We start from the raw sequence: 56627 nt of genomic DNA, 5'->3' as shown, positions 1-56627 counted from the left end.
GATCATCGAAGAGCGCGGCTAAGCGCCTCTTTCATCGAACAGAGAAACGCCTCCGAATTTTCGGGGGCGTTTTCGTATTTGTAGTACTTGTCTGCCGTGAACCCAAAGCTGACGTTGCTTATCCCGGCCATGCAAAAGTTTGCGAAGACCTTATCAGTGCATCAAGTGCAGGCGAATGTTTTCGGCCTGGGACTGTAAAGGCCGCGATAGTCCTTGAAACTTCTGGCTCAACAAGCGGGCGCTGCAACAAGCCCGGTAGAGTAACCGAGTACTCAGGCATGAAGGCAAAACCAATGCCTGCAGCAACCATTGCTTGCACCCAATCTTCTCGCTCAGACCGAAAGCGCGCGTACAGTTCTACGCCTTTTGACTCACAAACCGACATTACCATCTCGCGCAACTCACAGGCCAAACGATCAACGTAGTTTTCTTGTGATAAGTCTTTGAGTGAAACTGAGTTGAATGTTCCAAGGCGGTGTTCCGGCGGGAAAACAACAACATATCTTTCGACGTAGAGTGGTCTAGCCCTAAACTCCTCTTCCAGCTCTTCAGTCAGCGTCATTAAAGCAACATCAATATCGCCATCGGAAAGTTTTTTCTTTAGGTCTGACGCGCTTGCTTCGTTTACAGACAACTCCAATCCGCTGTGGTTTTTCTCGAATTGAGCTAAAAAGCGGGCAAGGCGAACGTGCCCAATTGTTGATAGGACACCCAAGCGCAGCGGTACCTTTTCGAGCAAACGAAAATTCTGAGCCAGCGCTTGTGTCGCTGCTGCTTCGTCGACGATGTGCTGTAGATGCGGCAGCATAGACTTCCCAAAGTCGCTAACCAGTATTTTCCTACCTTCCCGATGGAAAACCTGTGCACCCAGTTCGGTTTCTAGTGACTTGACGCCCTTGGTAAGCGCTGGTTGGCTCACATTGCATTCTGCAGCAGCCTTGGTGAAATTCAGATGCTTTGCGGCAGATAAGACATATCTAATCTGAGACATCTCCATGTTGGGGCACCTCGTCACTCGTAGCTAATAACAATCATGACGCAGGATACACCGTTTTATCCAAACCTGGAGTTATTAAGTCATAAGGTATTGATAGTTCCCCGAGCCACCGCTCCGTGATGCAATAGATGCACTGGTTTTACTACTCGGAAAGGGAGCGAAATGTCTGTTTTTATGGTCGAACGAAACCTCAAAGGTATCAGCATAGATGACTTGGGCGCTGCTCAAAAAGCTGCGATAGCAACTGCACAAAAAATGACAGCAGATGGAGACAAAATCAGCTACGTTCGCTCGACATTTGCTCCCGAAGACGGGCGTTGCATGTGCTTGTTTGATGGTGAAAGTGCCGATCAAGTTCGTCGATTGAATGATACCGCTGGGTTGCCTTACGAAACGGTCGTGGCAGCTATGGATCTTACTCCGTAACAAATAGGATTTCGTGTTTTGGTTGGGCCTTGGGTATACGCTCCGGGCCCTTCAGTAATTATTAAACAGCTCGACTAAGAATTGCCGGTTCGTCCCGCAAAGCGGACCAAAATCTTAAATGGTATCGAGTGTCCAGATCGCTGGGCCATTCCCTCAACGCATATCGGCTAGACCTAAACTTCAGTTGTTGGCGGTAACAGAAGCGCCTATCTGAACGCTGTCCCAAACAGGAACAAACAAAGCAACATCGGGGAATTCGCCCTGATCACAAAAGGAATTCAGATATGGCTTACACAGCAACAACCACTCACGGCGGCTTTAACCTGACCGCTCGCTTCGGACAGTTCGTCGCAAAGGTAAAAGAGGCATACGCCCTGCGCGTTGATTACAATCGCACCTATGCAGAACTGCAGAGCTTGACCAACCGCGAACTGGACGACATCGGCGTACGCCGCTGCGATATCAAAGACATCGCGCACGATCACGTTTATTGCTCGTAATTCTGCGAACACTCTCTCTGACCCTGAGGCGCCAAACGGCGCCTCTTTTGATTCAAGCGTCTAACTCAACACAACTCCTGAAATTGTAACCCGGCTGCATTGCGACAATACCACATTTGGTGCAAATGCGTTCTGAATGGCCGCGGTGGTCGGTACAATTTGTCGGGAAGAGTTCTTATGGCGCGAGAGTATCAGATCGGAATGCTGTGGGTCGAAGGGCCGCTAAGCTTTCTCGAGCAACTCTGTATCCAGTCCTATTTGGATGCGGGGCAAAGCGTGCGCCTTTATACGTACGACAACGTTACCAATATTCCCGAAGGTGTAGAGCATCGAGATGCCCGTGAAATCTTGCCTGACTCCGAATTCGTGACGCATGGCAGAACCGGTAGCCCCGCGCCGCATTCTGATAAGTTTCGGTATCGTATGTTGGCGCAAGAGGCAGATCTGATATGGGCTGATACAGACGCGTATTGTCTCAAACCGTTCACAACTGAAAACGGTCACTACTATGGGTATCTCCAAGGAGAGGTGGCAATTGGTGTGCTGGCTTTACCCCAGGACAGTGACACACTTGGTAAACTGATCGAATTCACCAATGATCCCTACAAGATTCCGCCGTGGCTCCGGCCGCGCCATCGTAAGCCGTTTGAGGAGGCGCGGCAGAGTGGTTCGCCTGCGAATGTTGCAGAAGCCCTTTGGGGCGTGTGGGGACCGCAGGCGATGACCTGGGCTTTGAGGAAAACGGGCGAAATAAAGTACGCATTGCCTGAACACGTATTCTACCCGGTTAACTTTTCGCAGCGGCGCGCTTTGGCTCGGCCGGGAGCGAATTTAGATAATCATTTTCGGAAAGATACCGTTTCGATTCACTTATATGGCCGCCGCATGCGGGCAATCATGCAAAACAAATATGGCGGCAATCCTGCCCCCGATAGCCTGATAGGCCGATTGCTTGTAAAACATGGTATTGACCCTCTTGCAGCACCCATCCCATCACGTCATGGGGTGAAGGAAAACACGACTCCAGCAGAGGAGTGACACGTCGCAAGCCCTTGGACTTGCCAAGTGATGCCAACAGGCCTATACGCCTCCGGTGGGTTTTTGCCCATGAGAATCAAAACCAAGAAATGCCGTGGTTGACCCATCACGCTTCGGGGGTCACATCCGGCTTAGGAGAAGCGAAATGAAACTGCACGAATTGCGCGACAATCCTGGCGCCACACCGAAACGCACGCGCGTTGGCCGTGGTCCCGGTTCCGGCAAAGGTAAAATGGGTGGCCGTGGTATCAAAGGCCAGAAATCCCGTTCGGGTGTAGCCATTAATGGCTATGAAGGCGGCCAGATGCCGCTGTACCAACGCCTGCCTAAGCGTGGCTTCAACAAGCCGAACCGCAAGGAATTCGCCGTTATCAATCTGGGCCTGATCCAGAAATTCGTCGACGCCGGCAAGCTGGACGCCAAAGCTGCAATCACCGAGGACGCACTGGTTGCATCCGGTCTGGTTCGCCGCAAGCTGGACGGTATCCGTGTGCTGGCCAAGGGCGAAATCAGCGCTAAAGTGAAACTGGAAGTAACTGGTGCTTCGAAAGCTGCCGTAGAGGCAGTTGAAAAAGCGGGCGGTTCACTGACGGTCACAAAAGCTGCTGCGGCAGAGTAAGCGCTTGTGAGCGGGCCAAGACCCGCTTACATAGACCTCAGAGTTTTCCTAGACGCCGCCCGAGCCGGAAAACGGTTCCGGGCGGTGTTTTCATAAGAGAGACCGATTAATGGTATCAGCAGCAGAACAAATGGCAGCCAATACAAGCTGGGCTGCCCTTGGCAAAGCCACCGATCTGCGCAACCGCATCCTGTTCACGCTGGGTTTGCTGATCGTCTATCGTCTGGGCACCTTTATTCCGGTGCCGGGGATCGACGGGCAGGCGCTGCGCGAGTTCATGGAGCAGGCGGGGCAAGGCATCGGCGGCATGGTTTCGATGTTTACCGGCGGGGCGCTGGGGCGGATGGGCATATTTGCCCTAGGTATTATGCCCTATATCTCGGCGTCGATCATCGTACAGCTGCTGACTTCCATGGTTCCTGCGCTTGAGCAGCTCAAGAAAGAGGGCGAGCAGGGCCGCAAGAAGATCAACCAATACACCCGTTTCGGCACCGTGGCGCTGGCCACCGTCCAGGCCTATGGTCTGGCGGTTTCGCTTGAATCGGGCGATTTGGCGACCGATCCGGGGATGTTCTTCCGCCTGTCGACCATGATCACCTTGGTCGGTGGCACCATGTTTCTGATGTGGCTGGGTGAGCAGATCACCGCACGCGGCATCGGCAACGGTATCTCACTGATCATTTTCGTCGGCATCATTGCCGAAGTTCCAGCCGCACTGGCGCAGTTCTTTGCGTCGGGTCGCTCGGGTGCAATCAGCCCTGCCGTGATCGTCGGTGTAATCGTGATGGTTATCGCCGTGATTACTTTTGTGGTGTTCATGGAACGCGCATTGCGCAAAATCCACATCCAATACCCGCGTCGTCAGGCCGGTATGAAAGTTTATGAGGGCGGATCAAGCCACTTGCCGGTCAAAGTGAACCCGGCGGGCGTTATCCCGGCGATTTTTGCCAGCTCGCTGCTCCTGCTTCCGGTAACGATCTCGACATTCTCGTCCGGCGCGACAAGCGGCCCGGTGATGTCGTGGCTATTGGCCAACTTTGGCCCCGGACAGCCGCTGTACCTGCTGTTCTTCGCCTCGATGATCGTGTTCTTTGCGTACTTCTATACGTTCAACGTGTCGTTCAAACCCGATGACGTTGCGGACAACCTAAAAAAGCAAAACGGCTTTGTACCGGGTATCCGCCCAGGCAAGAAAACTGCCGAGTATCTGGAATACGTGGTCAACCGTGTCTTGGTGTTGGGTTCGGCCTATCTGGCGGCGGTCTGCTTGCTACCGGAAATTCTGCGGAACCAGTTTGCCATCCCGTTCTATTTCGGCGGCACCTCGGTTCTGATTATCGTCTCTGTGACCATGGACACGATCCAACAGGTCCAGAGCCACCTGTTGGCGCATCAATACGAAGGGCTGATCGAAAAGTCCCAACTGCGCGGCAAGGGTAAGAAACGCGGCAGGAAGGGACCAGCTCGTCGATGAACATCATTCTTCTTGGCCCCCCGGGGGCTGGTAAAGGGACGCAAGCACGTCACTTGGTCGAAACACGCGGCATGGTTCAGCTGAGCACCGGCGACATGCTGCGCGAGGCCAAAACCTCGGGCACCGAGATGGGCCAGAAAGTTGCAGCGATCATGGACGCTGGCAAGCTGGTCACTGATGAAATCGTGATCGGTCTTATCGAAGAGAAACTGACCACTCAGAAAGGTGCCGGTTTTATCTTCGACGGTTTCCCGCGGACTCTGGCGCAGGCAGATGCTTTGGCGGCTCTGCTGGCCAAGTTGGGACAGTCGCTGCATACCGTCATCGAAATGCGCGTGGATGACGAAGCTTTGGTGCAGCGGATCACGGCACGCTCGACCTGCGGTGGCTGCGGTGAGGTCTATAATGACGTCACCAAGCCGATCCCTGCCGATGGAAAATGCACCAATTGTGGCAAGGAAAACGACTTCCAGCGTCGTGCGGATGACAACGAAGACAGTCTGCGCACTCGTCTGATGGAATACTACAAAAAGACTTCGCCACTGATCGGATACTATTATGCCAAGGGCGATCTGCGCCCGGTCAATGGTCTAGCTGAGATCAAGGAGGTCACGGCCTCTATTAAGGCTATTCTTGGCTAACTTTAGGTTGGGGCTTGACGGCCCCATCAAAAGCCCATATCGACCCCCATCCCTAAAGGGAATCAAGACCGCATGCGGGATTCGTTCCGTTTGCCCCGACCACCTCGAATAATGCTGAACCCTCTGGCGACACTGCCATGGTTAAGCGTTGTGAAAAAAGGTTCTGGAGTTACGGAACCGCAACGAAAAGGAAAGTTACACGTGGCACGTATTGCCGGCGTAAACATCCCGACTGCAAAGCGGGTACCTATCGCCCTCACATATATCACCGGTATCGGCAACACTTCGGCTAAAGCGATCTGCGAAGCCGTAGGCATTGAAGCGACTCGTCGCGTCAACGAGCTGTCCGACGCCGAAGTTCTGAAAATCCGCGAATTTATCGACGAAAACTTCACCGTCGAAGGTGACCTGCGTCGTGAAGTTCAGATGAACGTCAAGCGCCTGATGGACCTGGGCTGCTATCGCGGTCTGCGTCACCGCCGCAACCTGCCGGTTCGCGGTCAGCGCACCCACACCAATGCTCGTACCCGCAAAGGCCCCGCAAAGGCCATCGCTGGTAAGAAGAAATAAGGGAGGGTCTGACTGATGGCACGTGATAAGACTCGCGTTAAGCGCAAAGAGCGTAAGAACATCGCATCGGGCGTTGCCCATGTGAACTCGACCTTCAACAACACCAAGATCCTGATCTCGGACGTACAGGGCAACGCCATCTCGTGGTCGTCTGCCGGTACCATGGGCTTCAAAGGATCGCGGAAATCGACACCCTACGCCGCTCAGATGGCTGCAGAAGACGCAGGCAAGAAGGCGCAGGAACATGGCGTCAAGACGCTGGAAGTCGAAGTTCAGGGCCCCGGTTCGGGTCGTGAATCGGCTCTGCGTGCGTTGGCTGCAGTGGGCTTCAATATCACGTCGATCCGCGACGTGACTCCGATCGCCCACAACGGCTGCCGCCCACCGAAGCGCCGCCGCGTCTAAGCGACTTTGAATTGAGCTGGGGCCAGTGTTTTTGCACGGCCCCAGCACGTCATTTTAAACCTCGGGCGTCTGCACCTTGTTGGTCATGGGGCGCGGACAGGAATGGAGGGATTACATGATCCATAAGAATTGGGCAGAATTGATCAAGCCTACGCAGCTGGACGGTAAGCCGGGCAACGATCCCGCACGCCAGGCGACGCTGGTTGCTGAACCGCTGGAGCGTGGCTTTGGTCTGACATTGGGCAACGCGCTGCGCCGCGTTCTGATGAGCTCGCTGCAAGGCGCGGCCATCACCAGCGTTCAGATCGACAACGTCCTGCACGAGTTCAGCTCGGTTGCCGGTGTGCGTGAAGACGTCACCGACATCATCCTGAACCTCAAAGGCGTTTCCCTGCGCATGGAAGTCGAAGGTCCCAAGCGCCTGTCGATCAATGCCAAAGGCCCCGCCGTTGTCACCGCTGGCGACATCAGCGAAAGCGCCGGTATCGAGGTTCTGAACCGCGATCACGTCATCTGCCACCTGGACGATGGCGCTGACCTGTTCATGGAACTGACCGTCAACACTGGCAAAGGTTACGTCTCGGCTGAGAAGAACAAGCCCGAAGACGCGCCCATCGGCCTGATCCCGATCGACGCGATCTATTCGCCGGTCAAGAAGGTTGCCTATGACGTTCAGCCGACCCGTGAAGGTCAGGTTCTGGACTATGACAAGTTGACCCTGAAAATCGACACCGATGGTTCGATCACGCCAGAAGACGCGTTGGCCTTTGCTGCACGCATCCTGCAGGATCAACTGTCGATCTTCGTCAACTTCGACGAGCCGGAATCGGCTGGCCGTCAGGACGAAGACGATGGTTTGGAGTTCAACCCGCTGCTGCTGAAGAAAGTGGACGAGCTCGAGCTGTCGGTCCGTTCGGCAAACTGCCTGAAGAACGACAACATCGTTTACATTGGCGACCTGATCCAGAAAACCGAAGCCGAGATGCTGCGCACCCCGAACTTCGGCCGCAAGTCGCTGAACGAGATCAAAGAAGTGCTGTCCGGTATGGGTCTGCACCTTGGCATGGATGTCGAGGATTGGCCGCCCGACAACATCGAAGATCTGGCCAAGAAATTCGAAGACGCGTTCTAAGCGCGTCTTCCCCAATGCCCGGGCGTCCGGGGACAAAATGGGCACTTCCGCCCCAAGGAGAGCCGGTGACACGCATCGCCGGCCAGACAAAGCAAAACGCGAAAGAAGGAACTAGAAAATGCGTCACGCACGTGGTTACCGCCGCCTGAACCGTACTCATGAGCACCGTAAGGCTCTGTTTGCGAACATGGCTGGCTCGCTCATTGAGCATGAGCAAATCAAAACAACTCTGCCTAAGGCAAAAGAACTGCGCCCGATCATCGAAAAGCTGGTCACTCTGGGCAAGCGCGGCGACCTGCACGCTCGCCGTCAGGCCGCATCGCAGCTGAAAGAAGACAAAGACGTCGCAAAGCTGTTCGAAGTTCTGGGCCCCCGCTACGCCGAGCGTAAGGGCGGTTATGTCCGCATCCTGAAAGCTGGCTTCCGCTATGGCGACATGGCTCCGATGGCGATCATCGAATTCGTTGATCGTGACGTCGACGCCAAAGGCGCGGCTGACAAAGCACGCGTTGCTGCCGAAGAGGCCGCAGACGAAGAATAAGATAGCCCGGCTATCTATAGTTAAGCCCCTGCGTTTTGGACGTAGGGGCTTTTTTTGTTGCGAAACGAAGGCCGCCGGGATCGGTTCTACTTGCCTTCTGCCTTATGAATGTCGCTCTCTGATGTCCCCGCAGACAGGTTGGCGTCTGAAAAAGCAGGTGTTTCCGGCAGCTCCAGATGCAATGTCGAGGTGTGGTCGATGTCTATTTGCCCGCTGGTCAACGTATAATCCAGCACGTGCCCTCCAGTTCCGTAGTCATCTGAAATGAAATGCAGATGATAACCGGGAACCCCAATCCCCACAGCGTAATCGGGACAACGAAATCCAAGAATTGTGCCATCTACGTCATTCAGTTCGAACTGGGCCTGCGTTTTGACGACCTCTAGCAAGGGTTTGTAAGGGCGTTCTTGCCGTAATACGTTCCGAAATTTGATATGCTTGATCCGACCGGTAAAGCGAACCGCGTAGAACAGGTTCCTCTCTGCTGCCTGTGCGTCCAATTGGCCTTCAAACCCCAACTTGTCGGTTTCAGCGCTCAGTTCAAATGAAACGGTCGGTTGGAAATTGATGACTGCCGCGTACGGGGTCAAATCCGTATCGCTTGCCCTATTGGCCTTGCCGTCGCCATCCAGACGATAAGCCACACCATCCAACACGATCATTTCCCCATCTAACGCATTGAAGGTACCCAGACCAAAATCACCATGGCGAAGCAACTCTCCAATTGAAACGGTCCCGTCATAGACCCCTTGCATTATGGCGCTGAGCAACGAGGCCTGATAATATTCGTGTGCGTTGTTTTCCGTGCCCGATTGCCCGGCCTGCTGGTGGCTGGAGACAGCGGTTGCAAAGGTCAGTTCCCGGTCCTGATGCATGGGGTTATCTCCCTCAGGTTCAATTGCGTTTTGATCAATGCCCTTGATCCTACTTGATTGATCCAAAATACGGTACCACGCGCGACGCATGATCACTTGCAATCCGAACCGCAGCCCCGCATATCCTTTTGGCGACATCGCCGGAGGGGTATTTATGCTGCGAGTCCTATTTTCCCTTTTGTTGCTGACGGGGGCGGCCAACGCTGAAACCCGCGTGCCCACATCACAAGCTGAAATCAGCCTTGGCTTTGCACCGGTGGTAAAAGAGGCATCTCCAGCAGTGGTCAATATTTACGCCAAGATTGTGCGTCAGGGGCGGGCGAACCCGTTCTTTTCGGATCCGTTCTTTAAGGATTTCTTTGGTGGCGGATTTGAAGAACCACGGCCGCGGGTGCAGAACTCACTTGGATCGGGGGTGATCCTGTCGGCCGACGGTTATGTCGTTTCGAATTATCACGTTGTTGGCACAGCCACGGAAATTCGCGTCGTGACGACGGATCGCCGGGAGTATTCAGCACAGGTTGTTCTGGGCGACAAGGAAAGCGATATCGCAATTCTGCGGCTTGAACAGGCCGAAGATCTGCCCTTCCTGCAACTACGAAATTCGGACCATGTTGAGGTCGGAGAATTGGCGCTGGCAATTGGCAACCCGTTCGGCGTGGGTCAGACGGTGTCATCTGGGATCATATCAGGGCTTGCGCGAACGGGCGCAGCGACCGGCAACGAGAGGGGCTATTTCGTTCAGACCGATGCGGCCATCAATCCTGGGAATTCCGGCGGGGCATTGATTGACGTGAATGGTGACCTGATTGGGATAAATACCGCGATCCTGACCCGTTCGGGTGGTTCGAACGGTATCGGGTTCGCCATTCCAGCTAATCTGGTGGCGGAATTTCTGCGACAGGCGCAAGAAGGCAATGAAAGTTTTATAAGCCCGTGGGCTGGTATGGCAGGTCAGCATATGAGCGTAGATATCGCCGAGTCGCTTGGGTTGGTGATTCCGCTGGGCGTCGTGATTTCCGACCTGCACCCACTCAGCCCACTGGCCGAAGCCGGTTTGCGGGTAGGCGATGTGGTAACCCATGTGGATGGGGATGAGGTGAATTCTCCTGCCGAGATGAAGTTCCGCATGTCCGTAGCGGGCGTGGGCGGTACTTCAGTTGTTACGCGGCTGCGAGGTGAGGATAATGCCGAGGTCGAGGTGGCGCTGATCAGGGCACCGGAAACTCCGGCGGCGGAAGAAACCACACTAGATGATCGCACGGTGATGCCGGGCCTTACGATTTCTCGTATCAACCCGGCTGTAATTACTAAGATGGGGCTGGTGCTGTCGCAGACCGGCGTGGTTGTAGTTGACGCGGGACGATACGGAGGTCGTTCGGGCCTTCGCGTGGGGGATGTCGTCAATAGTATTAATGGCACCCAGATTGCACACCCACAGGATGTGATCGACGCGCTGACCGATCCGGGGCGTCGGTTGAACCTGGACATTCTGCGTGGTGGGCGGTCGGTTTCCTTGCGGTTTCGACTGTAACCTGATGAGCGACCTTTTCGACACCGGGGCCGCAGAGCCCGCGCATCGCCCGCTGGCGGACCGATTACGGCCGCAAACGCTAGCGGAAGTTATCGGGCAAGAGCAGGTTTTGGGGCCGGATGCGCCGCTGGGGGTTATGTTGACTTCGGGCAGCCTGTCCAGTCTGGTGTTCTGGGGACCTCCGGGTGTTGGGAAAACGACCATCGCGCGGCTGCTGGCGCAGGAAACCGATCTGCACTTTGTTCAGATAAGTGCGATTTTCACCGGTGTGCCAGATCTAAAAAAAGTTTTCGAAGCCGCCAAGATACGCCGCCAGAACGGGCAGGGCACGTTGCTGTTTGTCGACGAGATTCACCGTTTCAACAAAGCCCAGCAGGATGGCTTTCTGCCGCATATGGAAGACGGGACGATCCTTTTGGTCGGCGCCACGACCGAGAACCCGTCCTTTGAGCTGAACGCCGCTGTGCTCAGCAGGGCGCAGGTGCTGGTGTTGGAGCGTCTCAGCCTGGCAGATCTGGAGCGCCTGACACAACGAGCGGAAAAAGAACTGGATCGCGCGCTGCCGCTCACTGGTCCTACCCGCGAAGCCCTGCAGGAAATGGCAGACGGCGACGGGCGTGCGCTGTTGAACCTGATCGAACAGATTGCTGCGTGGAAGGTTGATGCGCCACTGGACCCAGACGCGCTGTCCACTCGGCTCATGCGACGGGCGGCGAAATACGACAAGTCCGGAGACGAGCACTACAACCTGATCTCGGCGCTGCACAAATCGGTGCGCGGGTCCGACCCGGACGCGGCGCTCTACTGGTTCGCGCGGATGCTGACCGGGGGCGAGGACCCGCGCTATCTGGCTCGGCGGATTACACGGATGGCGGTCGAAGATATTGGGCTGGCCGATCCACAGGCACAGGCGATTTGTCTGCAATCGTGGCAGACCTATGAACGGTTGGGCAGCCCCGAGGGCGAATTGGCCTTGGCGCAAGCGCTGGTTTATCTTGCCTTGGCGCCGAAATCGAACGGAGCCTATGTGGGTTTCAAAGCGGCGATGCGGCTGGCCAAGCAATCAGGCAGCGAACCACCGCCCAAACACATCCTGAACGCGCCGACCTCGTTGATGAAGGATCAGGGCTATGGCGCGGGCTATGCTTACGACCATGATGCCGAGGATGGGTTTTCGGGCCAGAACTACTTTCCCGAAGGTATGGAGAGGCCCGAGCTGTATCAGCCTGTCGAACGTGGCTTCGAGCGCGAGTTGAAAAAGCGGCTGGACTATTTCGCCAAGCTTCGGTCACAGCGGAACGGTTGACTCTTTGCATTTGGCACGCCACAGACGCGCATGATTTCTATGGCACTTACAGACGGGTTTACCGCGCGGATGATCTGCGCGATGCAAGGGATATCGGCATGAGCGGCGTACAGATGATCACCGTGGCAGAAGGTGACGGCGACCAGCGGCTAGATCGGTGGCTGCGCCGCCTGTTCCCGCACGTCAGCCAGGGCCGTATCGAGAAGATGTGCCGCAAGGGCGAACTGCGTGTGGAAGGTGGCAGGGTTAAGGCTTCGACCCGGCTTGAGTCAGGGCAAGTCGTGCGCGTGCCACCTTTGCCTGAAGCAGATCACAAGCCTGCCGAGGTCAAGCGACGTATCTCGGATGCGGATGCCAAGATGATCCAGTCTTGCGTGATTTACCGTGACGATCATGTTCTGGCTCTGAACAAGCCACATGGCCTTCCAGTGCAAGGTGGCAGCGGTCAAACCCGCCACGTGGACGGCCTGTCCGAGGCCTTGCGGTTTGGCTATGACGAAAACCCCCGCCTTGTTCATAGGTTGGACAAGGACACATCCGGCGTTTTGCTGTTGGCCCGTACGCGTGAGGCGGCCAAAGGGTTGACGGCTGCGTTCCGTCACCGTGATACGCGCAAGATTTACTGGGCCTTAGTGGCCGGGGTCCCGACCCCTTATTTGGGTGAAATCAAGACGGGGTTGGTCAAGGCATCGGGCCACGGTAAGCAGGGCGAAGGTGAAAAAATGTTCGCCGTGCATATGAACGAGGTCAACGACACGCCAGGCGCGAAACGGGCGCATACGCTTTATGCAACGCTGTATCGTGTCGCGGGACGCGCAGCCTGGGTGGCTATGGAGCCGATCACTGGCCGCACGCACCAACTGAGGGCCCATATGGCTGCGATTGGGCATCCTATCATTGGCGACGGTAAATATGGCGGTTCGGGGCAAGAAAATCTGGGCGATGGTTGGGGCGCGCAGTTGGGTGGAATCATCAGTAAGAAGCTACACTTGCATGCGCGGCAAGCCTCGTTCCAGCATCCGGTGACGCGTAAAGACATCACAATCACCGCGCCTTTGCCAGAGCATATGAAACACAGCTGGGACACCTTCGGCTGGACCGAAGACCTGGCCGCAGAAGACCCCTTTGAGGAATTGCAATGAGCAAACCTCTGCGTTTAGTGCTGTTCGATGTGGATGGCACTTTGGTCGACAGTCAGGGCAGTATCGTAGCGGCAATGACCGCCAGCTTCGATGCTCTGTCTCTGCCCGTACCCGACCGTACAGAGATTCTGTCCATTGTCGGTCTGTCCTTGCCCATCGCCATGGAACGGTTGGCGTCGGATCAGTCAATCAATGTTCAGCGCAGTCTGGTCGACGGCTACAAACAAGCTTACCACGCACATCGGCTTGAACAGGGGACGGCAAGCTCTCCATTGTATCCTGGGGCGCGAGAGATCATCGAAGCGCTGCATGCGGTGCCCGAGATTCTGCTGGGCGTGGCGACTGGGAAGTCTCAGCGCGGTCTGGATGCGTTGATCGAGGGGCATGGGTTGGAGCGCTATTTTGTCACCCGACAGGTTGCGGATCACCATCCGTCCAAACCCCACCCTTCGATGATCGATACAGCCCGCGGCGAAACCGGGGTGGATGAGGGAAATACGGTCATGATCGGTGATACTCGGTTCGATATGGACATGGCGCGCGCGGCCGGGGTCGCAAGTGTTGGTGTGACATGGGGCTATCACGACCGCTCTGCGCTGGACGGTGCAACCCGCGTTATTGAAACCTTTGACCAGCTGCCACGGGCGCTGGATGACATCTGGACCTAAAAAATGAGCGACTGGAAGCCAAAACGATTTTGGAGCGAGAGTGCTGTAGTCGAAGTCGAGGGCGGATACACCGTTGAACTAGACGGCCGCCGCGTAAAAACTCCGGCCAAGGCTACCCTGATCCTGCCGACCCGCGCCATTGCAGAAGAGGTCGCCGCCGAATGGGACGCACAGGAAAAAGAAGTAGACCCAACGTCGATGCCTTTCACCCGTTCAGCAAATGCTGCGATCGACAAAGTGCGTCATCAACACGCCGAGGTTGCAGACATGCTGGCTGATTACGGCGATTCGGATTTGCTATGCTACCGCGCAGAACACCCGCAAGAGTTGCAAGAGCGTCAGGCCGAGCAGTGGGATCCGGTTTTGAACTGGGCAGCCGAGGCCCTTTCAGCGCGGCTGCTGCCGGTTGCCGGAGTATTGCATCAACCCCAACCGTCTGAGGCGCTGTCGTCCCTTAGGCAACGTGTTCATGACCTTAGCGATTTTCAAATGGCCGCATTTCACGATCTTGTCAGCCTATCGGGATCGCTCATCCTAGGTTTCGCGGCAGCCCAAAATTGGCGCAGCGCTGAAGAAATTTGGGGCATATCAAGGCTCGACGAACTTTGGCAGATCGAACAATGGGGCCACGATGACGAGGCCCACGCAGCTGCTGAAACCAAAAAGGTGGCCTTTTTGCACGCCAAACGGTTCTTTGATATCTCGGTTTGAGCCCTCGAAGCCTGATTTTCCAACATTGGGTGAGTCATCCTTGAATTGACTCATCGTTTTCCCTGATCCGGGCCTTGACGTTTGTTTATGAATGCGCCCAAACTCATGCCCACTAAAGGGGAGACACCTTTGGGGAAACCTTTCTGGTGCCAAAGGTGCCGGACAGAACCGTCCCAAGACCGGGACGGAAAATCAGGAAGAGGTAAAAATGAAAAAATCCGTAATCTTGGGCGTGGCAACCATCGCCGGACTAGCCGCTGCCGCGGCTGCGGCGGGGACTGCCGATGATGTCAAGGCGCGCGGCAAACTGAACTGTGGCGTGGCGACCGGTGTTCCCGGCTTTGCCAGCCCGGACGCCAACGGCGAGTGGCAGGGCTTTGACGTGGCTGTGTGCCGCGCAGTCGCAGCCGCCGTTCTGGACGATCCGATGGCTGTCGAATTCATTCCGACCACCGGCAAGACGCGTTTCACCGCGCTGGCGTCTGGCGAGATCGATATGCTGGCCCGTAACACAACTTGGACTTTCAGCCGCGACGTTGACCTGAAGTTCGAATTCATCGGCATCAACTACTATGATGGTCAGGGCTTCATGGTTCCCAAAGCTCTGGGCGTGAGCTCAGCTAAGGAACTGGATGGCGCAACCGTCTGCATCCAGACCGGTACCACTACCGAGCTCAACTTGGCGGATTTCTTCCGCATCAACAACATGAGCTACGAGCCGGTTCCGATCGAAACCAACGCCGAAGCACAGCAGCAGTATCTGGCTGGTGCATGTGACGTCTACACCACCGACGCGTCCGGTTTGGCGGCAACTCGTGCCACCTTTGAAAACGCAGCTGATCACGTGATCCTGCCCGAAATCATCTCGAAAGAGCCTCTGGGCCCACTGGTCCGTCATGGCGATCACGAGTGGGGCGATGTGGTCCGTTGGACTCTGAACGCGCTGATCGCAGCCGAAGAGCTGGGCGTAACTTCGGCTAATATCGATGAGATGGCGGCCGGCACCGACAACCCCGAAGTGAACCGCCTGTTGGGTTCCGAAGGCACGCTCGGTGAGATGCTGGGTCTGGACGCGACCTGGGCACAGCGCGCGATCAAAGCGGGTGGTAACTATGGCGAAGTGTTTGCCAAGAACATCGGTGAGGAAACACCGATCGGACTGGCACGCGGCCTGAACGCGCAGTGGACCGATGGTGGCCTGCTGTACTCACCGCCGTTCCGCTAAAATCCACGGGAAAGGGCGCAGGGAAACCTGCGCCCTTTTTCATTCAATAAGAAACGTTCCCGGATAGATTGAACGAAGACCAACTTCGTCGGCAAAAATCGGGATGAACGGGGAAAAACATAGGTCATGACGACACTCACTGACCCGCCGAAGGAGCACTTCCGGCTGTCCATGCTCCTTTACGATACGCGGTACCGATCTGCGACCATTCAGGTCATCGCAATGATTGGTTTCATGCTTCTGGCAGCTTGGATAATTAATAACACTATTCAGAACCTTGAAACGCTTGGCAGAACAGTCGGGTTTGATTTCTTCGCCGAGCCGTCGAGTTATGATATCAACCAACGCCTGCTGGAATACGACTCGCGTGATACCCATCTGCGTGCGGCCTTTATCGGCTTGTTGAACACGCTGGTTGTCGCGGTTCTGGGCTGTATCACAGCAACAATTATCGGCGTTATGGTTGGTGTTTTACGCCTGTCGAACAATTGGCTGATCGCGCGGATCATGACGGTCTATGTCGAAATGTTCCGCAACGTTCCGGTCCTGCTTTGGATCGTGTTCGCCATGGCGATCCTGATCGAAAGCCTGCCTGCTCCGCGCGCGTTCCGGGGTGAAAATCCAGAAGCGACGATGGATCTTTTTGGCACCGTCGCTGTGACAAATCGCGGAGTTTATATCCCCGAGTTCCTGTTCTCACGCAGTTTGGGTGACATTCATTTGTTCGGTACGTCGAGCCTGCGGTTTGATGTTTCGCTGGACCTCGTCGCGTTTTTGATTGTGCTTGGCGGCAGTATCTTTGCGATGCGCAAAGTGTCGGCTTGGGCCAACGCCACGCAGGAAAAGACGGGTGACCGTCCGACCATCTGGTACATTCAACTTGGCCTGCTGTTCGTTCCTTCGGCTATCTTGCTGGGCGCTTTGGGCTTCCATCTGGGTTACCCTGAGCTGAAAGGCTTTAACTTCACCGGCGGAACGCATCTGCGGAACTCGCTGATCGCGCTGTGGCTGGCTCTGTCGCTATATACAGCGGCGTTCATCGCCGAGATCGTGCGTGCCGGTATCCTGGCAATTTCGAAAGGCCAGACCGAGGCTGCATCCGCATTGGGTCTGCGTCCGGGTCGCACCATGCGTCTGGTGATCTTGCCGCAGGCACTGCGTGTGATCATCCCGCCGATGATCTCGAACTATCTGAACCTGACCAAGAACTCGTCGTTGGCGATTGCGGTCGGATATATGGACATCACGGGTACGCTAGGTGGCATCACCATGAACCAGACCGGACGCGAGCTGGAATGCGTTCTTCTGCTGATGCTGGTCTATCTGGCCATCTCGCTGAGCATTTCAGCGGTGATGAACTGGTACAACAACCGTGTCAAACTGGTGGAGCGGTAATATGAGTGATGTTTCATTTGTCCGCACGGAAATGTTGCCGGAACAGTCGCCGCCGGCGTCTGAGGTTGGTATTCTGGGTTGGATCAGGCACAATCTGTTCTCAAGCTGGCTCAACTCGATCCTGACCTTGGTCTCGCTGTACTTCATCTACTATGTGCTGTCCAACATCCTGTCATGGACGTTCGAATCTGTTTGGAACGCCAATTCCCTGTCGGAATGTCGTGAGATCATGATGGCGACATGGGGCGATACTCATGGTCATGCCTGTTGGGGTGTTATCAAGGATCGTTGGCTGCAATTGCTGTACGGTTTTTATCCGCCTTATCCCGCGCATCCGGACGCAACGTGGTCTAACCCGCCTGAAACGGGCGCTTGGCCGGCCTATTTCCGGCCGAACCTGACCTTCATCCTGTTGCTTGTTGCGATAGCGCCGGTGTTGTTCACCAATGTTCCGCGCAAGCTGCTTTACGTCACCGCAGCGTATCCATTTCTGCTGCCATGGCTGATGTGGGGTGGGTCGATCTGGACGCCGCTGATGGTCGCAGCCGGGTTTGCAATCGGCTACTTCGCGTACAAGTTTGCGCATCCGGTTCTAGGTTCGCTGACAGCGTTGATCCTTGGCGTCGTGCTGCCGATCGTATGGTGGTTGTTTGCCTCTGGATCGGTTGCCGATGCGATCAATTCGGCCGTTCCGATTGGAATCGCCACGGTAGAAAGCCGCGACTTTGGCGGCTTTATGCTGGCGATCTTGTTGGGCGTTGTGGCCATTGGTGTATCGCTGCCTATCGGCATCGTTCTGGCGCTGGGCCGGCAGTCCGATCTGCTGATCGTCAAATATATGTGTGTGGGCTTTATCGAGTTCATCCGCGGCGTACCGCTGATCACCTTGCTGTTTGTGGCCTCGCTGCTGCTGAACCTGTTCCTGCCGCCGGGTACCAATTTTGACATCATCCTGAGGGTGATGATCATGATGACCCTGTTCTCAGCCGCCTATATGGCTGAGGTGATCCGGGGTGGTCTGGCAGCTCTTCCGAGGGGTCAGTATGAGGGCGCCGACAGTTTGGGCTTGAACTATTGGCAGGCACAACGGTTGATCATCATGCCGCAGGCGCTGAAAATCTCGATCCCGGGCATCGTGAGCACGTTCATCGGTATCTTCAAGGATACAACGCTAGTCTCGATCATCGGTCTGTTCGACGTGATCGGCCTGACCAACGGCATCCGCGCCGATACCGCCTGGAACGGCGTCTACTGGGAACTGTTTGCCTTTATCGGCGTTCTGTTCTTCGTCGTCTGCTTCTCCATGTCCCGTTATTCCATGTACCTGGAGCGCAAGCTTCAGACTGGCCACCGTTAAGGAGTTCAACACATGTCTGAACTTGCAATTGAACGCGAAATCGACCGCTCCAAAATGCAGGTGAGCGACGAGGTCGCCATCGAAATCACCAACATGAACAAGTGGTACGGGTCCTTCCACGTACTGCGCGACATCAATCTGACCGTCAATCAGGGCGAGCGGATCGTGATCGCGGGGCCGTCGGGGTCGGGCAAGTCCACTTTGATCCGCTGCCTGAACGCGCTGGAAGAACACCAGCAGGGCAAGATCGTCGTGGACGGGACCGAGTTGTCGAATGACCTGAAGAACATCGACAAGATCCGGTCCGAGGTTGGTATGGTGTTCCAGCACTTCAACCTTTTCCCGCACCTGACCATTCTGGAAAACTGCACGCTGGCCCCGATCTGGGTGCGTAAGACGCCCAAGAAAGAGGCCGAAGAGCGTGCGATGCATTTCCTGGAAAAGGTGAAGATCCCGGATCAGGCTCTGAAATATCCTGGCCAGCTTTCAGGCGGTCAGCAGCAGCGTGTGGCGATTGCCCGCTCGCTCTGCATGATGCCTCGGATCATGCTGTTCGATGAACCGACATCGGCGCTGGACCCTGAGATGATCAAAGAGGTGCTCGACACCATGATCGAGCTGGCCGAAGAAGGCATGACCATGCTCTGCGTGACCCACGAGATGGGCTTTGCCCGTCAGGTCGCGAACCGCGTGATCTTTATGGATGCCGGTCAAATCGTGGAACAGAACGAACCCGAAGAGTTCTTCAACAACCCGCAAAGCGAGCGGACCAAGCTGTTCCTCAGCCAGATTCTGGGTCACTGATCCCAGAGAAATCGACGGAAAGGCGGGGTAGATCCCCGCCTTTTTTATTCCAGTAGTTCACGCGGAATGGCAAACCCCTGCACCTTGCCGTTGTGCCACTGGATTTGAGCCCAACTTTCGATATCAAAGCGGATCACAGTTGTCGCACAGGTTGGGTAGTCGTGAAACCGTGGGTGATCAGGTGCTTGCCGCACGATGCGGCGTGCAAAGCTGCCAATGCCGGGGTTGTGGCCCAGCATGAGCACGGTCGGTTCGATCGCAGCCGATAGTTCGCGCAAAATGTCTTCCGATTCCGCATGGTAGAGTCTGCGATGGAAGCGAACTTTATCGGCCTGCAACCCCATTTGGTCCCAAGTCTCTCGAGTGCGAGCTGAGGTCGAACTCAGCACCTCATCCGGCAGCCAACTGTTTTCGCGTAACCAAGCTGCTATTGCCTGCGCCGATCTGCGCCCCCGTTTGTTCAGGGGGCGATCATGGTCCGCAAGATTTGGATCTCCCCAACTGGATTTCGCATGGCGGGTCAGGATCAAGGTGCGTGTCATGACGGGTGGAAGGATTTCATGTGGTGGGCGGACTGTTCCGGATCGCGCCCCGCACCTGCACTGAGAGGGCAGGACAGCCGCGCCAAACAACCGCCGGTCATACAGGTTTGCCCCGCATCGGTGGACAGGTGTCCGTGGCAAGCATCGACATCATAAAAACTCTGACTGTTCAACGCGCCAACCGGGCAGGTTTGGGTACACGGGGCCGGGCATGTGATGCAGGGAGAGAGGCCCGAAACCTCAGGGATGGGGAATTCCTCGGGGAAATGCAGCGCACCTCGGTACGAGATCATCATGCCGACTGTATCATGCACCAGCGCACCTACCGGGCTGCTGAAGGTGCGCCCAGACTTTAACGCCCAGTCAATGAAAGGGGCATAGGGCGGGCCACCAAAAGGAAAAAATGCCTCGGCTCCCAAATCCTGTGCCATTTGTCCAATCACTCGGGATGACCACCGGTCCACCGGGTGGTCACCGGCCCATTCAGGGGCTGCCTTTAGAGTGGGCCAGAACGCCGAACCTGCGCCGAGAAGGATCAGGGTGCCCTTATCCAATTGCTTTGCCTCAGCAATGCGTGGATGTAACGCGCCCATTATAATCAGCCCGACGTCCAGCGCCGCGCGATCAACGCGGTTGAAACGGTCTGTAGAGGAGGTCAGGGGCTGTCCGGTCATGTCTCCTCCGTTCGGTGATTAGTCTGGTCGGATCAGCGAACCAGCGCCATGTTCAGTAAACAGCTCTAACAATACGGCGTTGGGTGCGCGCCCGTCCAGAATGACCACCGCGCGTACACCGCTATGCAGGGCGTCCAGTGCCGTTTCGGTCTTGGGGATCATCCCACCCGCAATGGTACCGTCCATGGTCATTTCGCGGATCTGACCGGCTTTCAGCTCGGTTACAACTTCGCCGCCAGCATTCTTCACACCCGAGACATCCGTAAGCAACAGCAGCCGGTCCGCCTTGAGCGCCGATGCAATTGCTCCGGCAGCGGTGTCACCGTTGATGTTAAAGGTTTCGCCGTTCTTGCCTGCACCTAGGGGCGCGATCACGGGGATTACATCATGCGAAAACAGGTTGTGCAGGATGGCTGGGTTCATCTCGGACGGAGAGCCGACAAAACCCAACGAGGGATCGGCCTGATCACAGACGATCAGGTTGGCGTCTTTACCCGAAAGACCCACGGCAGTGCCACCTTGACCGTTGATTGCTTGCACGATGCGCTTGTTCACAAGACCAGCCAGAACCATCTCAACCACTTCGACGGTGGCTTTGTCGGTTACGCGTTTGCCGTTCACGAACTCGGACTGGATGTTCAACTGATCCAGCATCGCGTTGATCATCGGGCCGCCGCCATGCACGATCACCGGATTCACACCAACCTGACGCATCAGAACCACGTCGCGGGCAAAGCTCTCCATTGCTTCGTCGCTGCCCATGGCATGGCCGCCTAGTTTGATGACGACAATCGCCCCGTCATAGCGCTGCAGGTACGGCAAGGCGCTGTTCAAAGTGGCGGCGGTGGCGATCCAATCCCGGTTCATATCTCTTGTCTTCATGGCTTCTTGTCCCTCTGGGAACCCGTGTTAGGGCGTTTGGAGGGTGGTGCCAAGACCGGATCGCGGAAACATCCGACTGGAACGGGCCGCACCACTGGGATGCGACCCGGTTTTGTTAGTTCATGGCGCGCTTAATGGCCGGGATGTTGCTGACCAGCAGCAAGTCGATCACCAGTACTGCCAGCAAGGTCAAACCAACCAGCGGGAAAGCCATCGCAGTGAACAAACCGATCAGCACAGCCCCTTTCCACAACGGCAGTTCAGCGGGCATCGGCGGCGCGGCCAGACGACCTGCGCGTTGGGGCCGACGCTTGACCCACATCACCACGCCCGAGATGCAGACGAAGATGACCGAGAGGCAGAATACGACGTTCAGGACAAAGTTCCACGTGCCCATCAGCCCCATGTGCAATGGAATGCCAACGGCCATGGACTTGCCCATTAACGAGTAATCCTCATGCCGGACATCTGCCAGAATATTGCCGGTATACTGGTCCACGTGAACGGTGCGGTCATTCACCGGATCGATCGAGTCGCTGCTCATACTGTCCCGGTTCAAGGTCCAGACACCATCTTCACCACTGGGGTACGCCACCCGAAAGCGCCCAGCCATCTCCAACGCATTTCCCAGCGCTACAAGCGCGTCTATGTCTACTGGTGAGCCCTGCGGCACACCTTCAATCCCAGATTCCGAGCCGGAGGCGGGCATCGGTGTCTGTTCCAACGCCCAAGGCACGTCATTCTGGTGGCCGTGGTTCATACTGGCGTGGGTCTGGTCCGACAGGGGCACGTTGTCCCATTTCTCAGCCGGGAAACTGCTCCAGGCCTGCACGAACATGCCGCCCCAAACGCCAGTCCAGGACATGCCTGAGATCAGGAAGACAACCAGTAATCCGGACATCCAGAACCCGATCACAGTGTGCAGTGACTTCCACAAAGCGCGGCCCCGCGCCCTCAGGTTGGGCACGAAGGCCGACATGGCGTTGCCGCGCGGCCACCACATATAAAGACCGGTAGACACCAGCAGCAGGCCAAGCCCGGCGGCGATCTCAAGGATGCGGTCGCCGGTTGTCCCGATTAGCAGGGTCGAGTGAATGTTGTCCGCCAGATCGTACCAGCCCGCACGGCGGTCCCAGACCTGCAGGACTTCTCCGGCATAGGGGTCAACGGCAACAAGCCGTTGACCGATGTCGGTCTTGATGCGGAAGACGGTGGCCAGATCGGTGGCTTTGGGGCCAATCCATTCGACAACGGTGCCGGGGACTTCGGTCATCGCGACCTTGGCTTGTTGCGAAACGGGCAAGGCGGTGCCCTGAACCGCGACCGCGATTTTCTCGCCGTCGCGACCGTCGAATTGGGTGATGAACATCATCATTAGGCCGGTAACAGCCAGAATGATCAGGAAGGGGATGACGAATATCCCTGCGTAGAAATGCCACCGCCATGCGGCGAAATAGAATTTTTGCGCAGCAGTGTTTTGCGCCGGGGTGTCCCCCAGGGTTTGGCTATCCAGTGCCATTGTTTTTCTCCGGATTCGAAAATTGCCCCGCGCAGCGCCTGCGCAGGTTCACAAGAGGTGAAGTGAATCAGGAGAAGATGGGCGGAGCCCGCGCGTCATAACGGGTGTAGAACCCGGCGCTGCGATGGGTAAAATCGCGATGAACCCAACGGGGTTGGATCGGAGCGGTAAAGGGCAAGGTTGCCCCGACTGCGGGCAGATTGATATCAGCAGTCAGGCCCGCAAAGGGGCACATAATGCGCTGATCGCCATCTTCATGCACGGGATCGCTCGGGTCCAGATCGACCCATTGTTCAACCGTGCCCTCGCCGGTGCACAGAACCAGCAGCACCTTGCCGTCATTGCCCATTGCGGGCATCCAACCCTGCGGAATCGCGCTCGTCAGCAACAACGCCAGTGTTGTCAGCAGTGTGAACAGGCGGATCGGCAGGTTCATTCCAGATGTGCGATGATCGACCGCAAAGTTGGAATGCCGCCGCCTTTTTCGGACGAGGTCAGCACGATTTCAGGAAAAGCCGCAGGATGTTTTGACAAGGCCCCACGCACCTGATCCAGAACCTTTTCGCGGTCCTTTGCCTTAACTTTGTCCGCTTTGGTCAGAACGCATTGAAAGGTCACGGCGCTGGTGTCCAGCAGCTTCATGATCTCGGCATCCACCGGTTTTACGCCATGGCGCGAGTCGATCAGAACAAAGGCCCGGCGCAGGGTTTGTCGACCACTCAGGTACTGTTTCAATAGCCGCTGCCACTTTTCGACTACTTTCACCGGTGCATTGGCATAGCCATAGCCCGGAAGGTCGACCAGATACAGCTCGGGACCTTGGGTGAAAAAGTTGATTTCTTGCGTACGACCCGGCGTGTTCGAGGCCCTTGCCAGTCCTTTGGTGCCGGTCAGAGCGTTGATCAGGCTGGACTTGCCCACGTTCGAGCGACCTGCAAAGCAGACTTCAAGGCGATCAGGCGCAGGCAGACCATTCATCGCCACGACGCCTTTCACAAACTCGGACTCGCCGGCAAACAGTTTGCGGCCACGCTCTAGCGCGAATTCATCTGGTTCGTCGACCAAAGGGAACGGGAGGGTGCTCATAGCAATTCTACCTTATCACCAACCGAAATGGCGCCGCCTTTGACGACTATTGCATTGACGCCAAAGTCCGTGTGACCCCAAGTTTCCAGCGCACTGAGCGTATCTGCGTCACGCGCCCCGGTTTCCGGGTTGGCTGTTGTCGCCAAACAGCGGGAAATGCGTTCTCGTACTCGGAAAACAGCCTGGCCAATCTTTACGTGGCGGTCTAGCCAGTCGAACTCGTCCCAAAGTGGCAGGCCGTCGAGCCAAATATTGCCGCGCCATCGGTGGATCGACAGATCCTGTCCTAACTTTTGTCCGACAGCTCGATGAGACGCCAGATTGCACAGGCTGATCGAGGGGAAATCACTGTCTGTCATCCCTCGTCCCGGGACCCGAATTATTCGCGCCGAAGCAGCTCTGTCCGCGGGCATCAGGGGTTTGACCCAGTCCAGAAACGCTTGTTGTTCGCGATCCGGAGCAAACGTCAAATCAGGCCGGTCTGGGTGGGACAGAGTTAGCAAATCCTCATCCGACCGCGCAGAAATCGCCATCAGCTGAGGCGCCTTGGCGCCACGGCTAAAGTTGGCGCAGGGAACCCATTCAGAACCGTCAGCCTTGGACGCCTCATGAGCGACCGCCCAAACGCGATCCCCGGGCAGTGTCTGCCCGGGGGTCACGGTAATGGTCTGGACGGCTTCGCGACCATGGCTTTTGATCGGATGCCGCCAAAGCTGGGTCACTTCAGCTGTCATTTATCATCCGTTTTGGGCGTGCGCTTGAAGCCGGATTTGATGTTGCCGAACACGTCCGGTTTGTAGCCCTGGCTGCGCATGATCAGGTATTGCTGAGTAAACGTGATCGTGTTGTTCGCGATCCAGTAAACCACCAACCCGCTGGCAAACCCGCCCAGCATGAACATGAACACCCACGGCATCCACGCAAAGATCATCGCCTGCGTCGGGTCGGTTGGTGCCGGGTTCAGCTTTTGCTGCAGCCACATCGAAATCCCCAGCAGCAACGGCAGGATGCCGATGAAGATCAGCGCCATAAAGCTTTCGGGTGCCGGGGCCGCCCAAGGCAGCAAGCCAAAGAAGTTGAAGATCGAGGTCGGATCCGGCGCGCTGAGGTCTTGGAACGGGCCAAACCACGGGGCTTGACGCAGTTCGATAGTGACAAAGATAACCTTATACAGAGAGAAGAAGATCGGGATCTGCATCAGGATCGGCAAACAACCTGCGGCGGGGTTCACCTTTTCCTTCTTGTACAGCTCCATCATGCCCTGCTGCATCTTCTGGCGGTCGTCGCCTGCGGCCTCTTTCAGGGCCTCCATCTGCGGCTGCAACTCCTTCATCTTCGCCATCGAGACGTAGGATTTGAACGCCAGTGGGAACAAGATCGCCTTTATGATCAGGGTCAGACCGATGATCGACCAGCCCATGTTGCCGATCAGCGCGTTGATATTGTGCAGCAGCCAGAAGATCGGTTTGGTCAGGAAGAAGAACCAGCCCCAGTCGATGCTGTCGATAAACTTTTGTACGCCTTCCGCCTGATATTCGCGGATGGTTTCCCATTCCTTGGCACCGGCAAACAGTCGCGTTGTCACTTGTGCCGTTTCCCCGGCACCTACTGTAAGTGTCGGTGTCTTGATATCGGCTTGGTAGACTTTGTTTCGTGCGTTGAACCCGGCTGAAGATGTGAATTGTGATCCCTGCTCAGGAATAAGTGTTGTCATCCAATAGTGATCTGTGAAACCGATCCAGCCATCGCTCATGTTTTCGAATGTCTCGGTTTCATCCTGAAGATCGCCATAGTCGACTTCAGTGAGGGTGCCGTCAGCCATGCTGATCAGGCCCTCATGCAGGATGAAAAAGTTCTTCAGATCGGGAATATCGCCATCTTCGCCGATACCATGGCGAGCAAGGATGCCATAGGGAGCCATGGCCACGGTGGCGTCCGACGCGTTCTCAACCGACTGGGTGACGGTGAACATGTAGTTTTCATCGACCGAGACCATACGGCGGAAGGTCAGCCCCTTGCCGTTATCCCATTTCAGGGTGATCGGTGTATCAACGCCCAGCGTTTCGCCCTGTTCAACGGTCCACTGGGTGTTCGGACCGGGAACGTCTTCGCCTGCGACACCCGTGCCCGGTGCCCAGCCATACAGGGCGTAATAGGCGGATTCAGATCCAACCGGCGAAAGCAAGTCAACGATAGGAGCGCCTTCGTCCATCGAAACTTTGTAGTCCTTCAGGAATAATTCATCGATCCGACCACCCGAAAGCGACATGCTGCCCTTCAGACGTGGCGTGTCGATTTCGACGCGTGGTGCCTGGTCCTCGGGCAGAGCCTCTTGGGTGGCAGTCGTCGTGCCACCTGCCGTTCCGGACCCCGCAGCGCTGGGCGTCTGAACCTCATTGCCTTCGACGGCAGTAATCTCGGTCTGTTCTGGTGTTGGCGTCTGTTCCGGGGGAGGGAACAGCACGAACCAAACGAGGATCACGAGAAAGCTGAGCGCGGTTGCAAGGATGAGATTCTTGTTCTGATCGTCCATCTGGGACAGCCACCTTAAGCAGTGAAACACACCCGGTGGGTTCAACAGAGTGCTGGCCCAAAGGTCAAGCGGAATCGCCTGTCATTTCGTCACGGATCGCGTTTCTGTGGCGTAAATCGGCGATTACGGCCCGGTTTTTCGTCCGATCTTGGGCATGCCATTGACCTTGTTCTGGTGGGACGCAATCCAATCCAGCGTCTCTTCATAGGGCATCGGCTTGCCGATCCCAAAGCCTTGAACGTGATCGCATCCTAATTGCGCCATCAAGGCGTGCTCACCTTTGGTCTCTACACCTTCGGCAAGGGTTTCGACATTCAGGCGTTCAGCCATTGTCAGAATTGCACTGACAAGTTGCTGCTGGCTGGTGTCCCGATCCGATTTGGCGACAAAGGATCGGTCGATCTTGATCCGGGTGACATCAAAGCGCTTAATTGATGCAATCGAGGCATGACCGGTACCGAAATCGTCAAGATCGATACAACAGCCCAACTTAGACATGCTGGTCACATTGTGGGTGATCACATCATCGGGGCGGCGTGAGAATACGGTTTCCAGAATTTCGACCGCCAGCCTGTCTGGTGTAAGGTCGTTTTGGTCAAGTTCCCACTTTAGGCGGTCGACCAGGGTCGGATCCCGTAATTCCTCAGATGAGAAATTCACGCCAATTCGAGGCACTGCAACACCCGCGCGATCCCAATCACGCATAGCAGTGAAAGCATGATGTCGGATCGCCTGACCAAATTTATCCATCAATTCAGACTGTTCGGCGAAGGGTAAAAAGACCTGTGGTCCCAGCACGCCCTTTTGTGGATGTTCCCAGCGCGCCAAGGCTTCGAAACCCGTAACGTACCCGGTGTCGGTTGAAATCTGAGGTTGAAACCAGGGTCGAATGTCACCGTTGTCCAGCGCTGTTTCAAACTCTTTTCGCAAATTGGCTCGGATGTGGAAACGGCGGCGGGTTTCACTGGAATAGGCGCGGATGGTCGATGGTCCATTCCGCTGGGCTTCGTTCAGCGCCGCTGTTGCGGCCTCAACCCAACCTTCGCATTCGTCTTCTGCTACAGTCGACAACAAACAGAAACCGATTGAGCAAGACACGTATACACCCGCACCATTCAACGTGAACGGCTCTTCTACGGTGGCTTGGATGCGTCCGGCCATCTGAATGCATGCCTCAAGATCCAACTTATGGGAAGGGCTCAGGCCAATCGCGATTTTGTCCTGGTCCAGTCGTGATGCGATGTCCTGTGTGCGAATAGCAGAATGGATGCGGCGACAGAACTGATCTGCCAAGTGATTGGCAGCAGCGTTGCCATGTAGATCCTGAAACTCAGAATAGTCATCCAAGGCAACAATGATGCAGGCCGTCTCTGTGCCGTTGCTTGACGCTGAATTGAAGATGCCCTGCAATTCGGTGGCAAAAGTGTCGGGTGCCATCAAGCCGCCAAGCGGGTTGCGCAGCCGGTGTTTTTTGAATGCGCGTGCTTCCATCGTGGCGGCACCCAAGAAAACCAGCGGTAAGGTCAAAGCAACGACAACCAGCGCCCGCTCTCCTCCCATCCAAAAGGCCGCAAGACTAACGGCTGGAATAAAAGCCAACACAGCCGGGCCGTTCAGAACGGATGTCACAGCTTCGAGAACGCGATCGACTGAGATATGTTTCCACATCGGTTTTCTTGGCCTCTAGGTTGGGCATGCACGTTTGTGCAACCTTAGAAAACCAATCTGAGTCAGACGTTAACGGAGCTGCGGAATTTCGTCCGAATTTTCGTCTTTTTTGCTGGGGTTTAGCGCCAGATTTGCGAAATCGAACAGTTTCGGATCCAGTAGATGCGAGGGGCGCGCGTTTGTGAGCGCTCTGAACATCACCTGACGACGGCCCGGGCTGTTCTTTTCCCACTGGTCCAGAATCTGTTTTACCTGCTGACGTTGCAGCCCGTCCTGACTGCCACACAGGTCGCAGGGGATGATCGGGTAGTTCATCGCGTTGGCGAATTTCTCGCAATCGGCTTCGGCGACATGGGCTAGGGGGCGGAAAACGAAAAGATCACCTTCTTCGTTCACCAGTTTTGGTGGCATTGTGGACAATCGTCCGCCGTGGAACAGGTTCATGAAGAACGTTTCAAGGATATCGTCGCGGTGATGGCCCAGCACCACGGCCGAGCAACCCTCTTCGCGGGCGATACGGTACAGATTACCGCGACGCAGGCGCGAACACAGCGCACAATAGGTACGGCCCTGTGGAACCTTGTCCATAACGACCGAGTACGTGTCCTGATATTCAATGCGGTGCGGTACACCCATCCGTTCCAAAAACTCGGGCAGCACGGTGGCAGGAAAACCAGGCTGACCCTGATCCAGATTACAGGCCAGCAAATCAACCGGCAACAAGCCGCGCCATTTCAGTTCATACAGCACTGCAAGCAAGGTATAGCTGTCTTTACCGCCGGACAGGCAGACCAGCCATTTGGGTGGTTTGCCATCCTTGTCATGCGCTGACGGATCAACCATCCCGTATTGCTCGATGGCTTCGCGGGTCTGGCGCACGATGCGTTTGCGCAGCTTTTTAAACTCAGTGGTCGAGGGCGCGCCAGCAAAGAGCGGGTGAATATCGTCAGCTTCGTCAAACATGCGCAGCCCCTACAATAGTTGGCGCAACCGGGCAAGTGGCCGGAGTCGTCCGTTAGTCCTTATTGGGATCGGGCACGGGATCATAACCATCACCACCCCACGGGTGACACCGCCCTATTCGCCGCGCCGCCAGCCATGTGCCCTTGATTGCGCCATGTTTTTCTAGCGCTTCCAGTGCATATGCGGAACAAGTTGGTTGATACCGGCAATTGAACCCGACCCATGGGCTGAAAAGCAGCCGGTAGGCCCGGACGGGTAGGGCGATTATATGTGTTAGCAGAGTCATTTGCGCTCGCTATGCACCTTGCGCAAGGCGTAACGCAGGTCGCTCAACAAAGCTTCGAATGGGCGCGCTGCAGTGACCTCGGCTCGGCCTATCAGCACGTAGTCCCAACCCCCTTGGCCCAGATCGGGTAAAACGATGCGGGCTGCTTCGCGCAAACGCCGCTTGGCGCGGTTGCGGGCGACGGCGTTTCCTACTTTCTTAGAGCAAGTGAAGCCAACGCGAATTCCCGTATCTTCAACCGGGGCACGTTTGCGGGCCTGAACCATCATTGATGAAGTACCCTGTCTGCGCGCACGCGCAGCTTTCAGGAAATCGGACCGCTTTTTGAGGACAGACAAGGTTTCAGGCGCGCAAACGGACGCCGCCGGGGGCGTATCCCCGGGGTGGTTCTTACCATCCTCAGGGGCCTCCGGCGGCGTCATTTTCATAACCTGATCGGTGAGCGGTTTACGCGCTCAGCGACTTGCGACCGCGTGCACGGCGCGCGTTCAGGATTTTGCGGCCGGCCTTGGTGGCCATGCGCGCGCGGAAACCGTGGCGGCGTTTGCGAACCAGGTTCGAAGGCTGATAGGTGCGTTTCATCGCTCCGTCTCCAATCTATAGCGGTCGGGTGCGGCGCGGATTCGCCTGGCCCTAGTGTTCGAAGCCCGTCCTCTACTGGGTAGCGGGGGGTAAGTCAAACCCCTAGGTGGGGGTTTTGACGCCTTTTGCAACAATTCTGTAACCGCAGCCTACAAAAGGTTTCAAAATGGCGGTCATATGGCCCCTATCCCTCACATTCGCCGCTGTAAACATCAAGGCAGCGTGAGGTCCCTGTTGCAGCGGGCCCTGACGGCGCATGTTGAGAGGAGAATGAAACGCACAAAACCGGACAGCGTCATGAGCGATACAACTCAGGCCCCACGCAGCGGGCTTGCGCGACATATACCATTGTTGGTGATTCTCACCGTTGCTGCGGTGGGTTTCTTTGCCCTTGGTGATTACCTGACGTTCGAGACACTGCGCGACAACCGAGAAGCGCTTTTGGCGTGGCGCGACTCTCACTATTGGGCCATGGCCGCTGTGTTCATCGCTGTTTACATCATTATTGTCGCGTTTTCGCTGCCGGGCGCAGCCTTGGCCTCGATGACCGGGGGATTTCTGTTCGGATTGTTTGCGGGAACTGTTTTGAACGTTTTTGCGGCCACTGTCGGGGCTTCGGCTATCTTTCTGGCTGCGCGCTGGGGCTTGGGGGAAACTCTGACAGCACGGTTGGAATCCTCGGAAGGAACCATCAAAAAACTGAAGGACGGTTTGCGAGAAAACGAGGTTTCGGTCCTGTTCTTGCTGCGCCTTGTGCCTGTTGTTCCGTTCTTCGTGGCAAACCTCGTACCTGCTTTGGTGGGCGTCAAATTCCGCAACTTCCTGATCACTACAGCGCTTGGCATTATTCCGGGCGGTATTGTGTACACTTGGATAGGTGTAGGGCTGGGCGGTGTGTTCGACAGAGGCGAAACTCCGGATGTTTCGCTGTTGTGGGAGCCCTTTGTCATCGGTCCCATCCTGGGGTTGTGCGTTTTGGCGGCTTTGCCAATATTCATTAAAGCCGTGCGCGGCAAAAAGGGCGCCTGAATCCATGCAAGAACTAAAGACCGATATCCTGGTGATCGGGGCTGGGTCGGGCGGCTTGTCAGTTGCAGCCGGGGCCAGTCAGATGGGCGCGGATGTGATCCTGCTGGAGGGTCACAAAATGGGCGGTGATTGCCTCAACTTTGGTTGCGTACCTTCCAAGGCGCTGATTGCCAGCAGTAAAGCTGCATATCAGCAGGCTCATTCCGCTGCATTTGGTGTGTCAGACGTGGTGCCGCAGGTGGATTACGCCGCCGCCAAGGATCACGTCTATGATGTGATCTCCCAGATAGAACCAATGGACAGTCAGGAGCGGTTCGAAGGGTTCGGCGTTAAGGTGATACGAGAATTCGGCAGCTTTGTCTCTCCGACCCAGGTGCAGGCTGGCGATCACCTGATCACCGCGCGACGCATTGTGATTGCGACGGGTTCGTCGCCTATGGTGCCGCCGATCCCTGGGCTGGATCAGGTGCCGTACTACACCAACGAAACCATCTTTGAACTGCGCGACAAGCCAGAACACTTGCTGATCATCGGTGGCGGACCCATCGGCATGGAGATGGCGCAGGCTCATGTCCGCTTGGGTTCCGAGGTGACAGTGATCGAAGGCATGCAGGCGCTGGGCAAAGACGACCCCGAGGCGGTTGAGATCGTGCTGGAAACCCTGCGTGCCGAAGGTGTGGCGATCCATGAGAAGGCCATGGTTGCCCAAATCCGCAACAACAAGGGTCTGATCGAGATCGTAACCCAGAATGGCGACATCTATACCGGCTCGCACTTGCTGTTGGCCGTTGGACGCAAGACTAACACGGATCGTTTGAATCTTGAGGCTGCGGGGATCGAACCAACTCGTAACGGTATCAAAGTTGACGATTCCATGCGGACGACAAACCGCAAGGTTTATGCCATTGGCGATGTGGCGGGTGGAATGCAGTTTACCCATGTCGCCGGATATCACGCCGGGGTCATTATCCGCTCAGCGCTGTTTGGTCTGCCATCCAAAGCGAAAACGGCGCATATCCCTTGGGCCACTTATACCGACCCTGAACTGGCACAGGTGGGCCTGACCGAGGCGCAGGCGCGCGACCAACATGGTGAAAGACTTGAAATTGCGCGCTTTGATTATAACCACAACGACCGCGCCATCACCGAGCGCAAAACGAAAGGCTTCATTAAGGTCATGGTCGTAAAAGGCCGTCCGGTGGGGGCCACAATCGTGGGTCATCAGGCCGGTGAACTGATCAACTTGTGGTCGCTGGCGTTGGCCAATAACCTGAAGATGGGGCAGATCGCTTCCATGGTTTCGCCTTACCCTACTATCGGAGAGCTTAACAAACGGGTTGCGGGTGCTTATTTCACGCCAAGGCTGTTTGAGAATCAAACGGTTAAACGAGTCGTCAGGTTCGTCCAACGCTGGATACCGTGACCAGAAAGGGAGAGCAGAGTGAACTCGCTGTCGGGCCGATTTCTGATCCTGACGACGGTCTTCGTGATGTTGGCCGAGGTTCTGATCTTTGTCCCCTCGATTGCACGCTTTCGCGAAGACTTTCTGCTGAACCGGCTTGAACGTGCGCAGATTGCCTCTTTGGCATTGCTTGCTGATGACATGCTGGCCGAAGACCTAGAGGCCGAACTGCTGGCCAATGCAGGTGTCTACAACGTGGTGTTGCGACGTGATGAAGTGCGGCAGCTTATGCTGTCCTCTCCTATCCCAGAGGCGATCACCAATACTTACGACTTGCGTGATGCTGGGCCGTGGATTCTGATCCGTGATGCCCTGAGCCGTCTGTTTACCCCGGAAAACGAGGTCATTCGCGTGATCGGTGAGCCGGTTAAAGGCGCGGGGCTGCTGATCGAGGTCACTATCGACAGCATGCCGTTGCGAATGGCGATGACAGATTATGGCTTGCGTATCCTTGGGCTGTCTTTTGTCATTTCCATCATCACTGCTTTTTTCCTGTTCCTCGCTGTGCGCGTTGTGCTGGTAAAACCGATCAAAAGCGTTGTGGGTTACATGCAGCGCTATGCTGGTGCGCCTGAGGACGCGCGTGGCATCATTTCCCCCAACTCCAAGGTAACCGAACTGCGTGAGGCAGAAGAGGCCTTGCAACAGTTGCAAACCGAGTTGACCCAGGCATTGAAACAACGGGAACGTCTTGCGCAGCTAGGCGGTGCTGTGGCCAAGGTCAGTCACGACTTGCGCAATATTCTAACTTCGGCGCAGCTGTTCACTGACCGGATTGAATCCAGTGATGACCCGCTTGTGCGGCGCATGGCGCCGAAACTGGTCAATTCGATCACGCGCGCTGTGTCTTTGTGTGAAAGCACGCTGGCCTTCGGTCGCGCCGAAGAACCCGCGCCAACTTTGACTATGGTGCCCTTGCACGACGTCGCTGAAGACGTGGTAGCCAGCGAGCAACTTGCAGTGGCGGACGCCTGTGTCGAGATCGTCAACGAGGTACCCAAAGACCTCGTCGCCCGCGCAGATCCAGAGCAGATATTCCGGGTCATGATGAACCTAGTGCGAAACGCACGGCAGGCTTTGGTGGCATCTGGCAAACCGGGCAGGATCACGATCACTGGATGTGTTCACGATAACGATTGGTGTGTCGAGATAAGTGACAATGGACCAGGTTTGCCGCTCAAGGCGCGCGAGAATCTGTTCACGCCGTTTCAAGGGGGGGTGCGCAAAGGCGGCTCGGGCCTTGGGCTTGCAATTTCGCAAGAATTGGTGCGCGGGCATGGCGGGGACCTAGTTTTGAAGGACACTGGACCAGAGGGAACCACCTTTGAAATTCGGTTGCCGCGGGGCGACGTGACTTTTTAAAAATTTTTTGAAGAATCGACTTGCGCGTCACCTGAGGTGGGTCTACATAGCGCCTCACCAACGCGGACCGATAGCTCAGCTGGATAGAGTACTTGACTACGAATCAAGGGGTCGGGGGTTCGAATCCTCCTCGGTCCGCCACTTGGTGATTTCCATAAATTTTAAAGAGACACACTGGGTCGCTTAAACCTTTGTGTTTTATGGCTGAAGCAGCGTTGGTGGGTTTCATTGGATTTTAACCGATAACACAAGTATATTTTCATTGAGTGGTATATTTTGTGGTATTTACATGGCTGCACTCAGCGGAAAGCTGACAAAGAAGCTTGTAGAGAATCTCGGTCCGGGTCGGCATGGTGACGGTTCTGGCCTGTATCTCGTTGTCGATCCATCGGGCGCACGGCGCTGGATCGTGCGTGTAACGGTCAAAGGACAGAAGAACCGCAAGGGCGCTCCGCTGCGCACGGATTTCGGGTTAGGTGGCGCAGATGTTGTCACACTGAACCAGGCCCGAGAAAGAGCCCTCGAATATCGACGCATGGCAAAGTCCGGTTTGAACCCGCGCTTCAACGCGCAACGCGAAATCCCGACCTTCGAAGATCTCAGCCGTCAGGTTCATATCGACCGCTTGCCGACATGGAAAAATGCCAAGCATGGCCAGCAATGGCTCAACACTTTGCGCGACTATGCGTTCCCAAAGATCGGACGCATGCCAGTCGACAGCATTGATCAGCCCGAAGTGCTGATGTGCCTGTCACCCATCTGGACTGAGAAACACGAAACCGCAAAGCGACTGTCTCAGCGGATCAAGACGGTTCTCGACGTGGCAAAATCCAAGGGTTTCCGCTCGGGCGAGAACCCGGTGACCGCTATCCGCGAAGGTAAAGTGCTGCCCGCCGTCAAAGCCAAGGTCCAGCACCATGACGCGATGCCGTGGCAGGAGGTGCCAGCGTTCTATGCCGATTTGCAGACCCGCTCAGCCATGGCTGCCAAGGCGTTGCAGTTCACCATTCTGACCGCCTGCCGAACCTCAGAGGTGCTGGAGATGAAATGGCCCGAGGTCGACGTCGATGCGCGCCTGTGGACCATACCAATGGAGCGCATGAAGGGCGGGCAGGTCCACCGCGTGCCCCTCACTGACGAAATGCTGGCCATTCTGGATCCGCTGCGTGCGCTGGCCTCTGACTATGTGTTCGAGGGGCAAAGGCGGCATCAGCCCTTGTCGAACATGTCCATGCTGATGCTGCTGCGCCGGATGCGGCAGGATGGCGTTACCGTGCATGGATTCCGAAGTTCGTTTCGGGATTGGGCAGCGGAGGCTGCAAACGCACCACGCGAACTGGCGGAGGCGGCTTTGGCCCACCAAGTTGGCACTGATGTGGAGCGGGCCTATGCGCGGTCGGATTTGTTAGAACGGCGACGAGAGCTTGGCGGGAAATGGAGTAGATTTACATCAAGCCAAGGAGCGTCTCTGTGAGATTTTTTTGTGCAGTTGAACTGCCGGAGTGGTGTTATCTGTCGGAAGCCGTGCACTTCCTAGCTTTCGGGAACGTTCCAGAGGCTATTTGGTATGACACGCCGATACCTGACGAGAGTGGTTCGCCCGTTGGTATAGACGCAAGATTTTACTGGAAGGAGATGCCTGACAATTTCGAGAATAACTTGATTAGTTTTGATTTCTACGAACCAGAAGACTTCGCTGCTGTGGGCCTGGATATGCCCAAGGACTACGGAGAAGCGGCTAGTTCAATACTTTGGGGACAAATTTGGGATGCGTACCATACTCTGAAATTCCATGAGGAGTATTTCGATCGGATAGACTGGGAACCCTTAGAAAGAACTACTCAGCTAAATAAATATAAGGCGGCAAAGAAGGTAGTCAGTGAAGCTGGTCCAAAAGAAGTTCTCTTTGAAGAGACCAACGCCCTATTTGAAATCCACTTAGAGAAGGTTTGGGGTCAGCTTTTCTCGGGAATTCATTCTGGTGATTTGGTTATTGAAGCTGTGCATCTTGAGCGGTGGGATGCACTGTCCGCAGCCGATGAATACGAGAAGGCAGGCGAGTTCGAAAAAGTGCCTGCGGAGGCATTTAGGCTTGCTCACGATTTCAAGCAAGATGAATTGACATTTGGACAAAGAACTTTCGTAGCCACACGAGTGAATACGCAACAGCTAATCACGTTTTGGGGCAGTCGCTTCCAGATGGGCGAGTCTCTGACTGCTAGATCGTTTGGACACGCATTGGTTCTGGAAGATGGGACCTTAGACAGCGTAGGGAGTACTCCTAGCAAACGATCAAGAGGCGCACCATTCGCCTTGGACTGGAAAAAAATGGAAGCAAGATTGGAGGAAATGCACCAACTCGGCTCACTACCATCGAAGAAAGATGCTTGCATTCAAGAACTGATAGAACATGCACAAAAGGTACTTGGTAGGAGAGTTGGTAGAACAACCGTGCAAACACGTTTGAAGCATTCGCTAGACAGGCACTATGCCCGAAATTAAGTCCTTTGGGCGCCTGAATATAGGCTTTTGGGGCGGGCTTTTCGGGCCTGAACTGGTATCGTCACAGTCATTGGTCGAAAGTTAACAATAGCCATCGCAACTGATCCAAGAGGATTTCAACGATGGCAAACGTCTTCAATGACGACCGGGTCTATTTCCCAGAAGACCCTGAAATGCAATTGCTGGGAAACCGCGAAAAGCTGGCTCAATGGCGCCACCGCATGTGTGGTCCGGCCTTTATCCGCATCGGTCGGCGGATCGCCTATCATGGCGCCGATCTGAACGCCTGGCTTGCGGTTCGGCGCACCGATCCCAACAACGAGGCAGCGTAATGAAAAACCCCAACTCCAAGCGCGGAGATGGGGCTTTTCCAGTGACATCAACTGCCACCCTAGCAAGTCCAGTTGATGCCACAGGATGTCCCGCGCCGACAAGACAAAACGAGCGCCGGTACTACTGGTCGCCCCTGAGCCATTCGGTTGAACGGGTGATCGTGCGGAAAGGACGGATCGAGCATGGCTGATATGTCCTTTTCCAAATCGCGTGATCAAAGCTATGAAAGCGGGCTGGAAGACGGCCCCCTTTCCCAGACCGATCATCGGGAAACCGCCGAGAGCTACAACGGCGAGCTCTTTCGCTATGGTATCTACCGCGTCTCTGTCTGCCGGGACGATATCCAATGGCTGTTTCAGCGCCAGAGGCCCCAATTTCCGGCCGGGGGAGCGGCCTGGGACACGCTCGGGTATTGTGTGTCCAAATCCGGCCTGACCCGGCTCGTCCGGGCGCATATCGGCTGCGACATACCCGAACTGGATGCATTACCCGAGCACTTCCAGCGGAGGTGTCGCGATGAGTAGCCGCCGGTCTCCCAAAGGCAAACGGTCAGATGAGGGCCAGTACGTCCCTCTGCCCTACGCGATGATCAAGTCCCCGGCGTGGCGAGCGTTGTCGGGTCCCGCAGTGAAGCTCTGGTTGGAGCTTCACACCCGCTTCAACGGCGGCAACAACGGCAAGGTGTTTCTGTCGATGAATGACGCGGCAGAGATACTGGGATTGGGTAAGGCCACTGTTCAGCGCGCTTTCGATGACCTGCAGGACAAAGGCTTCCTTGTGCTGGAGCAGGAAGGCAACTGGTATCACCGGCGCGCCCACGAGTGGCGGTTGACGACCAAGACGAAGCAGACCCGGTACGGCAAGAAAGCAGCCACCAATGACTGGCGGCTCTGGCAGCCCGAAAAAACAAAACGCGGTTCTGAGACGGACCCGTCAGCATCCTCTGTGGTTCCGTTTGAGAACCCAAAGACCTCCCATGGTTCCAAATCAGAACCCGTCAGGCCGGTTTCTCGTCGGTCCTTCGGTTCTGAAACGGAACACTAATACTAACCACTCCCTGTTACGCGAGGCTAACATGAGCAAGACACAGAAAGACAAAGGCAACGATCTGCAGACAAAGAATTCCGAGCTGACCGAAGCGGAGACCAATGCGATTGCGGATTTGAAGGAACGGAAGAAATCAAGCGTTCGGGCCCCGGACATCAAGTTGGACTTCGATGAAGAGACGCGGAGACTTACAGTTGGCCACAATGGAAAAGATCCAAGGGCGGCTTGTGCTTTAGCGATGCATGAGCTCGGCACAGTCGATTATCGGTTCTTCGAAGGCGTCATGGACCAGGTGGCTGTGCTCGGACAACAAGGCAGCTCAGTCTCCGAGACCGCATCCAACTTCGTGATGTCGGTTGTTGCAGGTGTTCGACCACAGGATGAGATCGAAGCGATGCTGGCTATTCAAATGGGCGCGATCCACCAGGCGACGATGATGATGGCGCGCAGGCTCAATCACGTCGAAACCCTCCCTCAGCAGGACTCTGCGGAAAGGGCACTGAATAAACTTGCGCGGACCTTCACCGGCCAGGTTGAAACCCTGAAACGGTATCGATCCAAGGCAGATCAAACCGTCCGTGTTGAACGCGTTGAGGTCAAAGAGGGTGGCCAGGCCATTGTCGGCAACGTCCAAAACGGGGGGCGGGTAGATGACAAAAAGTGACGACAACCTCACGGACCCTACAAAGAGACTCAACGATGCGCCCAGATGCACTGCGAAAGCAAAATCTACAGGTCAGCGATGTCGAGCGCCTGCCGTCCGTGGTTGGTGTGTATGTCGCATGCATGGGGCTAGAGGTGGGCATGCTGCTGGGTCAAGCCATCCGTCTTGGAAGCATGGGGAACGGTCAAGAGAAACCGAGGGAATGCGCAAGACGATCAATGAACTTATCCGCGCTGACAGGGCAGTGCAGAAATTGATCGACTGACCCGGCACGGCCTCGCACGCAAGGCAAAGCAGTCGTTCGATCGAAGTGCTTGGATGACTGCTTCGAGCCCAAAATACCGGATGCCGCATGCCCCACACATCGCCGCAATTCAACCTTTGCAGCAAGCCATTTGGCTAGGATACCGATCAGTATAACGCTAGGACGAATGACGTCGGGACTGCTTTTGAAGTACTTGGCGGAGTTTGGTCTGGTCATTCCCAAACGCCACCCCACGCTCAAGCGTTGTTAATCTGACAAAACCTTTCAGTTGTGTTCTGCTAAGAAAGCCAAAGCGTCCCTCTCGAAACGCGGCCACTCTGGGTCGTTGTCCGGCATGGCATGGTTAGAGCTTTCGTAGGCGATGAACTTCGCGTTGGGTAATCCCTTAGCGAACAGTCGTCCCTGATCGACCGGTTGCATCCTGTCCCCCGTCGCATGACAAACTAGGCACGGCACCTCAACCTCTGACAATATTTGCCTGATATCTATTTGGTCGATAACATCGCGATACCGCCCCATGTTTTCGGGCGAGATCATCTGGCTCATGTCTTTTGCATATTGCCGCCGAGCTTCTTGGCTCGCGCTAGGCACAATGATCTGCGCCATCAAATCGCGTAGAGACGGATACTCATCGTCCCACCCTGCAGTCATCATCTGTTTCATAGCCAGAGCTCGCTCCACATCCTTCGGAGATTTCCGTTTTGCTCGTCCTACTGGGAAGCCACCGATCATAACAATTGCCGAGACCCGGTCTGGTCGACGGGCTGCAAAGGCGGCTGCTACAGCAGACCCTTGTGAAATCGCAAGGATTGGCGCGCGCTTTAGACCAGCCGCGTTATAAATGGTTTCCAAGTCATCTACGAACTTATCGAACGTGCAAGTTTCTGCATCCCAGTCGGAGAGACCGTTGAGCCGCGCGTCAAATCGGATTAGTCGGTGATGTTGCGCCACCGAAGTGCAAATTGGAGCCACCGCAGGATTGCGCCAGTCCAGTTCTAGATGTCCAATCCAACTTGGTGCTTTCACAACCGGGGATCCGTCACCCACTGCGCTCCAAGCCAGACTAATGCCGTCATTGGTTTGACAGTAGCGGATTTCTTGTGTTTTGGCGAAGTCAACACGTGACTTTGATACAACTTCATCAGTGAAGTTGATCGACAATACCTCAATCGGCTGTGCAATACCTTTGAATGTCCGCAGTCCCTCTCTGTGCAATCGGTTGGCATAATCCGACCCAGCAAGTTCACAGAGTACTTTTGAGACCAGAATCCCACCGGGTTCAGCTGCTGCTTGGAGACGTGCTGCAATATTTACGCCGTCTCCGAAGATATCTTCACCGTCCACAGTGACATCGCCTACGTGCAAACCCGCTCTAAGCTGAATGCGTTCTGGAACCAAATATGGATGCTCTGGATCTCTAAGTTGGGATTGAATCGCAATTGCCGCTTGGAGAGCGTGGCCCGCTGAAGGAAATTCAATTAGTGCCCCGTCGCCTAGAAGTTTGACCACCCGGCCAGAGTTTTGTTCGACGATTGGTGTTACCAAGTCGCGGTACAGCGAATTCAGTGTTTTGAGCAGTGCTGTTGAGCCACCCTGCATCATCCGACTGAAACCGACGACGTCTAAAGACAGGATTGCAGCAAGGCGGCGTTGGCTCATGGTTACTTCCCGCAAGTTTGCCCGAAAATATTATCATGCTCATAAGACGTTAGAATCGGCAACTTGTCAGTAGACGTATTTTTTGCTTCGAGATTACCGTTCGCTAAGGTCTCAAAAAGTCAGAAAACCTTAGAAACTATCGCTTAAAGTTTCTGCAGTTATGTCTGTTTCGCAAATGGCAGTTTTGTCCCGCAAGGCAGACATTAACTATATTTGCCCGAATGACCCCGCATAGCCCAACCCGGCCCCTGCAGTTTCTCGCTGCAAGCGCGGATCACAGATATTGCCGCATGTGCGGTAGCTTCATCGCGGCGATGCGGCACAAAGAGCTGCCGTTTGCGCCCGGCGCGGCGAAATTTTGCCAGGTAATGAGCAAAAAGCGGACAAAACAGATGCGCAGTGCCTTCGGTGCCGTTCTCGCGGGGGTCGACCTCCTATGTCTAATCAGTACTCTCTAGCTGTCGCAAAAGCGGGAAACTACTTTGCTGGGCCTAGCGCCAGGTCGATTTCGGTTTGTGAACTATGTCCTTGGTAAACAATCGGATCGTTGGTCAATCACTGACTGAATGTGCAGGCCAACTTGGTTTTGCTGACAGCGATCAAGTTTACTTTGGATCGTACAAGTATCCAATTCCGCGAACGGTTCTGATGATTTCCGGCTTTTCGGGATTAGTTTCTAATTTTCGACGCAATCTGGAAATTCGAATGTCGATACTGCGGTCAAAGGGATCCCACGACCGGTCATGCGCCTGATCCAAGAGTTGGTCCCTGTTCAGCACGCGCCCTTTGTTATCCGCAAACACCTTGAGCAAGCGGTATTCCATCGCGGTCAGCTGGAGTTCGGACCCGTCTAAGGCAAGTAGCTTCGCGGCTTTTTTGTCCAGCGTATAGTCCCCGAAACGTGCTCCATCATTGTCAGCGCTCACGACCGATGCCGTTTCATTGATAGTCCCGCGACGCAGGACTGCCTTGATCCGGGCTTCAAGCTCTCGAAGGTCGACGGGTTTGCCCAGATAGTCGTCGGCTCCCATTTCCAAACCAATGATCCGATCCACAACATCTCCCGCCGCCGTGAGCATGATCACCGGCGTTGCGTTTTCGGGGCGAAGAGATCTAAGAATGGAAAGGCCATCTTCCTTGGGCATGCTGATGTCCATAATTATGGCATCCACAGTCTGGGACGACACGATGGCCCGAAGCTCCTCACCGCCGGACGCGGCCGAAACCTTGTAGCCGCGTTTGTTCAGGTATTCCTGAAGCATTTCGCGCACGTCGATCTCATCATCACAGACCAGAATATGCGCTTTTTGATCATCCATCAGCTTCGTCCTCCTGGTCAGTGAGAAGCCTTCCGACAAGCGCTCGGAGCTCTGAGGGTGAGACCGGTTTTTCCAGGAAAGGAAGATCGGACTCTTTCAGCAAACCCAGCGAGTTTTCTCCCATCGTGTCCCCGGTGATATACGCCGTGCGTGTCAGCATTTCGGGGAAACGCGTCACCAACGCTTTGTAAATCTTGCGGCCATCAACGCCCGGCATATTCAGGTCACTCAGAAACACATCGTATTTGGCAGCCTGCAGACGGATCAACGCCTCTTCTCCAGACGAGACAAAGTCGACGTGAAACCCTTGTCTTCTAAGGATTTCAGCATTCAACTCACCCACTTCAATCTCATCATCGACGACCAAGACACGTTGCTTAACAGGGGTCGAAGGGGTCTCGATCGGCTCATCATCGTCATCTATCTGCGGCACTGCCACGGGCAGGGCGATCCGAAAACAAGTACCGGTGTCATCGGTCTGATCCAGCCTGATTTGGCCGCCATGTGACAGGACAATGCGATGACAGAACGCCAATCCGATCCCGGTCCCGTCGCCGACTTCTTTCGTGGTGAAAAACGGTTCAAAAATGCGGGGGCGAATGGCTTTGGGGATTCCGGGGCCATTGTCCTTGACCGTGATCTCCACCATTCCTGCGTTCGGCTTGTTTTCGGCTGATAACGTGATCTGGTCGCCGATGTCAGCTGAGGTCATGGCCTGCTCGGCATTGATAATCAGGTTGAGGATGACCTGTGTTAGCTGATCCGCGTCCCCGGAAATTGGGGGGATATCGGCGGGCAGGGAGCGGGTGATCTGGATTTCACCGGATGTGCTGCCATAGGCCGCAACATCGGCTGCTGTTTCGATCAGGCTGGGCACATCGACCTGTTCGATCTTGCTGGGTTGCTGACGCGCCATTGCCAAGAAAGTCTTCACGATCTTTGCGCACCGTTCAGCGGCGTTGCCGATCTTTTCTATCCTGACGGTCAGATCGGGGTCGGTGATTTCTTCTTTCAGCATGAGCGCGTGGCCGACAACAACCGAGAGCGGGTTGTTAAGCTCATGCGCAACCCCGGCAAGTAGCTCACCGAGTGCAGACATCTTTTCGTTTTGAAACACCAGCTCTCGTTGCTTTTGCAGCTCAGCTTCAATTGCCAGTTCGTCTGTCAGGTCGCGCGTGTTGGAGACGATGACTTCTTCGCCATTGAACTGGATAAGGCGCGAAGAATCCGCACCCCAGAAGGTTCGCCCATTGATGTCGACGAACTCCATGCGCCGGTCTTTGAGGGACCCCGCCTGCCGCAGATCCTTCAGGTACCGTTCGCGTTCATTGGGATCGGCGTAAAAGGACTTGGAGCTTTCACTATCCCCAAACAACGCCCTGATTTCTGGCGTTGCGAAAAGCACTTTGCCCGTATCGGCATGCGTCATGTTAATGGCGGCCGGGTAGGCCTCCATAACTTGACGGATCAGGGCGTCAGCTTCTTTCTGGACAGTGAGGTCGATGATGCTGGTCACGATGACCTCTTCGCCCTTGTAGTCGATCAATTGCGAAGAGATTGAGGCGGGAAAGGTCTTTCCGTCCGCGTTCACCAGATCAAGCTTGTAGTTATTGACCTGCCCGTCGGCCAAAAGCAGCGTGATAAAATCCGCGCGCTCTTCCGGGTTCAGATAATGCTCTTTCGCTGACCGTGAGGGGCCGAACAACTGGCGGGCAGCGGGTGTGCGATACAATATCTGTCCGCCGCCAATCCGGGCCATGGTCACAATCGCTGAACTGGCGTCCAGAACCTTTCGGATCAGAAGATCGCCGTCCCGCTCTTCGACCTCGGCCTGTTTTCGTGCGGTGATATCCTCGCGCGTAACAACAAAACCGCCGAGTTTGGTTGGGTGTACGGAAACCAGATAGGTCCGTCCGTCGGTCTCAGTCAGTTCATAGTCCTGTATGAACTCGATCCCATTGGCCAACCGGTCCGAAACCCACTGCTGTTCGTTGCCTATGGCGTCGGCGTAAATACCCCTGCGCGCTGTCTCGCGCATCAGGATTTCCCAATCCAGACCGGGTTTCAGCAGGTCCGAGACACCCTTGTTCATCTCGGCATAGCGCTGGTTGAACATGACAAGGCGACGGTCATCATCGTAAAGGGCGAACCCTTCCTTGAGGGATTCAATGGCGTCACGCAGAAGGTCTCTTGCCTTCTCGATTTCTTCAAGATCGTTTGCCATGTCCGTCGTCATCCTGATCTTCTAAGGTATCATTGTTTCAGTGCCATTTCAAAATCAGCGTCTTGTGTTTCAATTGTTTCAGACTGCGCGGTTTCGTTCCAGTGTCAGTCGAAAACCTGTTTGTTTTCGAGGCGGATAGCGCGCTGTGTGACCCACTTCACAGAGCTACAACTGAAACAATAAGCCCCGATTTCAGAAATCACATTGAAACAATGGAAGGTCAGTTTGTGCCCATAGCAAATGCAATTGGGTAAGTACGATGACTATTTCATTCAGACCAACAGATACGATCAACGCAGCGATTGTCGCGTTACATTCTTCTGCATCGAACGGTGCGCAATGGGGCCAACTGGCCACCGATCTGGAAGGTCGCTTCAAGGTTCATGCTTTCGATCTGCCCGGCTACGGCCAGGCCCCTTTGGTCGGCGATAGCTCTCAGAAAGGCGCGGCTGTTTCTGCGGTTCCCGTGATCCGGGAAATAGAGGCCATGGGCCGCGCGGTGCATCTTGTCGGGCATTCGAACGGCGGTGGTGTTGCCATCAAGGTCGCGCTGATGCGTCCCGATCTTGTGAAAAGCCTGACGGTCTATGAGCCCGCCGCGTTTCACTTTCTTAAGCACGGCAACGAGGTCAGCCAACAACTGTTCGGACAAATCCAAATGTTGTCCGGCATGGTGACGGCTGCCGCTGCCGATGGTGATGCCGCAGCAGGGATGCGCCATTTCCTGGATTTCTGGAACGAAGAGGGGTTCTGGGATGCGCTGCCCGTTTCCGCTCAAACCCGCTTTGCGCAGCAGATCACGTCGATCATGACAGATTTCGCCAACGGGTTTGCGGAAACCTGGGACTTGGCCGAGCTGTCCAGACTTGAGGTTCCCGCGCTGGTGATGACCGGCCTGGAATCTCCGGAGATCGCGCAACGCGCATCGGTGGCGATTGCCAAGGCGCTGCCAAATTCGCGAATCGCTCTGCTGCCAGAGCTTGGGCACATGGCACCGGTTTTCCAGCCCGAGTGGATCAACTCGAGAATTCTTGAGCACGTGGCCAGCGCAGAGCGGCCCGTCGTCAATATCAGCTGGCCCAAACGGCAAGCTGCATAAACCGTCCGCATTCGATGATGCGGCTTTCAATTCAACTACTGGGGAAAGACCAGAAAAACCACGAGGAATAAAAAAATGGGTATTCAAACTACAATCGACACAACAACGGACTTTGCAGCAATCAAGGCCAAGCAAAACGTGGCATGGGGATCCGGTGATTACAGCAAGGTCGGCGTTACACTTCAGATCACCGGTGAAGAACTTGCCGAGGCCATGGATATGATGCCAAGCGCCAAAGTGCTTGATGTCGCGGCGGGGAATGGCAACGCCACACTCGCCTTTGCGCGGCGCTTTTGCGATGTCACCTCGACCGACTATGTCGAAGCCCTGCTAGAGGCCAGCAGCCAGCGTGCAAAGGCCGAAGGTCTGTTCGTCTCATACAAGGTCGCAGACGCGGAAAAGCTTCCCTTTACGGATCAATCGTTTGACGCGGTCGTCTCCACGTTCGGGGTGATGTTCACACCGAACCAACAGCAATCAGCGGCAGAGCTTCAACGCGTCGTGAAATCTGGTGGCAAGATCGGTATGGCAAACTGGACGCCCGACAGCTTCATTGGCCAGATGTTCAAGACCATCGGTAAACATGTTCCGCCGCCGGCTGGCGTACACTCTCCGGCTTTGTGGGGAAGTCAGGACTGGGTCGAGGATGCTTTCGGTACCAAGTGCGATATCGTTTCGTTCCGGCGCAAGAACTTCATGTTCCGTTACAGATCGGCGGAACACTTTCTGGAGTTTTTCCGGACTTTCTATGGGCCGATGCAGAAAGCCTTTGATGCCTTGGATACGGAAGGGCAGGCGGCCCTGCGCCACGATATCATGGCACTGATCGAGAAATTCGACATCTCGACCAATGACGCGCTGTGCATTTCGTCTGAATATGCCGAGGTTATCGTCCAGCGCCGCTAAGGGAACGATGCGCTCACCGCTCTTGGGTCTTTGGACCAACGGGCGGTGAGAATTGTCTTTGTTTGACCAGTTTTTGAAAAGGGTTTTGAGATGGCTGAACGCACACTCTATGAGAAATACGGCGGGTTTTCGAAGATCAGCAAAGTCGTGATCTCATTCTACGACAGTCTTTTGGACAATGATGAGGTCGGACCCTTTTTCGACAATGTCGACATGAGCCGAATGGTCGATCATCAGACAAAGTTCATTGCTTCGCTTCTTGGCGGCCCGGCGTCCTACACGGACAATCAGCTGCGCCAGTTGCATTCCCACCTGAGCATCACGCATGCCCATTTCGATGAATTGGAAACGGTGTTGCAAGATGCTTTGGAAAAACACAACGTGGCAGCAGAAGACATAGCCGTTGTTGTTGCGGAATTCGGAAAGCGCCGCCCCCTGATTGTTAGGTAAGCCATGACTATTGAAGCCATCAATGAACAGCTGCTGCGCGCGATCGGCGTGGGTGTCGCACTATTGAACCGCGAAACGCTGCAATTTGGTTTCCGCAATGACACGTTCGATGAATGGTTCAGCGGCGACACCCCCTTGGATCACTTGCAACAGCTTTTTCCCGACCTGGATACAGATGCGGTTCAGAAAAGCCTGTTCGAGACGCGGCGATACACGTCCGAAATCAGTTTCAAGAAAAAACGCAGAACGCTGGTGATCGCGCTCGACTTTACCGTCGCGCATGATGATGTGCTGGTGCTTGTCTGTCAGAATATCACCCGCATCAAAGAGCTGGAGTCGATGATCGACTCTTATTCAATGATGGTGGAACGAAACACGCGTGAGCTGAAACGCGAAAAGGAGCAGGTTGAAAAGTTGCTCCTGAACCTGATGCCGCGCTCGGTCTATGAAGAGTACAAGACTTTCGGTGTGGTCACACCTCAGCTTTATGACCCAGTATCTGTCCTGATGCTCGACTTTGTCGGGTTCACGGAAATGGTCGCCTCGCAGGATCCAAGCGTTACCGTCACAGAACTGAACGATATTTACAGTGCCTTTGATCGCATCGGTGAGCAATTCAGCTGCGAACGCATCAAAACGATCGGAGACGCGTATATCACTGTGGCCGGTCTGCCCGATCCAACCCCTGATCACGCTAAGGCGATCGCGAATACGGCCATACGGTTCGTGCGTTATCTGAACCGCCGCAACCTCAGCCATCCGCATCAGTGGCGCTGTCGCATTGGATTGGCGTCTGGGTCAGTCGTTGGTTCGGTCGTCGGTATTCAGAAATACGTCTACGACATCTTTGGGCCGGCCGTGAACCTAGCATCCCGGCTTCAGGAGTTTTCGGAACCGATGCAGATCACTGTGCAGGACAAGGTTGCTCATGTTCTCAAAGAACAGTTCGTTCTTGAAGAAATTGGAACTCAACTGATCCGGGGATTTGGTGAGCAAGACGTTTGGCGCCTTTCCGACAATCCTTAGATTGGTTCATTTGACCCAGCCCCTTGATCTGGCCATTTAGATGTAGGGACTGTCTCTGTTTTTTCTCATGATTAGGCAGGCGAATTATGGTGGTTTTGTTGTTTAGTATCGAGCCAATCACACCGCGTTTTCCCTGGAAATAATGCAAGACGTTGGCCTGTTAGATTTCGAAAACCGTCAGTATCAGAGACGATTTTCCCGCCTCGCTAGGCATCAACATCGTTGACTCTACTCTCTTGTGTGCTTTATCGCTGGCGTCATGATCGGATCGTTCTTCGCATCGCAGAGCTATTATCCTCAGCTTAGATAGCTGCGGGTAATTCATCATTAGTTTTCCGCTGCCCCTAACAGCGGTCAAAAAACAATCGACCTTGTGCCGGGCGGCAAGTTCAAAGGTCGACAAATGAACAACAACAGAAGTCAAAACAAGTCGTTCGGCATCGTGGGGTTTGGTGCGTTCGGACAACTTGCAGCCTTTCATCTCGGTCAGCACTTTGAGATATCGGCTTATGATCCGTCCGCGGACGTTGCCAAGGTCGCGAAGAAACTCGGGGTACGTCTTTCATCAATGCACTCAGTATCGCAGTCTGATGTAGTCCTCATTTCGGCACCAGTGGCATCATTTGAGCGGGTTGTCAGCGAAATTGCAGCTGCTTGTAAACCTGGCGCGCTGATTGTTGATGTCGGCTCAGTAAAGGTAGGTCCCTCGGAAATCATGCGGCGGCGACTACCGAACCATGTAGACATAATCGCGACCCACCCCTTGTTTGGTCCTCAGAGTGCCACGACTGGTATTAAGGGTTTGAAGATTGCCGTCTGCCCCATTCAGGGAAGGCAACATGCCAGACTTGCTGCGTTTTTGCGCAAGACACTGGGTCTGACTGTCATCATGACGACGCCAGAAGATCACGACCAAGAAGCGGCAGTAGTCCAAGGGCTCACGCACCTCATCGCCAAAGTGCTTCTGAGAATGGGACCGCTGCCGACGCGCATGACCACCAAGAGTTTTGACTTGTTGTCTGAGGCGATTTCCATGGTTCAGCACGATGCGCCAGAAGTATTCGAAGCCATTGAGAAGGCCAATCCCTACGCAGAGACCGTGCGACGGCAGTTTTTTGATTTGGCCGCAAGTCTGAGTGTAGAGCTGGAGGCAGCATTCGATTACACCGCCGACAACAAAAGCGGACATTGATTAAGCGGCACCCAAGGGCAGCTTCGTCCGCACAGCAACCGTTCATCCGACTGCAGCGAACGTCTGCCTCGAGCCCAAAACGGTCGGTCGCTTCACCTATAGAATTAGGCATTCGGAAAAGGAAACACACTTCGACAAAATGGTGGCAGCCCTCCCAACGGCACTTTGTTTTAAGTGACTGGTTTCTGTTTCTATGTCAGGGTTGGAGTCGTGCGTAGCCGGTTTGTACCAAATGTGACTGAGGTATTGGAACAGGCTCTCACGCAAAAAACGATCGACGTCCGGCCCAGGGCGATTCGGGCAGGAATCAGACCCGGGACACGTTTAAGGCAATGATATTAGACACAACCGACTCCGAATTTATTCAGAACCCTTATCCGGTCTATTCCGAGCTGAGGGAAACGGATCCTGTACACTGGAACCCTAAAGGGTTCTGGTTTCTCAGCAGGTACGAGAATGTTCGAAGTTGTTTAAATGACAATCGCCTGAGCAACCGTCCGGCACCATTCGCACTAGTTCACGCCCGCAACAGGAACAGATTTGCGGCCGCTGACATCGCAAACAATCTAATAGCATTTTTAGATGCGCCGGAGCACTCCGAACGACGAAACTGGATTGCCAAAGCATTTGTTCAGAGCCAGCAAGAAAAAGCTGCAAAAATAGCAACGTTGGCGGAGCGCCTAGCAACAGAACTTGAGAATCAGTCGCAGGCCGATTTCATAACGTCGTTCGCGGTGCCATTCTCAAGCCGCGTGATCTGTTTTGTGATTGGCATACCCGAAACGGATGCGGCACGACTTGCCAGTTGGAGCGATGATTTCTTCAAGCTATTTCACGCGATACCGGACGCTGAAGAGTTTGCCGCCTTGAATGAAAAACTTGCAGAGTTTCGCCAATACATATTGGATTTGATCGAAGCGAAGTCGAAATGCCCCGGCGACGACCTGATCTCTATGCTGGTTTCATCAAACGGGCCGTCTGCTGACAGACATGAAATTGCTGATAATGTAATGCTGCTCGCAGCGGATGGTGTCGGCAACGTACAATCGGGTCTTTCCAATTGTGTACATGTTTTGATGAGTTACGATCCGGCCTGTGATTTTGCTTCTAAACCCTCATCGGTTCAGACCCAGGTCATCGACGAGTGTCTGCGGTTGGAAAGCCCCGGACAATATCAAGGGCGGATCACAAAAGTTCCGGTCGAATTGGGTGGAAAAACAATACGGGCCAGATCTATTGTACTGTTGGGGCTTGCCTCTGCCAATCGCGACCCGCTGGCATTTGAGAATGCTGACGCGTTTTTGCCAGAAGAAAAGCGCCAGCAACATCTCGCTTTTGGAAACGGGCCACACATGTGTCTCGGCAGCGCACTGGTTCGGCTGGAAGTTACAAAAGCGCTGCAGGTATTGTTTTCCCCCGAGCGAAGACTCTCGGCTGTCAGCCACAAGCGGCAATGGCTCTCCCGTCCCGGCCATCGCTGGTTAAAACGACTGCACGTAAATTTCGAGCGCATCAAATGACAGAACCTGATTTGTTTGCTCAAAAAACGATATCGACACTTCTTCGTTATCAGGCGGAAAAACGACCCGCGTCTCCTGCGATCATCACACCGGAAGGCGCAATTCTGACCTATGGGGACATTTTTGACGAAGTGCAAAGGCTGGGCGGATACCTGGAGCAATCGGTTCCGCAACAGAAAAACGCTCGAAGAACACGCTATGGTCTCGTCTTTCCAAACGGCGTCGACATGTCGGTGCTTCTTTTGGCGACTGCATGCAACGGCACTTCCGTACCTTTCAGTCCGAAACTAACAAAGACAGAGTACAAAAGCCAATTCGCGGCAACTGGTGTTGACATCCTGATTGTATCATCGGTTCAGGCGTCAGTCGCTAGCGAGGCCGCCGGAGAACTTGGCATACAGGTTGTTAAGCTGGAAAACAGACGCCAGATCGCCAGCAATAGGTCAGTACCTGAACGGACATCCGAACCAGCAGAGCATGATGTCAGCCTGATTCTAATGACGTCTGGTTCCACCGGCAAACCAAAGATCGTACCGTTGACCCATAGTAACGTGTGCCGATCCGCTTGTGATGTGGCCTTATCTTTGAGCCTAACGGAGAACGACAAATGCCTTGTCATGTGGGAACAATTTCACATTGGTGGGCTGGTTGATCTGTTGCTTGCGCCGCTTTGCGTGGGAAGCAGTTTAATCGCTGCAGGCAGTTTTGATGCAAGCCGGTTCTTCGAATTGCAACGCCGTCACAAACCCACCTGGTTTCAAGGCGTTCCGACAGCGTTTGCCGAATTGACATTGCAAGCAAAGCGCTCGGATCATAGAGATATCAATCCAAACCTGAAGTTTTTACGTGCTGTTGCTGCAGCTTTGCCTACTTCGCAGTTGGAAGATATCAAAAAAACATTTGGCGTCCCGGTCGTCCGAACATTCGGAATGACCGAAGCAAGCCCCCTCATCACAACAACCCCCGTTTCGATGGCAGATGACAAGCCTGGGTCTGTCGGCAAGACTGTAGGACCCGAAATCTCGATTCTCTCGGATGCCGGCACTCTTCTCGGTGCAGGCGAGACGGGACAGGTGGCGATAAGAGGAGAGAATGTATTTTCCGGTTACGAAAACGATTCAGAGGCCAACGATGCTGCCTTTCGTGACGGTTGGTTCCTGACTGGCGATCTTGGTCAACTCGACGAAGATGGCGATCTTTTTTTGACAGGACGCGCCAAGGAAGTGATCAACCGCGGTGGCGAAAAGATCAATCCAACCGAGGTCGACGAGGCCATTGTAATGTACCCGACCGTCGTAGAGGCAGCGTCTTTTTCGGTACCGCACACACGACTTGGGGAAGATATCGCCTGCGCGATTACAGTTTCGGATGAAACCGATGTTTCTGATCTGAAGTCTTTTTTGGCACTCAATCTGGCAGGTCATAAGATCCCGGGCCAAATCAGGATTTTATCGCAGCTTCCTAAGACATCGGTTGGCAAGGTCGACCGGATCGCCCTAGCTACGGAGTTTGCAGAAGAAAGAAACGGAAAAGGCGCGGATGAGAGGCCAGAAACGGAACTGGAAATTCTGTTGGTCGACATTTGGAAACGCGAACTCAGCCTCATGGAGGTCGGCATTGATGAAGACTTTGTCAGCGTCGAAGGCGACTCCTTGTCAGCAGTCCGTATACTGGTGGAGCTGGAGACCATTTTCGACAGACCTGTACCAGATGAAATTATCGACAACTTCACGACCATCAGGCGCATTGCCAAGGCACTTGACCGTCATGGCTTTGCTTTACGCAAGAAAGATGACGCAGTCTTGCAGAAAAGCAAAGCAAACACCACGGAGCGTGTTCTGTCTGAAACCGACGTGTTTTCCGGAACTCCCGAGGAAGCTTTGCGTCTTATTTCCCAGGCAACAGGTCGTTCCGACGTCGAACTAAAAGTCGATTATGTTTTAGCGCATTTACCGCCTGAAAAGGCCGCTGCTCAATTGGTCCATTTCAGTAAAGCAAGCCCGGGAAAAACGAGCGGCTTGGTCGGTCGGACGGAACGGGTTCGGCTGAAAAAGAGGCTGGTACGCAAAGTTAAGCGGGATATGGCCGTTATCAGCGATGTCCAAGGTGCGTTCGCATGGAAAAGCGAAGTGCTTTCTAGTAGTTCGATACTATATCAGGATCCGGAAACCGATACTACCGATAAGAACTTGATTGTGGGTTTCGCAGGCAACCGAATGCGGTTGTCCATGCCGACATTTCATTTCCTTGTTGATGTTGACCCGAGGAAAAACAGCTTCCTGCTGTTAATGGACCGTTCGCGCCGTCTGTTCTTTTGTGGCGCCGAAGGTGTTGGAAGGGATTTAACTGAAATTGCGAGTTACGTCGGTGATTTTGCCAAAACACGGGGTTACAGACGTGTTGTTGGAATTGGTCACAGCGGAGGTTCCTTCGGTGTATTGAATGCTGGGTTACTTGGAAATTTTGACGATGTCGTTTCTTCGGCCCCGACAAGTTTGAAAAAACATATCAATTGGTTGCCGGTTTTTGAGAAGTTTCGTGAGCAGCACGACCCTGAGACGATAAACATCAAGGTTGTTTACGGCAACAGCGATCAACAAAAGGAAAACTCTGCCGAAATGAAAAAATATATGCCGCACGCTGAGTTTATTCAGTATGAACATGCGTCAAAAGCAATTCTTCATTCCGCGAAAAAGCGAGGGGAACTCAGCGACCTGTTGAAAGCCTGGATGAGCATATGAATTTCGCAAGCGTCTGTATTGAACACGTACTGCGTCATGGCTCAGACCACTCGATGTTCACAATTTTCCAGAGAGGTGCGTGTTTTTTGCCGATCGAGATAAAGGAAGAATACTTTGGACAGAGAGTTTAGTACGTCCTTTCTGAGCGCCGTCTACCAGGGCATTTTGCAGTTGGGCGGCATGTTCAATGCACACTTGCATTTGGACCGGGCTGAAACACTGGACCTCACCCTCGATATTTTACGAGACAGCGAAAACGCAAGCGAGTTTTCTATGGCGATTGCACAAAAGCATGCCCTGATTCCACGCATACATTCCAGCACGTGCTATGACCCGGATGCACTGGAAGCACGCGTACAAGACTGCGTTACAAAAATGGCACGGCTTGGTACGACGCAAGCTCACAGTGTTGTAGACGTTACAACGGATCGTGTCGGACTGTCTGCCTTAGACCGTTTCTTGCGCATTGCTGACCTCTCGCAGTCGCAAATTGACTTTCGCGTAGGCGCGTATTCGCCTCTGGGGTTCCGCGATGACGAACCGGAGCGCTGGACCTTAATTGAGGAGGCAGCAGAGCGCGCGGATTTTCTTGGTGCCCTGCCAGAGCGAGATGACCAGATTGACTATCCAGACCACATTGGGTTTGACGAATGCTGTCGGCGCATTTTGGGACTCGCCTTTGCTCACAACAAACCGGTTCATGTGCATGTTGACCAGAAGAACCACGACCGGGAAAACCATACAGAACGCCTGATTAAAGTGGTCAGGGAGGGGAATTTTCTGACTGATGGCAAAGAGCCTCTAATCTGGCTGATCCATGTCATATCTCCTTCGAGTTATGACGATGTCAGGTTTGACCGCTTGGCGCGCGATCTTGCATCGCTCAACATTGGCGTCATTTGTTGTCCCTCGGCCGCAATCAGCATGCGCCAGCTGCGCCCTTTGAAGAGCTATACGCATAATTCCATTGCTCGCGTTCTAGAGTTGATCGAAGCGGGCGTGTTTGTAAGGCTGGGCACGGATAATGTGTGCGACATTACATCTCCGGCAGGCACATTGGATCTGATGGACGAACTGTTTGTTCTTTCAAACTCATTGCGCTTCTACGATGCAGAGTTTCTTGCGTATCTCGGCGCCGGGAAGAGGATACCGTCATCGGTCAGATCAAAGATAGCAAACCATTTAATCGAAGACTCGCAGCAATGCGAAATCGCATTGTCAGCTTACGAGCGTCTTTCAGAATAGTTCTCTGAATAGTCCTTCGTGAACTCACGACAAACGTCTTCCGGAATGAATCCGCTGTGTCCGCAATGCGGTCGTACGAGCAACTAGCAGCGAATAGCCGCTTCGAGCCCTGAGTCACGGATGCTGCAGAGCAGGCGAATGTCCGCTCTGCAATTCCTGTGAAGAATTTGGTAAGCTAATAGAAATTCGTTGTCTGCTTAACGCCGAGAGCAAACGGCGCACCGTCTGGATCACACAGGATGGGGCTATCGGCTTGAACGGTTTCATTATCATCCACCGAAGCCAGACGCGCCCCTTTGGTTTCAGCAGCACGGGAGGCATCGGAGACTGAAGCAACCTTGATGCACGGAACCCAAGATGCGTTTGAGGCAGTTGACCAAGTCGCGGCATGCTGGATTGCAACAAGATGGCCCTGAGGCCCGAGGAGAGTGAAGCAATCCTTGCCCCGCTCGGGAGAAACCTGCCATCCGAAGAGTTCGACGTAGAACGCTTGCGGAAAGTCATTCCCGTTGCTGACATACACTTCAGGGCCGAACTGCCTTTGCGGCATGGGGAAACTGTGCCGAGACAAAGAAATCCCCACTAGAGCACCGAGCGGATCGCGGACGAGCGCATTGCGACCGACACCCGGCACCTCGAATGGCTCCCGAACGATCTTACCTCCGAGTGTACCGACGCGGTCGATCGCTATGTCCACATCGGGGACTTTGATGTAAGAGATCCAGCCATTTTCCTGCTCCACGGGCGTCTCAATCAATCCCGCACCCGCTTCGTCACCGGAAAGGGCAAGGACGAAATCCTGCTCGCCGCCACCCCATGCAAAATCCGATGCCCGCTCGACTAAATATGTCCAGTTTGCGACGTGCTGGTAGAATGCCATCGAACACGCCCTGTCCGATGTGAAAAGGTCATGCCATACGAATTGACCTGCTTTCGACTGTGTCATCGTCTTACTTCCTGACGTCTTTGAGCTTTTTGACACCGCGGACCATCTTTCCGAACGCCTTGTCGCGCGACCTGCGTTCCGCAAGACTCGCGGAATTGAAGGCGTCTTCGGCCATGAGCTTGCGCCATCTGCTAAGACGACCGCCATCAAGAGCACCCTCATCGATAGCCTTCAGAACAGCGCATCCCGGCTCGGATTCGTGCTGGCAGTCCCTGAATCGACACCGCACGGCCAACTCCTGAATGTCGGCAAAGAGATCATTAATGCCGTCCGCTGCATCGGTGAGCTGCAATTCCCGCATACCCGGGGTGTCCAGTATCAGACATCCATTGGGCATCGCATGAAGCTCGCGCCGCGTTGTCGTATGCCGCCCCTTGGCGTCGTCCTCGCGAATAGATTGGGTCTCGATGGATTGGCTTTGTAGCAATGCATTGGCTAACGTCGATTTCCCAACGCCAGATGAGCCGAGAAACGCCACAGTCTTGCCGGGCCTGCACCAAGAAGTCAGTTTTGTCCGGGGTGCGTCTCCGCGGGCGTCAAGTGCGACTACATCGATCATGTCCGACACCGTGCGGGCCGTGTCGATGTAGCTTTGCGAGTCCGTCAGGAGGTCGGTCTTTGTGACGACGATGACAGGCGTGATCCCTGCCTCAAAAGTCAGAGCTGCATAGCGTTCCAGCCGGGCCACTTTGAAGTCCTGATTGCAGGACGTGACGATAAAGGCGGTATCAATGTTCGCCGCGATCAGTTGTTCCTGCCGGTCGGTTCCGGGCGCACGCCGTTTGATGAGGCTCGTGCGCTCTAGAACCCGACTGGATCGCGGGCGCGAAGGATCCAGCATCAGCCAGTCCCCGACAGTTACATCGGCTCTGGGAGGAAGTATCGTATCGATGCCGTCACCGAGGGCGTGCAGCCCATTGCGATGCACTTCGACAATTCGAACGGGCGGTGTCACCGACAAATCTTCTACGCTGATCTGCTGGGCGAAAAACGGTTGCCATCCCAATGCCTGAAGAGGGTTGAGGTCGGAGTGTCTTTCGGCGTTGCGTGCGCGAAGCGGAAGGAAGTCTGAGTAATCCTTTATCATAGGGAGTCACTTTCATGTCTCTGGCCCAAGTCTGATCTGGGCGCTGTCGGTGAGAAAAAAGTTTGCACATCAACGCGCACCGTCGGCCATAATGTGACGGTGTTTCTTCAGATGTTGAATGTGCTCCGGGAGGCGCGCTGCCTCCCTTCCTTACCGGGACATGAAATCTCCATTTCAGGTTATGTGCACATAGGATGAACGCGTGCACAACGCAACAGTTGACGGCTGATTTGGAACTCTTCTTCAGCTACCGTAGCGGCCATTCAACAGGAAAAAGACTATGTCAGCTTTGTCCGCAACTCGGTCGTTACCCCAATACTGTCGAACGTCCGTTGTTGTGACAACAGGCACAAATACAGCACCGACTGCAGTACAAATCGGGCAGACCACCGTAGACTTCAGTCATTTTGGCAAAGTAGCACTTCAAATCGACGCATAATACTCTCACCTAAAA

Annotated in this window: 57 protein-coding genes and 1 tRNA gene (1 of these 58 running past the window's edge); 38 read left to right on the top strand and 20 right to left on the bottom strand. The window is 54.9% G+C overall.

Annotated elements, in window-relative coordinates:
- Positions 1–22, top strand: the 3' portion of a protein-coding gene (gene rpmD, locus ACR0L3_RS19310; RefSeq protein WP_008757946.1) for a 50S ribosomal protein L30. It extends 167 nt beyond the left edge of the window; 22 of the gene's 189 nt are visible here — the last part of the coding sequence; its start codon lies off the left edge, out of view; its stop codon occupies positions 20–22.
- Positions 23–118: 96 nt separating this feature from the next.
- On the opposite strand, the gene ACR0L3_RS19305 is transcribed toward rpmD, so the two are convergent.
- Positions 119–997 (bottom strand): LysR family transcriptional regulator, encoded by an 879-nt coding sequence (locus tag ACR0L3_RS19305; protein WP_480747423.1) that lies wholly within the window; start codon positions 995–997, stop codon positions 119–121.
- A 162-nt stretch (positions 998–1159) separates the two neighbouring features.
- Between ACR0L3_RS19305 and ACR0L3_RS19300 the strand changes: the two genes are divergently transcribed.
- From ACR0L3_RS19300 to rplQ, 10 genes are all read left to right on the top strand, one after another.
- On the top strand, positions 1160–1423 hold the full coding sequence (locus ACR0L3_RS19300) for a DUF4242 domain-containing protein (RefSeq protein ID WP_480747422.1): 264 nt from the start codon (positions 1160–1162) through the stop codon (positions 1421–1423).
- 284 nt (positions 1424–1707) lie between these two features.
- Positions 1708–1923, top strand: a complete 216-nt coding sequence (locus ACR0L3_RS19295) for a DUF1127 domain-containing protein (protein ID WP_480747420.1) — start codon at positions 1708–1710, stop codon at positions 1921–1923.
- Between the two features lie 177 nt (positions 1924–2100).
- Positions 2101–2961, top strand: coding sequence for a hypothetical protein (locus ACR0L3_RS19290; protein WP_480747418.1), 861 nt, complete (start codon positions 2101–2103; stop codon positions 2959–2961).
- A gap of 145 nt (positions 2962–3106) precedes the next feature.
- Positions 3107–3580 (top strand): 50S ribosomal protein L15, encoded by a 474-nt coding sequence (gene rplO / locus ACR0L3_RS19285; protein ID WP_480747416.1) that lies wholly within the window; start codon positions 3107–3109, stop codon positions 3578–3580.
- Between the two features lie 109 nt (positions 3581–3689).
- Entirely contained in the window at positions 3690–5054 is a 1365-nt protein-coding gene (gene secY / locus ACR0L3_RS19280) for a preprotein translocase subunit SecY (RefSeq protein WP_480747414.1), read from the top strand.
- Positions 5051–5695 (top strand): adenylate kinase, encoded by a 645-nt coding sequence (locus tag ACR0L3_RS19275; RefSeq protein WP_480747412.1) that lies wholly within the window; start codon positions 5051–5053, stop codon positions 5693–5695. The genes secY and ACR0L3_RS19275 overlap by 4 nt, the downstream gene beginning before the upstream one ends.
- Before the next feature lie 201 nt (positions 5696–5896).
- Complete coding sequence (gene rpsM / locus ACR0L3_RS19270; RefSeq protein ID WP_170377641.1) at positions 5897–6265, top strand: 30S ribosomal protein S13; 369 nt, start codon at positions 5897–5899, stop codon at positions 6263–6265.
- A 15-nt stretch (positions 6266–6280) separates the two neighbouring features.
- Complete coding sequence (gene rpsK / locus ACR0L3_RS19265) at positions 6281–6670, top strand: 30S ribosomal protein S11 (RefSeq protein WP_008757289.1); 390 nt, start codon at positions 6281–6283, stop codon at positions 6668–6670.
- Positions 6671–6785: 115 nt separating this feature from the next.
- Positions 6786–7802, top strand: coding sequence for a DNA-directed RNA polymerase subunit alpha (locus tag ACR0L3_RS19260; RefSeq protein ID WP_010437127.1), 1017 nt, complete (start codon positions 6786–6788; stop codon positions 7800–7802).
- A gap of 118 nt (positions 7803–7920) precedes the next feature.
- Positions 7921–8343, top strand: coding sequence for a 50S ribosomal protein L17 (gene rplQ, locus ACR0L3_RS19255; RefSeq protein WP_480747410.1), 423 nt, complete (start codon positions 7921–7923; stop codon positions 8341–8343).
- 86 nt (positions 8344–8429) lie between these two features.
- Here rplQ and budA read toward each other — a convergent pair whose 3' ends face one another.
- Entirely contained in the window at positions 8430–9218 is a 789-nt protein-coding gene (gene budA, locus ACR0L3_RS19250; protein WP_480747408.1) for an acetolactate decarboxylase, read from the bottom strand.
- A 154-nt stretch (positions 9219–9372) separates the two neighbouring features.
- On the opposite strand from budA, the gene ACR0L3_RS19245 reads away from it, so the two are divergent.
- From ACR0L3_RS19245 to ACR0L3_RS19205, 9 genes are all read left to right on the top strand, one after another.
- Complete coding sequence (locus ACR0L3_RS19245) at positions 9373–10752, top strand: trypsin-like peptidase domain-containing protein (RefSeq protein ID WP_480747407.1); 1380 nt, start codon at positions 9373–9375, stop codon at positions 10750–10752.
- 4 nt (positions 10753–10756) lie between these two features.
- Positions 10757–12058 (top strand): replication-associated recombination protein A, encoded by a 1302-nt coding sequence (locus ACR0L3_RS19240; protein WP_480747405.1) that lies wholly within the window; start codon positions 10757–10759, stop codon positions 12056–12058.
- A 98-nt stretch (positions 12059–12156) separates the two neighbouring features.
- On the top strand, positions 12157–13200 hold the full coding sequence (locus tag ACR0L3_RS19235; protein ID WP_480747444.1) for an RluA family pseudouridine synthase: 1044 nt from the start codon (positions 12157–12159) through the stop codon (positions 13198–13200).
- Entirely contained in the window at positions 13197–13868 is a 672-nt protein-coding gene (locus ACR0L3_RS19230) for an HAD-IA family hydrolase (RefSeq protein WP_480747404.1), read from the top strand. Before ACR0L3_RS19235 ends, ACR0L3_RS19230 begins: the two co-directional genes overlap by 4 nt.
- 3 nt (positions 13869–13871) lie before the next feature.
- On the top strand, positions 13872–14579 hold the full coding sequence (locus tag ACR0L3_RS19225) for an ATP12 family chaperone protein (RefSeq protein ID WP_480747402.1): 708 nt from the start codon (positions 13872–13874) through the stop codon (positions 14577–14579).
- A 208-nt stretch (positions 14580–14787) separates the two neighbouring features.
- Positions 14788–15804 (top strand): amino acid ABC transporter substrate-binding protein, encoded by a 1017-nt coding sequence (locus tag ACR0L3_RS19220; protein ID WP_480747401.1) that lies wholly within the window; start codon positions 14788–14790, stop codon positions 15802–15804.
- Between the two features lie 126 nt (positions 15805–15930).
- Positions 15931–17199, top strand: a complete 1269-nt coding sequence (locus ACR0L3_RS19215) for an amino acid ABC transporter permease (protein ID WP_480747399.1) — start codon at positions 15931–15933, stop codon at positions 17197–17199.
- Between the two features lies 1 nt (position 17200).
- Complete coding sequence (locus ACR0L3_RS19210) at positions 17201–18556, top strand: amino acid ABC transporter permease (RefSeq protein WP_480747398.1); 1356 nt, start codon at positions 17201–17203, stop codon at positions 18554–18556.
- Positions 18557–18568: 12 nt separating this feature from the next.
- Positions 18569–19360, top strand: coding sequence for an amino acid ABC transporter ATP-binding protein (locus ACR0L3_RS19205; protein WP_480711847.1), 792 nt, complete (start codon positions 18569–18571; stop codon positions 19358–19360).
- 44 nt (positions 19361–19404) lie between these two features.
- Here ACR0L3_RS19205 and ACR0L3_RS19200 read toward each other — a convergent pair whose 3' ends face one another.
- The 13 genes from ACR0L3_RS19200 to rpmH form a co-directional block, all read right to left on the bottom strand.
- A complete protein-coding gene (locus tag ACR0L3_RS19200; RefSeq protein WP_480747395.1) occupies positions 19405–19902 on the bottom strand; it encodes a SixA phosphatase family protein in 498 nt (165 codons plus the stop codon).
- Positions 19899–20576 (bottom strand): ferredoxin, encoded by a 678-nt coding sequence (locus ACR0L3_RS19195; protein ID WP_480747394.1) that lies wholly within the window; start codon positions 20574–20576, stop codon positions 19899–19901. The genes ACR0L3_RS19200 and ACR0L3_RS19195 overlap by 4 nt, the downstream gene beginning before the upstream one ends.
- Before the next feature lie 18 nt (positions 20577–20594).
- Positions 20595–21458, bottom strand: coding sequence for an acetylglutamate kinase (gene argB / locus ACR0L3_RS19190; protein WP_480747392.1), 864 nt, complete (start codon positions 21456–21458; stop codon positions 20595–20597).
- 115 nt (positions 21459–21573) lie between these two features.
- Positions 21574–22977 (bottom strand): PepSY-associated TM helix domain-containing protein, encoded by a 1404-nt coding sequence (locus ACR0L3_RS19185; RefSeq protein WP_480747390.1) that lies wholly within the window; start codon positions 22975–22977, stop codon positions 21574–21576.
- Positions 22978–23044: 67 nt separating this feature from the next.
- Complete coding sequence (locus tag ACR0L3_RS19180; RefSeq protein WP_480747388.1) at positions 23045–23413, bottom strand: DUF2946 domain-containing protein; 369 nt, start codon at positions 23411–23413, stop codon at positions 23045–23047.
- Positions 23410–24063: a ribosome biogenesis GTP-binding protein YihA/YsxC gene (yihA, locus tag ACR0L3_RS19175; RefSeq protein WP_480747386.1), complete on the bottom strand. Its 654-nt coding sequence runs from the start codon at positions 24061–24063 to the stop codon at positions 23410–23412. Before yihA ends, ACR0L3_RS19180 begins: the two co-directional genes overlap by 4 nt.
- Complete coding sequence (locus tag ACR0L3_RS19170) at positions 24060–24797, bottom strand: MOSC domain-containing protein (RefSeq protein ID WP_480747385.1); 738 nt, start codon at positions 24795–24797, stop codon at positions 24060–24062. Before ACR0L3_RS19170 ends, yihA begins: the two co-directional genes overlap by 4 nt.
- Positions 24794–26596 (bottom strand): membrane protein insertase YidC, encoded by a 1803-nt coding sequence (gene yidC, locus ACR0L3_RS19165; RefSeq protein ID WP_480747383.1) that lies wholly within the window; start codon positions 26594–26596, stop codon positions 24794–24796. The genes ACR0L3_RS19170 and yidC overlap by 4 nt, the downstream gene beginning before the upstream one ends.
- Positions 26597–26719: 123 nt before the next feature.
- Positions 26720–28264, bottom strand: a complete 1545-nt coding sequence (locus ACR0L3_RS19160) for a putative bifunctional diguanylate cyclase/phosphodiesterase (protein WP_480747382.1) — start codon at positions 28262–28264, stop codon at positions 26720–26722.
- Positions 28265–28333: 69 nt separating this feature from the next.
- A complete protein-coding gene (gene ttcA, locus ACR0L3_RS19155; RefSeq protein WP_480747381.1) occupies positions 28334–29227 on the bottom strand; it encodes a tRNA 2-thiocytidine(32) synthetase TtcA in 894 nt (297 codons plus the stop codon).
- Positions 29228–29279: 52 nt separating this feature from the next.
- Complete coding sequence (yidD, locus tag ACR0L3_RS19150) at positions 29280–29513, bottom strand: membrane protein insertion efficiency factor YidD (RefSeq protein ID WP_480747379.1); 234 nt, start codon at positions 29511–29513, stop codon at positions 29280–29282.
- Positions 29510–29935, bottom strand: a complete 426-nt coding sequence (gene rnpA, locus ACR0L3_RS19145; RefSeq protein ID WP_480747378.1) for a ribonuclease P protein component — start codon at positions 29933–29935, stop codon at positions 29510–29512. The genes yidD and rnpA overlap by 4 nt, the downstream gene beginning before the upstream one ends.
- Positions 29936–29960: 25 nt before the next feature.
- The gene (gene rpmH / locus ACR0L3_RS19140; protein ID WP_005980833.1) at positions 29961–30095 is read right to left on the bottom strand and encodes a 50S ribosomal protein L34; all 135 of its coding nucleotides are present in this window, start codon (positions 30093–30095) and stop codon (positions 29961–29963) included.
- Between the two features lie 297 nt (positions 30096–30392).
- On the opposite strand from rpmH, the gene ACR0L3_RS19135 reads away from it, so the two are divergent.
- The 10 genes from ACR0L3_RS19135 (at position 30393) to ACR0L3_RS19090 (ending at position 38494) form a co-directional block, all read left to right on the top strand.
- Positions 30393–31124 (top strand): TVP38/TMEM64 family protein, encoded by a 732-nt coding sequence (locus ACR0L3_RS19135; RefSeq protein ID WP_480747443.1) that lies wholly within the window; start codon positions 30393–30395, stop codon positions 31122–31124.
- 4 nt (positions 31125–31128) lie between these two features.
- The gene (locus ACR0L3_RS19130) at positions 31129–32547 is read left to right on the top strand and encodes a dihydrolipoyl dehydrogenase family protein (protein WP_480747377.1); all 1419 of its coding nucleotides are present in this window, start codon (positions 31129–31131) and stop codon (positions 32545–32547) included.
- Positions 32548–32565: 18 nt separating this feature from the next.
- Entirely contained in the window at positions 32566–33948 is a 1383-nt protein-coding gene (locus ACR0L3_RS19125) for a sensor histidine kinase (protein ID WP_480747376.1), read from the top strand.
- A gap of 64 nt (positions 33949–34012) precedes the next feature.
- Positions 34013–34089 (top strand) — tRNA-Arg (locus tag ACR0L3_RS19120).
- Between the two features lie 148 nt (positions 34090–34237).
- The gene (locus tag ACR0L3_RS19115; RefSeq protein ID WP_480747375.1) at positions 34238–35422 is read left to right on the top strand and encodes a tyrosine-type recombinase/integrase; all 1185 of its coding nucleotides are present in this window, start codon (positions 34238–34240) and stop codon (positions 35420–35422) included.
- The gene (locus ACR0L3_RS19110; RefSeq protein ID WP_480747374.1) at positions 35419–36450 is read left to right on the top strand and encodes a hypothetical protein; all 1032 of its coding nucleotides are present in this window, start codon (positions 35419–35421) and stop codon (positions 36448–36450) included. The genes ACR0L3_RS19115 and ACR0L3_RS19110 overlap by 4 nt, the downstream gene beginning before the upstream one ends.
- 122 nt (positions 36451–36572) lie before the next feature.
- Positions 36573–36782: a MerR family transcriptional regulator gene (locus ACR0L3_RS19105; protein WP_480747373.1), complete on the top strand. Its 210-nt coding sequence runs from the start codon at positions 36573–36575 to the stop codon at positions 36780–36782.
- A 183-nt stretch (positions 36783–36965) separates the two neighbouring features.
- Entirely contained in the window at positions 36966–37307 is a 342-nt protein-coding gene (locus ACR0L3_RS19100; protein ID WP_480747372.1) for a hypothetical protein, read from the top strand.
- Complete coding sequence (locus tag ACR0L3_RS19095) at positions 37300–37827, top strand: helix-turn-helix domain-containing protein (RefSeq protein ID WP_480747371.1); 528 nt, start codon at positions 37300–37302, stop codon at positions 37825–37827. The genes ACR0L3_RS19100 and ACR0L3_RS19095 overlap by 8 nt, the downstream gene beginning before the upstream one ends.
- Positions 37828–37858: 31 nt before the next feature.
- The gene (locus ACR0L3_RS19090; protein WP_480747370.1) at positions 37859–38494 is read left to right on the top strand and encodes a hypothetical protein; all 636 of its coding nucleotides are present in this window, start codon (positions 37859–37861) and stop codon (positions 38492–38494) included.
- A gap of 529 nt (positions 38495–39023) precedes the next feature.
- On the opposite strand, the gene ACR0L3_RS19085 is transcribed toward ACR0L3_RS19090, so the two are convergent.
- The 3 genes from ACR0L3_RS19085 to ACR0L3_RS19075 all read right to left on the bottom strand — a co-directional run bounded on the left by ACR0L3_RS19085 (position 39024) and on the right by ACR0L3_RS19075 (position 43961).
- Positions 39024–40418, bottom strand: coding sequence for an alpha/beta fold hydrolase (locus ACR0L3_RS19085; protein ID WP_480747369.1), 1395 nt, complete (start codon positions 40416–40418; stop codon positions 39024–39026).
- A 605-nt stretch (positions 40419–41023) separates the two neighbouring features.
- A complete protein-coding gene (locus tag ACR0L3_RS19080) occupies positions 41024–41737 on the bottom strand; it encodes a response regulator (RefSeq protein ID WP_480747368.1) in 714 nt (237 codons plus the stop codon).
- Positions 41730–43961 (bottom strand): ATP-binding protein, encoded by a 2232-nt coding sequence (locus ACR0L3_RS19075; RefSeq protein ID WP_480747367.1) that lies wholly within the window; start codon positions 43959–43961, stop codon positions 41730–41732. The genes ACR0L3_RS19080 and ACR0L3_RS19075 overlap by 8 nt, the downstream gene beginning before the upstream one ends.
- Positions 43962–44220: 259 nt before the next feature.
- On the opposite strand from ACR0L3_RS19075, the gene ACR0L3_RS19070 reads away from it, so the two are divergent.
- The 8 genes from ACR0L3_RS19070 to ACR0L3_RS19035 all read left to right on the top strand — a co-directional run bounded on the left by ACR0L3_RS19070 (position 44221) and on the right by ACR0L3_RS19035 (position 54140).
- Positions 44221–45060, top strand: coding sequence for an alpha/beta fold hydrolase (locus ACR0L3_RS19070; protein WP_480747366.1), 840 nt, complete (start codon positions 44221–44223; stop codon positions 45058–45060).
- Positions 45061–45135: 75 nt separating this feature from the next.
- Complete coding sequence (locus tag ACR0L3_RS19065) at positions 45136–45966, top strand: class I SAM-dependent methyltransferase (protein ID WP_480747365.1); 831 nt, start codon at positions 45136–45138, stop codon at positions 45964–45966.
- Positions 45967–46056: 90 nt separating this feature from the next.
- On the top strand, positions 46057–46416 hold the full coding sequence (locus tag ACR0L3_RS19060) for a group I truncated hemoglobin (RefSeq protein WP_480747363.1): 360 nt from the start codon (positions 46057–46059) through the stop codon (positions 46414–46416).
- Between the two features lie 3 nt (positions 46417–46419).
- Entirely contained in the window at positions 46420–47442 is a 1023-nt protein-coding gene (locus tag ACR0L3_RS19055; RefSeq protein ID WP_480747362.1) for an adenylate/guanylate cyclase domain-containing protein, read from the top strand.
- A 373-nt stretch (positions 47443–47815) separates the two neighbouring features.
- Positions 47816–48634, top strand: a complete 819-nt coding sequence (locus ACR0L3_RS19050; protein WP_480747361.1) for a prephenate dehydrogenase/arogenate dehydrogenase family protein — start codon at positions 47816–47818, stop codon at positions 48632–48634.
- 332 nt (positions 48635–48966) lie between these two features.
- Positions 48967–50154, top strand: coding sequence for a cytochrome P450 (locus ACR0L3_RS19045; RefSeq protein WP_480747360.1), 1188 nt, complete (start codon positions 48967–48969; stop codon positions 50152–50154).
- Entirely contained in the window at positions 50151–52895 is a 2745-nt protein-coding gene (locus ACR0L3_RS19040) for a non-ribosomal peptide synthetase (RefSeq protein ID WP_480747359.1), read from the top strand. Before ACR0L3_RS19045 ends, ACR0L3_RS19040 begins: the two co-directional genes overlap by 4 nt.
- Before the next feature lie 114 nt (positions 52896–53009).
- Positions 53010–54140, top strand: a complete 1131-nt coding sequence (locus ACR0L3_RS19035) for an amidohydrolase family protein (protein WP_480747358.1) — start codon at positions 53010–53012, stop codon at positions 54138–54140.
- A 175-nt stretch (positions 54141–54315) separates the two neighbouring features.
- Here the strand turns inward: ACR0L3_RS19035 and ACR0L3_RS19030 are convergent, their stop codons facing one another.
- Positions 54316–55086 carry a VOC family protein gene (locus tag ACR0L3_RS19030; RefSeq protein ID WP_480747357.1) on the bottom strand — a complete coding sequence of 257 codons (771 nt, stop codon included), beginning with the start codon at positions 55084–55086 and terminating at the stop codon, positions 54316–54318.
- Positions 55087–55090: 4 nt separating this feature from the next.
- A complete protein-coding gene (gene rsgA, locus ACR0L3_RS19025; RefSeq protein ID WP_480747356.1) occupies positions 55091–56173 on the bottom strand; it encodes a ribosome small subunit-dependent GTPase A in 1083 nt (360 codons plus the stop codon).
- Between the last annotated feature and the right edge of the window lie 454 nt (positions 56174–56627).

This window comes from Ruegeria sp. CK1, assembly GCF_056536545.1.
Note: the sequence above shows the minus strand (reverse complement) of the source record. Positions and strands in the feature narration are given on the sequence as shown.

Bases quoted from the DNA above. Each gene is read 5' to 3' on its own strand.
- ACR0L3_RS19245 (WP_480747407.1), top strand. From the start codon at position 9,373: ATGCTGCGAGTCCTATTTTCCCTTTTGTTGCTGACGGGGGCGGCCAAC.
- ACR0L3_RS19100 (WP_480747372.1), top strand. From the start codon at position 36,966: ATGGCTGATATGTCCTTTTCCAAATCGCGTGATCAAAGCTATGAAAGC.
- argB (WP_480747392.1), bottom strand. From the start codon at position 21,458: ATGAAGACAAGAGATATGAACCGGGATTGGATCGCCACCGCCGCCACT.
- ACR0L3_RS19060 (WP_480747363.1), top strand. From the start codon at position 46,057: ATGGCTGAACGCACACTCTATGAGAAATACGGCGGGTTTTCGAAGATC.
- secY (WP_480747414.1), top strand. From the start codon at position 3,690: ATGGTATCAGCAGCAGAACAAATGGCAGCCAATACAAGCTGGGCTGCC.
- ACR0L3_RS19200 (WP_480747395.1), bottom strand. From the start codon at position 19,902: ATGACACGCACCTTGATCCTGACCCGCCATGCGAAATCCAGTTGGGGA.
- rsgA (WP_480747356.1), bottom strand. From the start codon at position 56,173: ATGATAAAGGATTACTCAGACTTCCTTCCGCTTCGCGCACGCAACGCC.
- ACR0L3_RS19075 (WP_480747367.1), bottom strand. From the start codon at position 43,961: ATGGCAAACGATCTTGAAGAAATCGAGAAGGCAAGAGACCTTCTGCGT.
- ACR0L3_RS19180 (WP_480747388.1), bottom strand. From the start codon at position 23,413: ATGAACCTGCCGATCCGCCTGTTCACACTGCTGACAACACTGGCGTTG.
- ACR0L3_RS19185 (WP_480747390.1), bottom strand. From the start codon at position 22,977: ATGGCACTGGATAGCCAAACCCTGGGGGACACCCCGGCGCAAAACACT.
- ACR0L3_RS19065 (WP_480747365.1), top strand. From the start codon at position 45,136: ATGGGTATTCAAACTACAATCGACACAACAACGGACTTTGCAGCAATC.
- ACR0L3_RS19275 (WP_480747412.1), top strand. From the start codon at position 5,051: ATGAACATCATTCTTCTTGGCCCCCCGGGGGCTGGTAAAGGGACGCAA.
- ACR0L3_RS19160 (WP_480747382.1), bottom strand. From the start codon at position 28,264: ATGTGGAAACATATCTCAGTCGATCGCGTTCTCGAAGCTGTGACATCC.
- yidC (WP_480747383.1), bottom strand. From the start codon at position 26,596: ATGGACGATCAGAACAAGAATCTCATCCTTGCAACCGCGCTCAGCTTT.
- ACR0L3_RS19230 (WP_480747404.1), top strand. From the start codon at position 13,197: ATGAGCAAACCTCTGCGTTTAGTGCTGTTCGATGTGGATGGCACTTTG.
- ACR0L3_RS19055 (WP_480747362.1), top strand. From the start codon at position 46,420: ATGACTATTGAAGCCATCAATGAACAGCTGCTGCGCGCGATCGGCGTG.
- budA (WP_480747408.1), bottom strand. From the start codon at position 9,218: ATGCATCAGGACCGGGAACTGACCTTTGCAACCGCTGTCTCCAGCCAC.
- ACR0L3_RS19205 (WP_480711847.1), top strand. From the start codon at position 18,569: ATGTCTGAACTTGCAATTGAACGCGAAATCGACCGCTCCAAAATGCAG.
- ACR0L3_RS19170 (WP_480747385.1), bottom strand. From the start codon at position 24,797: ATGACAGCTGAAGTGACCCAGCTTTGGCGGCATCCGATCAAAAGCCAT.
- ACR0L3_RS19235 (WP_480747444.1), top strand. From the start codon at position 12,157: ATGAGCGGCGTACAGATGATCACCGTGGCAGAAGGTGACGGCGACCAG.
- ACR0L3_RS19225 (WP_480747402.1), top strand. From the start codon at position 13,872: ATGAGCGACTGGAAGCCAAAACGATTTTGGAGCGAGAGTGCTGTAGTC.
- ACR0L3_RS19080 (WP_480747368.1), bottom strand. From the start codon at position 41,737: ATGGATGATCAAAAAGCGCATATTCTGGTCTGTGATGATGAGATCGAC.
- ACR0L3_RS19300 (WP_480747422.1), top strand. From the start codon at position 1,160: ATGTCTGTTTTTATGGTCGAACGAAACCTCAAAGGTATCAGCATAGAT.
- yihA (WP_480747386.1), bottom strand. From the start codon at position 24,063: ATGAGCACCCTCCCGTTCCCTTTGGTCGACGAACCAGATGAATTCGCG.
- ACR0L3_RS19305 (WP_480747423.1), bottom strand. From the start codon at position 997: ATGGAGATGTCTCAGATTAGATATGTCTTATCTGCCGCAAAGCATCTG.
- ACR0L3_RS19085 (WP_480747369.1), bottom strand. From the start codon at position 40,418: ATGAGCCAACGCCGCCTTGCTGCAATCCTGTCTTTAGACGTCGTCGGT.
- ACR0L3_RS19135 (WP_480747443.1), top strand. From the start codon at position 30,393: ATGAGCGATACAACTCAGGCCCCACGCAGCGGGCTTGCGCGACATATA.
- ACR0L3_RS19045 (WP_480747360.1), top strand. From the start codon at position 48,967: ATGATATTAGACACAACCGACTCCGAATTTATTCAGAACCCTTATCCG.
- rpsK (WP_008757289.1), top strand. From the start codon at position 6,281: ATGGCACGTGATAAGACTCGCGTTAAGCGCAAAGAGCGTAAGAACATC.
- ttcA (WP_480747381.1), bottom strand. From the start codon at position 29,227: ATGTTTGACGAAGCTGACGATATTCACCCGCTCTTTGCTGGCGCGCCC.
- ACR0L3_RS19115 (WP_480747375.1), top strand. From the start codon at position 34,238: ATGGCTGCACTCAGCGGAAAGCTGACAAAGAAGCTTGTAGAGAATCTC.
- ACR0L3_RS19070 (WP_480747366.1), top strand. From the start codon at position 44,221: ATGACTATTTCATTCAGACCAACAGATACGATCAACGCAGCGATTGTC.
- ACR0L3_RS19105 (WP_480747373.1), top strand. From the start codon at position 36,573: ATGGCAAACGTCTTCAATGACGACCGGGTCTATTTCCCAGAAGACCCT.
- ACR0L3_RS19295 (WP_480747420.1), top strand. From the start codon at position 1,708: ATGGCTTACACAGCAACAACCACTCACGGCGGCTTTAACCTGACCGCT.
- rnpA (WP_480747378.1), bottom strand. From the start codon at position 29,935: ATGACGCCGCCGGAGGCCCCTGAGGATGGTAAGAACCACCCCGGGGAT.
- ACR0L3_RS19090 (WP_480747370.1), top strand. From the start codon at position 37,859: ATGAGCAAGACACAGAAAGACAAAGGCAACGATCTGCAGACAAAGAAT.
- ACR0L3_RS19095 (WP_480747371.1), top strand. From the start codon at position 37,300: ATGAGTAGCCGCCGGTCTCCCAAAGGCAAACGGTCAGATGAGGGCCAG.
- ACR0L3_RS19195 (WP_480747394.1), bottom strand. From the start codon at position 20,576: ATGACCGGACAGCCCCTGACCTCCTCTACAGACCGTTTCAACCGCGTT.
- rplO (WP_480747416.1), top strand. From the start codon at position 3,107: ATGAAACTGCACGAATTGCGCGACAATCCTGGCGCCACACCGAAACGC.
- ACR0L3_RS19030 (WP_480747357.1), bottom strand. From the start codon at position 55,086: ATGACACAGTCGAAAGCAGGTCAATTCGTATGGCATGACCTTTTCACA.
- ACR0L3_RS19130 (WP_480747377.1), top strand. From the start codon at position 31,129: ATGCAAGAACTAAAGACCGATATCCTGGTGATCGGGGCTGGGTCGGGC.
- ACR0L3_RS19290 (WP_480747418.1), top strand. From the start codon at position 2,101: ATGGCGCGAGAGTATCAGATCGGAATGCTGTGGGTCGAAGGGCCGCTA.
- rplQ (WP_480747410.1), top strand. From the start codon at position 7,921: ATGCGTCACGCACGTGGTTACCGCCGCCTGAACCGTACTCATGAGCAC.
- ACR0L3_RS19220 (WP_480747401.1), top strand. From the start codon at position 14,788: ATGAAAAAATCCGTAATCTTGGGCGTGGCAACCATCGCCGGACTAGCC.
- ACR0L3_RS19040 (WP_480747359.1), top strand. From the start codon at position 50,151: ATGACAGAACCTGATTTGTTTGCTCAAAAAACGATATCGACACTTCTT.
- rpmH (WP_005980833.1), bottom strand. From the start codon at position 30,095: ATGAAACGCACCTATCAGCCTTCGAACCTGGTTCGCAAACGCCGCCAC.
- ACR0L3_RS19215 (WP_480747399.1), top strand. From the start codon at position 15,931: ATGACGACACTCACTGACCCGCCGAAGGAGCACTTCCGGCTGTCCATG.
- ACR0L3_RS19240 (WP_480747405.1), top strand. From the start codon at position 10,757: ATGAGCGACCTTTTCGACACCGGGGCCGCAGAGCCCGCGCATCGCCCG.
- ACR0L3_RS19260 (WP_010437127.1), top strand. From the start codon at position 6,786: ATGATCCATAAGAATTGGGCAGAATTGATCAAGCCTACGCAGCTGGAC.
- ACR0L3_RS19210 (WP_480747398.1), top strand. From the start codon at position 17,201: ATGAGTGATGTTTCATTTGTCCGCACGGAAATGTTGCCGGAACAGTCG.
- yidD (WP_480747379.1), bottom strand. From the start codon at position 29,513: ATGACTCTGCTAACACATATAATCGCCCTACCCGTCCGGGCCTACCGG.